Origin of the sequence: Porcincola intestinalis (assembly GCF_009696445.1) — a bacterium.
GTDB lineage: Bacteria > Bacillota > Clostridia > Lachnospirales > Lachnospiraceae > Porcincola > Porcincola intestinalis.
This window is the reverse complement of sequence record NZ_VULZ01000009.1, coordinates 1-57,671: the sequence shown is the minus strand read 5'-3', so window position 1 is coordinate 57,671 and position 57,671 is coordinate 1. Positions and strand designations below refer to the sequence as shown.

Annotated in this window: 51 protein-coding genes, 1 tRNA gene, 1 rRNA gene and 1 riboswitch (1 of these 54 running past the window's edge); of the genes, 9 read left to right on the top strand and 44 right to left on the bottom strand. The window is 52.3% G+C overall.

What is annotated here, in order from left to right; all coding sequences use genetic code 11:
- The 6 genes from FYJ35_RS09145 to FYJ35_RS09120 form a co-directional block, all read right to left on the bottom strand.
- Positions 1-150: the 5' portion of an ABC transporter ATP-binding protein gene (locus FYJ35_RS09145; protein ID WP_154525906.1), read on the bottom strand. The gene continues 645 nt to the left of window position 1, outside the view; only the first 150 of its 795 coding nucleotides appear in the window; it begins with the start codon at positions 148-150; the stop codon falls past the left edge of the window.
- Positions 151-169: 19 nt separating this feature from the next.
- On the bottom strand, positions 170-1,105 hold the full coding sequence (locus FYJ35_RS09140; protein ID WP_154525765.1) for an ABC transporter permease: 936 nt from the start codon (positions 1,103-1,105) through the stop codon (positions 170-172).
- Between the two features lie 248 nt (positions 1,106-1,353).
- Positions 1,354-2,373 (bottom strand): ABC transporter substrate-binding protein, encoded by a 1,020-nt coding sequence (locus FYJ35_RS09135; RefSeq protein WP_154525763.1) that lies wholly within the window; start codon positions 2,371-2,373, stop codon positions 1,354-1,356.
- Positions 2,374-2,483: 110 nt separating this feature from the next.
- Positions 2,484-3,161, bottom strand: coding sequence for a glycerol-3-phosphate 1-O-acyltransferase PlsY (plsY, locus tag FYJ35_RS09130; protein WP_154525761.1), 678 nt, complete (start codon positions 3,159-3,161; stop codon positions 2,484-2,486).
- Between the two features lie 21 nt (positions 3,162-3,182).
- Positions 3,183-4,511 carry a ribosome biogenesis GTPase Der gene (gene der / locus FYJ35_RS09125; RefSeq protein ID WP_154525759.1) on the bottom strand — a complete coding sequence of 443 codons (1,329 nt, stop codon included), beginning with the start codon at positions 4,509-4,511 and terminating at the stop codon, positions 3,183-3,185.
- Entirely contained in the window at positions 4,508-5,833 is a 1,326-nt protein-coding gene (locus tag FYJ35_RS09120; RefSeq protein ID WP_235906490.1) for a DUF512 domain-containing protein, read from the bottom strand. The genes der and FYJ35_RS09120 overlap by 4 nt, the downstream gene beginning before the upstream one ends.
- A 311-nt stretch (positions 5,834-6,144) precedes the next feature.
- On the opposite strand from FYJ35_RS09120, the gene FYJ35_RS09115 reads away from it, so the two are divergent.
- On the top strand, positions 6,145-7,311 hold the full coding sequence (locus tag FYJ35_RS09115; RefSeq protein WP_154525755.1) for a ribose-phosphate pyrophosphokinase: 1,167 nt from the start codon (positions 6,145-6,147) through the stop codon (positions 7,309-7,311).
- A gap of 60 nt (positions 7,312-7,371) precedes the next feature.
- Here the strand turns inward: FYJ35_RS09115 and pgeF are convergent, their stop codons facing one another.
- The 17 genes from pgeF to FYJ35_RS09030 form a co-directional block, all read right to left on the bottom strand.
- Positions 7,372-8,352: a peptidoglycan editing factor PgeF gene (pgeF, locus tag FYJ35_RS09110; RefSeq protein WP_320808969.1), complete on the bottom strand. Its 981-nt coding sequence runs from the start codon at positions 8,350-8,352 to the stop codon at positions 7,372-7,374.
- Positions 8,353-8,387: 35 nt separating this feature from the next.
- Complete coding sequence (locus FYJ35_RS09105) at positions 8,388-8,804, bottom strand: YraN family protein (protein WP_320808971.1); 417 nt, start codon at positions 8,802-8,804, stop codon at positions 8,388-8,390.
- A 99-nt stretch (positions 8,805-8,903) separates the two neighbouring features.
- A complete protein-coding gene (locus FYJ35_RS09100; protein WP_154525753.1) occupies positions 8,904-9,698 on the bottom strand; it encodes a ribonuclease HII in 795 nt (264 codons plus the stop codon).
- Positions 9,699-9,724: 26 nt separating this feature from the next.
- Entirely contained in the window at positions 9,725-10,285 is a 561-nt protein-coding gene (lepB, locus tag FYJ35_RS09095; protein ID WP_154525751.1) for a signal peptidase I, read from the bottom strand.
- A 27-nt stretch (positions 10,286-10,312) separates the two neighbouring features.
- Complete coding sequence (gene ylqF, locus FYJ35_RS09090; RefSeq protein WP_154525749.1) at positions 10,313-11,158, bottom strand: ribosome biogenesis GTPase YlqF; 846 nt, start codon at positions 11,156-11,158, stop codon at positions 10,313-10,315.
- Complete coding sequence (gene lepB / locus FYJ35_RS09085) at positions 11,158-11,865, bottom strand: signal peptidase I (RefSeq protein WP_235906489.1); 708 nt, start codon at positions 11,863-11,865, stop codon at positions 11,158-11,160. Before lepB (FYJ35_RS09085) ends, ylqF begins: the two co-directional genes overlap by 1 nt.
- An 18-nt stretch (positions 11,866-11,883) precedes the next feature.
- Entirely contained in the window at positions 11,884-12,231 is a 348-nt protein-coding gene (rplS, locus tag FYJ35_RS09080; protein ID WP_154525747.1) for a 50S ribosomal protein L19, read from the bottom strand.
- A gap of 121 nt (positions 12,232-12,352) precedes the next feature.
- Positions 12,353-12,601 (bottom strand): hypothetical protein, encoded by a 249-nt coding sequence (locus FYJ35_RS09075; RefSeq protein ID WP_154525745.1) that lies wholly within the window; start codon positions 12,599-12,601, stop codon positions 12,353-12,355.
- Between the two features lie 58 nt (positions 12,602-12,659).
- Positions 12,660-15,944 (bottom strand): glycoside hydrolase family 2 TIM barrel-domain containing protein, encoded by a 3,285-nt coding sequence (locus FYJ35_RS09070; RefSeq protein ID WP_154525743.1) that lies wholly within the window; start codon positions 15,942-15,944, stop codon positions 12,660-12,662.
- A 204-nt stretch (positions 15,945-16,148) separates the two neighbouring features.
- Positions 16,149-16,961: a carbohydrate ABC transporter permease gene (locus FYJ35_RS09065; protein WP_154525741.1), complete on the bottom strand. Its 813-nt coding sequence runs from the start codon at positions 16,959-16,961 to the stop codon at positions 16,149-16,151.
- Between the two features lie 19 nt (positions 16,962-16,980).
- The gene (locus FYJ35_RS09060) at positions 16,981-17,802 is read right to left on the bottom strand and encodes a carbohydrate ABC transporter permease (protein ID WP_154525898.1); all 822 of its coding nucleotides are present in this window, start codon (positions 17,800-17,802) and stop codon (positions 16,981-16,983) included.
- Between the two features lie 208 nt (positions 17,803-18,010).
- Positions 18,011-19,357 carry an ABC transporter substrate-binding protein gene (locus tag FYJ35_RS09055; protein WP_154525739.1) on the bottom strand — a complete coding sequence of 449 codons (1,347 nt, stop codon included), beginning with the start codon at positions 19,355-19,357 and terminating at the stop codon, positions 18,011-18,013.
- Between the two features lie 193 nt (positions 19,358-19,550).
- The gene (locus tag FYJ35_RS09050; RefSeq protein WP_154525737.1) at positions 19,551-20,474 is read right to left on the bottom strand and encodes a helix-turn-helix domain-containing protein; all 924 of its coding nucleotides are present in this window, start codon (positions 20,472-20,474) and stop codon (positions 19,551-19,553) included.
- 62 nt (positions 20,475-20,536) lie between these two features.
- Positions 20,537-22,831, bottom strand: a complete 2,295-nt coding sequence (locus FYJ35_RS14735; RefSeq protein ID WP_154525735.1) for an LTA synthase family protein — start codon at positions 22,829-22,831, stop codon at positions 20,537-20,539.
- A gap of 58 nt (positions 22,832-22,889) precedes the next feature.
- A complete protein-coding gene (locus FYJ35_RS09040; protein ID WP_154525733.1) occupies positions 22,890-23,915 on the bottom strand; it encodes a rhomboid family protein in 1,026 nt (341 codons plus the stop codon).
- Positions 23,916-24,031: 116 nt separating this feature from the next.
- A complete protein-coding gene (gene aroC, locus FYJ35_RS09035; RefSeq protein WP_154525731.1) occupies positions 24,032-25,132 on the bottom strand; it encodes a chorismate synthase in 1,101 nt (366 codons plus the stop codon).
- Positions 25,133-26,224 carry a lactonase family protein gene (locus FYJ35_RS09030; protein WP_154525729.1) on the bottom strand — a complete coding sequence of 364 codons (1,092 nt, stop codon included), beginning with the start codon at positions 26,222-26,224 and terminating at the stop codon, positions 25,133-25,135.
- 182 nt (positions 26,225-26,406) lie between these two features.
- On the opposite strand from FYJ35_RS09030, the gene FYJ35_RS09025 reads away from it, so the two are divergent.
- The 7 genes from FYJ35_RS09025 to FYJ35_RS08995 all read left to right on the top strand — a co-directional run bounded on the left by FYJ35_RS09025 (position 26,407) and on the right by FYJ35_RS08995 (position 33,005).
- On the top strand, positions 26,407-26,946 hold the full coding sequence (locus FYJ35_RS09025) for a helix-turn-helix domain-containing protein (RefSeq protein WP_154525727.1): 540 nt from the start codon (positions 26,407-26,409) through the stop codon (positions 26,944-26,946).
- A 62-nt stretch (positions 26,947-27,008) separates the two neighbouring features.
- Positions 27,009-28,148 carry an ABC transporter ATP-binding protein gene (locus tag FYJ35_RS09020; protein WP_154525725.1) on the top strand — a complete coding sequence of 380 codons (1,140 nt, stop codon included), beginning with the start codon at positions 27,009-27,011 and terminating at the stop codon, positions 28,146-28,148.
- 64 nt (positions 28,149-28,212) lie between these two features.
- Positions 28,213-29,040 (top strand): ABC transporter permease, encoded by an 828-nt coding sequence (locus FYJ35_RS09015; protein ID WP_154525723.1) that lies wholly within the window; start codon positions 28,213-28,215, stop codon positions 29,038-29,040.
- Positions 29,037-29,852, top strand: coding sequence for an ABC transporter permease (locus tag FYJ35_RS09010; RefSeq protein WP_154525721.1), 816 nt, complete (start codon positions 29,037-29,039; stop codon positions 29,850-29,852). The genes FYJ35_RS09015 and FYJ35_RS09010 overlap by 4 nt, the downstream gene beginning before the upstream one ends.
- A 19-nt stretch (positions 29,853-29,871) precedes the next feature.
- On the top strand, positions 29,872-31,092 hold the full coding sequence (locus tag FYJ35_RS09005; protein ID WP_154525719.1) for an ABC transporter substrate-binding protein: 1,221 nt from the start codon (positions 29,872-29,874) through the stop codon (positions 31,090-31,092).
- Between the two features lie 174 nt (positions 31,093-31,266).
- Positions 31,267-32,265: an RluA family pseudouridine synthase gene (locus FYJ35_RS09000; RefSeq protein ID WP_154525717.1), complete on the top strand. Its 999-nt coding sequence runs from the start codon at positions 31,267-31,269 to the stop codon at positions 32,263-32,265.
- 161 nt (positions 32,266-32,426) lie between these two features.
- Positions 32,427-33,005 (top strand): TetR/AcrR family transcriptional regulator, encoded by a 579-nt coding sequence (locus FYJ35_RS08995; RefSeq protein ID WP_154525715.1) that lies wholly within the window; start codon positions 32,427-32,429, stop codon positions 33,003-33,005.
- 161 nt (positions 33,006-33,166) lie between these two features.
- Here FYJ35_RS08995 and FYJ35_RS08990 read toward each other — a convergent pair whose 3' ends face one another.
- The 3 genes from FYJ35_RS08990 to FYJ35_RS08980 form a co-directional block, all read right to left on the bottom strand.
- The gene (locus FYJ35_RS08990; protein WP_154525713.1) at positions 33,167-34,066 is read right to left on the bottom strand and encodes a MetQ/NlpA family ABC transporter substrate-binding protein; all 900 of its coding nucleotides are present in this window, start codon (positions 34,064-34,066) and stop codon (positions 33,167-33,169) included.
- A 188-nt stretch (positions 34,067-34,254) separates the two neighbouring features.
- Positions 34,255-34,911 (bottom strand): methionine ABC transporter permease, encoded by a 657-nt coding sequence (locus FYJ35_RS08985; protein ID WP_154525896.1) that lies wholly within the window; start codon positions 34,909-34,911, stop codon positions 34,255-34,257.
- Between the two features lie 8 nt (positions 34,912-34,919).
- Positions 34,920-35,942: a methionine ABC transporter ATP-binding protein gene (locus FYJ35_RS08980; protein ID WP_154525711.1), complete on the bottom strand. Its 1,023-nt coding sequence runs from the start codon at positions 35,940-35,942 to the stop codon at positions 34,920-34,922.
- A gap of 262 nt (positions 35,943-36,204) precedes the next feature.
- Here FYJ35_RS08980 and FYJ35_RS08975 point away from each other — a divergent pair, with 262 nt between their 5' ends.
- On the top strand, positions 36,205-37,152 hold the full coding sequence (locus FYJ35_RS08975) for a LysR family transcriptional regulator (RefSeq protein ID WP_154525709.1): 948 nt from the start codon (positions 36,205-36,207) through the stop codon (positions 37,150-37,152).
- Here the strand turns inward: FYJ35_RS08975 and FYJ35_RS08970 are convergent.
- The 18 genes from FYJ35_RS08970 to FYJ35_RS08885 all read right to left on the bottom strand — a co-directional run.
- Complete coding sequence (locus FYJ35_RS08970) at positions 37,071-37,826, bottom strand: DUF5662 family protein (protein WP_320808103.1); 756 nt, start codon at positions 37,824-37,826, stop codon at positions 37,071-37,073. The genes FYJ35_RS08975 and FYJ35_RS08970 overlap by 82 nt on opposite strands.
- Positions 37,827-37,860: 34 nt before the next feature.
- Positions 37,861-39,711, bottom strand: a complete 1,851-nt coding sequence (locus FYJ35_RS08965) for an alpha-amylase family glycosyl hydrolase (protein WP_154525707.1) — start codon at positions 39,709-39,711, stop codon at positions 37,861-37,863.
- A 79-nt stretch (positions 39,712-39,790) separates the two neighbouring features.
- Positions 39,791-40,360: a folate family ECF transporter S component gene (locus FYJ35_RS08960; protein ID WP_154525705.1), complete on the bottom strand. Its 570-nt coding sequence runs from the start codon at positions 40,358-40,360 to the stop codon at positions 39,791-39,793.
- 57 nt (positions 40,361-40,417) lie between these two features.
- A riboswitch (THF riboswitch) is annotated at positions 40,418-40,525 on the bottom strand.
- A 158-nt stretch (positions 40,526-40,683) separates the two neighbouring features.
- Positions 40,684-40,902 (bottom strand): hypothetical protein, encoded by a 219-nt coding sequence (locus FYJ35_RS08955; protein ID WP_154525703.1) that lies wholly within the window; start codon positions 40,900-40,902, stop codon positions 40,684-40,686.
- A gap of 30 nt (positions 40,903-40,932) precedes the next feature.
- The gene (locus FYJ35_RS08950; protein ID WP_154525701.1) at positions 40,933-41,574 is read right to left on the bottom strand and encodes a peptidase C39; all 642 of its coding nucleotides are present in this window, start codon (positions 41,572-41,574) and stop codon (positions 40,933-40,935) included.
- Positions 41,575-41,679: 105 nt separating this feature from the next.
- On the bottom strand, positions 41,680-42,678 hold the full coding sequence (locus tag FYJ35_RS08945; RefSeq protein WP_154525699.1) for a CobW family GTP-binding protein: 999 nt from the start codon (positions 42,676-42,678) through the stop codon (positions 41,680-41,682).
- A gap of 26 nt (positions 42,679-42,704) precedes the next feature.
- Positions 42,705-43,643: a homoserine O-acetyltransferase MetA gene (gene metA, locus FYJ35_RS08940; RefSeq protein WP_154525697.1), complete on the bottom strand. Its 939-nt coding sequence runs from the start codon at positions 43,641-43,643 to the stop codon at positions 42,705-42,707.
- 106 nt (positions 43,644-43,749) lie between these two features.
- Entirely contained in the window at positions 43,750-45,762 is a 2,013-nt protein-coding gene (gene ligA, locus FYJ35_RS08935; protein ID WP_154525695.1) for an NAD-dependent DNA ligase LigA, read from the bottom strand.
- On the bottom strand, positions 45,755-46,501 hold the full coding sequence (locus FYJ35_RS08930) for a pseudouridine synthase (protein WP_154525693.1): 747 nt from the start codon (positions 46,499-46,501) through the stop codon (positions 45,755-45,757). Before FYJ35_RS08930 ends, ligA begins: the two co-directional genes overlap by 8 nt.
- A 208-nt stretch (positions 46,502-46,709) precedes the next feature.
- The gene (locus FYJ35_RS08925) at positions 46,710-47,777 is read right to left on the bottom strand and encodes an SH3 domain-containing protein (protein ID WP_205839786.1); all 1,068 of its coding nucleotides are present in this window, start codon (positions 47,775-47,777) and stop codon (positions 46,710-46,712) included.
- Positions 47,778-47,834: 57 nt separating this feature from the next.
- A tRNA-Arg gene (locus FYJ35_RS08920) sits at positions 47,835-47,907 on the bottom strand.
- 78 nt (positions 47,908-47,985) lie between these two features.
- Positions 47,986-53,388, bottom strand: coding sequence for an MSCRAMM family protein (locus FYJ35_RS08915; protein WP_154525689.1), 5,403 nt, complete (start codon positions 53,386-53,388; stop codon positions 47,986-47,988).
- A 13-nt stretch (positions 53,389-53,401) separates the two neighbouring features.
- Positions 53,402-54,334, bottom strand: a complete 933-nt coding sequence (locus tag FYJ35_RS08910; protein WP_154525687.1) for a DUF5688 family protein — start codon at positions 54,332-54,334, stop codon at positions 53,402-53,404.
- Between the two features lie 335 nt (positions 54,335-54,669).
- Complete coding sequence (locus tag FYJ35_RS08905; RefSeq protein ID WP_154525685.1) at positions 54,670-55,344, bottom strand: uracil-DNA glycosylase; 675 nt, start codon at positions 55,342-55,344, stop codon at positions 54,670-54,672.
- Between the two features lie 30 nt (positions 55,345-55,374).
- The gene (gene hisF, locus FYJ35_RS08900; protein WP_154525683.1) at positions 55,375-56,139 is read right to left on the bottom strand and encodes an imidazole glycerol phosphate synthase subunit HisF; all 765 of its coding nucleotides are present in this window, start codon (positions 56,137-56,139) and stop codon (positions 55,375-55,377) included.
- 66 nt (positions 56,140-56,205) lie between these two features.
- The gene (gene hisH / locus FYJ35_RS08895; RefSeq protein WP_154525681.1) at positions 56,206-56,832 is read right to left on the bottom strand and encodes an imidazole glycerol phosphate synthase subunit HisH; all 627 of its coding nucleotides are present in this window, start codon (positions 56,830-56,832) and stop codon (positions 56,206-56,208) included.
- Entirely contained in the window at positions 56,829-57,380 is a 552-nt protein-coding gene (locus FYJ35_RS08890; protein WP_154525679.1) for a hypothetical protein, read from the bottom strand. The genes hisH and FYJ35_RS08890 overlap by 4 nt, the downstream gene beginning before the upstream one ends.
- Before the next feature lie 198 nt (positions 57,381-57,578).
- Positions 57,579-57,671 (bottom strand): 23S ribosomal RNA (locus FYJ35_RS08885); the annotation flags it as partial.

The following is a 57,671-nucleotide window of genomic DNA, read 5'->3' as shown; positions in this document are numbered from 1 at the left end:
GTTCAGGCAGGTACTCTTGCCGGCGCCATTTCCACCAATGACCGTGCAGAAGTCTCCGGGATTCAGCTTAAGCGTCACGCCCAGAAGGGCGGGCTTTTCGTTGATGGTTCCCTTGTTGAATGTTTTCCGGATATGGTTCAGTTCCAGCATCAGCGGTGCGTTCGCCATCTCACTCAGCCCCCTTCTTTGCCGCTTTCGCGAATGAATTTCTCGACTTTGCCTGCAGATACGGCACAGCCAGGAAGATCGCCACCACGATGGCTGTAAACAGCTTCAGATCGTTCGCCGGCATCTTGAGCCAGAGTACGAAGCCGATGACGATATAATAGATCACGCCTCCGATGGCCACAAAGAGCAGGTGTCCCATGAAATTCAGCCTTCTGCCGAAGATGGCTTCGCCAAGTGTCTCACCGATGATCACTGCTGCAAGCCCGACGACGATGGAGCCTCTGCCCATGTTGATATCCGCGAAGCCCTGGTACTGCGCCAGCAGCCCTCCGGCCAGTGCGACGAGCCCATTCGAGAGCGCAAGGGTCAGCACCTTCATGGAACCGACGTTGATTCCCTGGGCCTTCGCCATGTTCGGATTGCAGCCTGTTGCGCGGATGCCTGACCCGATCTCCGTCCCGAAGAACCAGTACATGATGCAGATGATGGCAAAGCAGATGATACCGCCTGAGAGAATCGCCAGCGGAATCTTCCGCATTGTGACAACCAGATGGTATTTGTCAACCGACACAACCTGGTTTGCCTTGCCGCCCATAATCCTCAGGTTGATCGAATACAGGGCAATCTGTGTCAGGATACCGGCCAGGATCTCCGGAATACCAAGCTTTGTGTGGAGCAGCCCCGTTGCAAGCCCTGTGACCATGCCCACCAGAAACGCCAGAAGAAGCGCTGCCCAGGCAGGGACGCCGCCCGTGATCAGCATGACTGCCGTCGCTCCGCCTGTCGTGAAGGAACCGTCAACAGTCAGATCTGCGAAATTCAGCAGCCGGAATGTCATATAAACACCCACCGCCATGATTCCCCAGATAATTCCCTGTGCGATGTTGCCCGGCATGGCGGCAAACAGCCGGAGCGGGCTCAATGCGAGTAAACTCATGGGTTTCTATCCTCCTGCGTCCTGAATCATGTCGGACTGAAATGCTCAGTCCATGCCGCCCTGGTCTTTCTGTCCGGAAAGCGCCTGCGGCTTTGAAAAAGCCGCAGCAGCTGCCCGCACGCGGGGCGCCTCTCTGCGGCCTTTCCCTATACGTCTTAATGAATATACTGTCAAATCCGTGCGAAAGTCAACCCTCCGGGTTCCGCCTGAAGCTCATCAGTCCGGCTGACAAGTCCGCATGGCGGTCCTTACTCTGCCTCGGTTGCAGCCTCGGTCTCCGCCTCTGTCTCGCTCTGAGCGCCGATTGCCACATAATCCGACGGAACCTTGATGCCAAGAGCATCGCAGAGCTCTGCGTTGTACTCCTTCGTCACGTTCGGTGCAAACTGGACCTCCATCGAGGAGATGTCCGCGCCCTTCTTCAGAATCTGGTATGCCATCGAACCGGTTGTCTGTCCGAGTTCCTCGTAGCTGATGGACAGGGTTGCGATCCCGCAGCCCTCGGCGATTCCTTCCTCGCCGCAGATAGCAGGTACCTTCTTGTCAAGCGAGACAGCCTTGATGATGCCTGTATTGGATGCTGCCGTATTATCGGTCGGGATGTAGACTGCATCATTCTCCGTGAAGGCTGTCGTCGCGACAGTCTGAAGATCGTTCGAATCTGCAAAGGTATATGCGGTTACCTTGTAGCCCTCTTTCTCCAGATCCGGCGTGATCGTGTCTGCCTGGTACTTGGAATTCGGTTCTGCGGAGCAGTACAGGATGCCGACATTCTTCGCATCCGGGAGGAGCTCCTTGAACAAAGCAGCCTGCTTGTCAAGCGGAGCCAGGTCGGATGTTCCGGAAATGTTTGTCCCGGTGGTTCCCTTCCAGTCGGAGATGTCAAGCGCCGTCCCGTAATCGGTTACGCTCGTACCAAGGATCGGAATGGATCCGGTCGCCGCCTGTGCCGCCTGAAGTGCAGGCGTTGCATTCGCCATGATCAGATCCACGCCATCCGTCACAAAGGAATTCACAATCGTCGCACAGGTTGCGGAATCTCCTGCCGCGTTCTGCTCATCAAATTCAACTGAGTCCCCGTCAGCTTCAAGTTCCTTCTGAAGTTCCTCTCTGAAGCCCTTCGTCGCTGCATCGAGCGCCGGATGCTGCACCAGCTGGCAGATCCCTACATGATACGTCTCTCCTGCATATACAGGCAGAGCAAGACCTGAAAGTGTCATGGCAGAAACTGAAGCAGCCGCAAGGATCCGTACAACATTCTGATTCATACTTAAAATCCTCCTTCATGAATGGATGTCCCGTTCCCCGGCAAAACCGGACGTCACGGAGATGAAATTCAAGGAGAATTTTAACGCTTTAAAGCGATGAAGTCAACAAATTATCTCTGCCCCTTCTGCACTTCTTCATTCAGGCTTCTGTGGAGATAAACCTTCTTTTCCTCCCCCCGCATCAGTCTTCTGAGGTTGGAGCGGTGCTGCCAGAAGCAGAGCCCCGTCAGGACAGCTGCCAGGACATCCGTCTCGATGACATACGGGACAGTCATATGGAACCGGCCGATGGCTCCCAGAACCAGAACCTGGAGAAAGAAGAAGCTGTAGGCGGACAGGGAGCAGACAGATACAAGATGGAGCGGAAAAAACAGGGCGAAAAAGACCACAATGCAAAGGATTCCCGCAAGCGGAGAAATTGCTGCAATCACCCCTGCCGTCGTCGCTACCCCCTTCCCGCCTTTGAAGTGAAGGTAAAAGGGGAAGTCGTGTCCGAGTACGGCGCCGACACCGGCATACATCTTCAGAAGCACAAGCATCTGGGGCGCTCTGTGTGCAAAGACAGCCTGCACGATCAGCACTGCACAGACCGCCTTCATAAAATCACCGATCAGCGTCAGAAGCGCATCCTTTGCCCCCTTTGTCCGAAGCATATTGGTCGTGCCGGCATTCCCGCTTCCCTCTTTCCGGATGTCAAACCCCTGGATCTTTCCAATCACGATTGCTGTCTGAAACAGCCCGAATCCATATCCGATCAAAAGGCTGATCAGCCTGTACCACACTTCCATCTCTTGTTCCTTCCGAAGCCGTTACTGATCCTTCTGCTTCTTCTCCCGCACCAGAATCCGGATGGCCGTTCCTTTAAAGCCGAAGGTCTCGCGGATCTGGTTCTCGATATATCTCATATAAGAGAAATGCGCGAGCTTTTTGTCATTCACAAAGAGGACAAAGGTCGGCGGTGCCACAGAGACCTGTGTCATATAGTAGCAGCGCAGCCGTTTTCCCTTGTCTGTCGGCGGCTGCTGCATGGCGGTCGCCTCCGATAGAATCTCGTTGAGCACGCCTGTCGCCACGCGTCTCTTGCTGCTGTCCAGAACCGTGTCAATCTCATCATAAAGTTTCTGAATTCTCTGCCCTGTCTTTGCGGAGATAAACATGATGTCCGCATACGGCATGAAGGAAAGGGTGTTCCGGATCCGATCCGTGAACTTTTTCACGGAGCTGTTGTCCTTCTCGATGGCATCCCACTTGTTGACTGCCACAATAATCCCCTTGCCCCGCTCATGGGCGATCCCGGCGATCTTGGCGTCCTGTTCCGTCACGCCTTCCTTTGCATCAATTACGAGGACCGCGATATCCGCACGCTCAACCGCCGTCACGGCCCGCACAATCATATAGTGCTCAAGGTCTTCCTTAATCTTGTTCTTGCGGCGAAGGCCTGCTGTATCAATGAATACATATTCTCTTCCATTGTGCTTCACGACAGCATCCACCGCGTCCCGGGTAGTTCCCGCAATATCGGACACGATCAGCCGATTCTCGCCGAGCAGCGCGTTGATCAGCGAAGACTTCCCGACATTCGGCTTTCCGACAATGGCGACCTTGGGCCGGTCATCCTCCATCTCGTCAGGCTGTGCCTGCGGAAGATCCTTCAGCACCTCGTCAAGCAGATCACCGATTCCCGTCCGGTTCGCCGCGGAAATCGGATGCGGATCGCCGATTCCAAGATTGTAGAACTCGTAGACGCCCGCCTCATCCTTGACAAAATTGTCAACCTTGTTGACAACCAGCAGAACACTCTTATGGCTTCGGCGCAGCATATCTGCGACCTTCGCGTCCGCATCGACCAGTCCCTGATGGAAATCCGTCAGGAACAGGATGACATCGGCCGTGTCGATCGCAATCTGGGCCTGCTCCCGCATCTGGGAAAGAATGATATCCTTTGCATCCGGCTCTATCCCGCCGGTATCAATCAATGTAAAACTTCTCCCGGACCACTCGACATCTGCGTAGATGCGGTCTCTGGTTACACCGGGCGTATCTTCAATAATCGCGATTCTTGAGCCTGCCAGCACGTTAAAAAGCGTGGATTTTCCGACATTCGGCCTTCCGACAATCGCAACAATCGGTTTGCTCATTGTTCCTGATCTCCAATCACTGCATGGACAAAATCTTGTCCGGTCGATTTTACAATACGCACCTTGATTTGTAAAGTTTGCTCAAGTTCCTGAACTGTCACATCATCGAGAAAGACCTGTTCCCCCGCCCGGAACATATTGACCGGGAGGAGCAGCTCCTCCCCTAGTTCCTGCCCCCGGAGCTGCTTTTTCAGGTCACTCCCTGTAATGAGCCCTGACACCGTGATCATCTCCCCAAAGAAATCATTGCGGATCGGGATGACCCGGCAGGAAATGTTCGGAAACTTCCCCTGAATCTCCTTCACGAGTTTTGCAAGGTAGGGTGCCGCCAGCTTTCCGGTCGCGATTGCTGCCTTCCGGTGTCTCCCATCCCCATTCAGCTGCGCTAGGCTTGCTCTTGTCTCCTCAATCAGAAGACGGACCATCCCGACTCCATTTTCAAGCTGCTGGTATCCATCGTAGTTATCCTCCGGCGGAAGCGGCCGATCCGCCAGAATGTACCACTCATCGCTGGCATGTACAAGATGCGTACCATACTTCTGAAAATAATAATTCTGCCATCTTTCGATCTGGTCAATGACGGCTGCTGCATCCTCTTTTTTGAAAGGTTCAAGCTGAACCTGATGGTTTTCGTCCCGGAACTTCGTCATGCCGACCGGGACGACAGAGACACTCTCCAGCTCCGGCAGAAGCTGTTCAAAGGTTTTCAGCGAGTGTTCCAGATCCTCTCCGTCGTTCCACCCCTTGCAAAGGACAATCTGTCCATTCAGGCGGATGCCGGCTTTCTTCAGCCGCATGACCTTCGGCATAATATCCCCTGCGAAGCGGTTATGCAGCATCTTTTTGCGAAGCTCGGGATTCATCGTGTGGAAGGAGATGTTGATCGGCTCCAGATGGTACAGAATAATGCGGTCGATGTCATGATCCGACATGTTGGTCATCGTGATATAGTTGCCCTGCAGAAAGGACAGTCTTGCATCATCGTCATGAAAGTACAGGGTATCCCGCATTCCCTTCGGCATCTGGTTGACAAAACAGAAGATACAGTGGTTCCTGCAGGACCTGTATTCGCTCATCAGGCCTCCGCCGAACCCAATCCCCAGATCTTCATCCGGATCTTTTTCGATCTCAAGCTCCCATTCCTCTCCATCCGGCTTGCGGATCACGACAAGGAGCTTTTCATCATCGCAAAGATACCGATAGTCGAAAATATCCTCAACCTTTTTCCCATTCACAGAGACGAGAACGTCTCCGGGCTCAATATCCAGCTCTTCCGCGATGCTTCCGGCATCAACCGATTCTATTTTATGAAGGTATTCCATCTTATTCCCTTCCGGTGTCATTTCCGTAAAAAATAAAGTACTTCATTCTTTTCCACTTCATGCCGCATATGGGACGTGTCAATCAGTCCTGCCACTCCATGCCGCATGTGGGACGTGTCAATAAGTCCTGCCGCCTCTCCATGCAGGCATGCGAGGTGGCTGGCTTTTTGACGCTGTAATCATGATAAATGTGCTCCTGACAAAAAGCAAGACGCTCCATCCGCCTGTCTTGACGCTCCCTGAGGCTGCATGGTATAACTCCTCTGTATTAGGCTGATGTAAAAGTCAGTCCTCACTTCAGGAGGGTTTTGATGATTACTGATATACAGAAAGATTCCATGCCTGTCGGTCCTCTGAAGATCGCAGCGCTCGACGGCTGTCAGGCGTTTGCATCAGAAGTGAACCGCTATCTCGTCGATTTCCGGCATAACACTCCGCTTCATAATTCGAAGGACTTCCCGCTTGTCGGATACTGCGAGGACAGCTATCTGATCAGCTGCGCCTGCCCTCGCTTCGGAACCGGTGAAGGAAAGGGAATCATCAATGATTCCGTCCGCGGAGCCGATCTCTACATTCTTGTCGATGTTCTGAACTGCAGTATTGAGTACAAGGTGTGCGGTGAGACAAATTATATGTCCCCGGATAACCACTATGCCAATCTCAAGCGGATCATCTCTGCTGCTGACGGAAAGGCAAAGCGGATCACGGTTGTCATGCCGTTTTTGTACGGAGGAAGGCAGCACAGGCGGACAAAGAGAGAGTCTCTGGACTGTGCGGTTGCGCTCGAGGAGCTCGCGCGGATGGGCGTATCGAACATCATCACCTTTGACGCTCATGACCCGAGGGTACAGAACGCGATTCCCCTCTCGGGCTTTGATTCCTTCATGCCATCCTACCAGTTTCTCAAGGCACTTGTCAGCACAGTCCCGAATCTGAAGATGAACAAGGATACGACGATGGTCGTCAGTCCGGACGAGGGAGCAATGGAGCGTTCCGTCTACTTTGCGAATATTCTGGGCCTCGAGCTTGGCATGTTCTACAAGCGCCGCGACTATTCCAGGATTGTGAACGGGAAGAACCCGATTGTCGCTCATGAGTTTCTCGGCGCGTCTGTGAAGGGCAAGGACGTACTGGTCATCGATGACATGATTTCCTCCGGTGGCTCCATGCTCGATGTTGCCAGACAGCTCAAGGAGCGCGGTGCCAATCGCGTGTTCGTCTGCACCACATTCGGCCTGTTTACAGACGGTCTGGATGCTTTTGACGATTACTATGAGAAGGGCTACATCACAAAGGTCGTGACCACGAACCTCAACTACCGTCCGCCGGAGCTGTTGGACCGCCCCTGGTACGCTGAGGCCGACATGACCAAGTATCTGGCCTCCATCATTGACCACATGAATCATGATATATCGATCAGCGGCATCCAGTCTCCGACAGCAAAGATCAACAAACTGTTGCAGCAGCTCAAGGGATGAATCAGAAACGGCACAGGAACAGCTCCTGTGCCGTTTTTTCGCGGTGAAATGTTGTTCCCGTCAGCCGTCCGTAATCTCAAGGACAGCGGCAAGATTCCCCCGTTTTCCGTCCAGTGCCCGGTGGGAAAACAGAACGGCTGCATTCTCCGCCGTACAGATATCCGGTACGGAGATATGTTCCGGCAAAAGGCCTGCGCGAAGAAAATTCGCCCTGCAGGCTTCCTGCAGGTTCAGCATCGCGTGTCCGTCCCTGCCCGGAGATACAATCCGGCCCACTGCACCATCCGCACGGTTTTGCCCATCGCCCTCCTCCATCCGGTACTTCTCCGAGAACCGCGTTGCGACATCTTCGCTGACCTCATAGCAGTCCCCGCAGATGGAAGGGCCGATCGCCGCCATGATCACCGCCGGGTCTGACCCATAGCGTCTCTGCATCTTCTGAACCGCCTTCGTCCCGATCCCCGCGATTGTCCCTCTCCATCCGGAATGGACGCACGCAGCCGCTCTGTGCACCGGATCCACAAGCAGAAGCGGCACGCAGTCCGCATAGAAGGTCATCATTGCGACATCTGTCTGGTCGGTCATCAGTCCGTCCACATCATGAAAGGCATTTGGCCTGAGGATGCCGTTTCCCCGGTCTTTCTTCGTCACCTCCCGGACCCGGTCGGTGTGTGTCTGATCCGAGAAGACCAGGTCAGACAGATCGTAGCCGACCGCCTCCGCGAATCTCCTGTGATTCTCCAGAAAGCGCTTCATCGCTGCTCCGTCCGGCGCACTTCCCCTTATGTCACACTCGGGTATATCTGTCCGGAGTCCCATATTCCCGAGGCCGCCGCTCATTTCCCTGGACAGGCTCAGGTTCATGGCTGAGGTATATCCTTCAGACACACCCCCGATCCGGGTGCTGAAGGCATTGACAACGAAATCAAACTGGTCCAGAAGCGGAAATGATATCCACACCACACCGTTCTTTTCGTGAAGTGTCAGCCTGTCCATCTTCCTGAAGGTCTGTTTTCTGATAAACTGCTTTTCGTATTCCACCGGCCCCTCCTGTCTCATATCCTGATGATGCCGGCTCAGAACAGAAATGCGTTCCGAATCAGCCGGAATCCTTCCTCGTCCACTGCCGCAACATCAAAACGGACAGGCGTACTCTCCGGAACCCGGAATCGTGCCAGATAATAGAGGGCCGCCCGCCGGATCCGCTCCTGCTTGCGGCGCCCGACGGCCTCCTCCGGCATTCCATTTCTCCTGGAACGGCGTCCCTTCACCTCGATGAACACAAGATACTGGCCTTCTCTGGCAACAATATCGATCTCCGCCTGTCTGCAGCGGAAGTTATACTGGAGCACCTCATACCCTTCCTGCTCAAGCAGGGCACCGGCCTCTCTTTCGTATGAAGTTCCTTCCTGTCTGTTGTTCATGTGCCCGATCTGCCGCACACGCTCCCATCCTCTGGTCTTTTCCCTGCTGTCTGCTTTCCCCTCTGTCATACGCCGCACAGCCGGCCTCTCCATCTTCTCAGGCAGCCGTCTCCCGTGTCCTCCACTTGAGGACGCGGCCTCCGTTTTCTGCGGCTGACGGCTCTCCCGTCATGACGATTTTCCCCAGCTTCCGCCGCTGCTTTTCAGAAATGTTCTTCTGTGGATCGGACAAGGACCATATTTTCTCAGCGCGGCATAATGCTCTGCTGTCCCATACCCCTTGTGTTTTGCGAACCCATATTCCGGGTATACAGCGTCATACTCCACCATCAGCCGGTCACGCGTCACCTTTGCGATCACGCTTGCTGCAGCGATTGACAGACTCCTCGCATCCCCGTGGACAATCGGGATCTGCGGAATCAGGACCTGCGGAATCGTCACCGCATCGTTGAGGAGGATCTGGGGCATCACCCGAAGTGTCCCGATGGCCTCGCACATTGCCTCGTAATCGGCCTGAAGGATGTTGATTTCATCGATCCTTTGCGGGCCGACAATCCCGTACCCGGCTGCGACTGCCTTTTCCATGATCTCCTCATACAATTCCACGCGTTTCCCGGCTGTCAGTTTTTTGGAATCATTCAGGCCAAAGATCATGCAGTCATCCGGAAGGATCACCGCCCCAGCCACAACCGGTCCGGCGAGCGGTCCCCTGCCCGCCTCGTCAATTCCGCAGATCAGCGTATAGCCGTCCTCCTCACACTTCCGTTCGAAGCACCGCATCTCCTCAAGGCGCTTCTTTTCTTTCTCCAGCTGTCTCAGCGCTCTTTCCGCACTCTGCACCAGTTTCCGGACAGCCGTCCGGCCGTCACTGCCAAACTGTTCTGCGAAATGAATCAGTCCCGCCTCATCCGTTCTGGATATGTTCTTCCATCTTTCCGCTATTGCCGCTGTTGTCTCTGCCATCCGCTTCCCCCTGCATCCTTTGAGGTCTATTCCAGCAGTCCGAACCGTCGAAACGGTGCATATCGCAACCAGAGTCTTCCGTTGATATCGGACTTATGGATATCACCGACGGTCGGATCCCGGCTGTCAAAGCTGCTGCTGCGATTGTCCGCCATCACAAAATAGGCGTCCTGCGAAAGTGTATGCGGCATAGATGCCGTTCCTGCATACTGGATCTCCCCGGACACATATGCGGATTCGTCCAGTACCGTTCCATTGATATAGACCTTTCCTCCGATGATCTGGACCGTTTCTCCCGGGAGGCCGACAATGCGCCGGACCAAATCGCGCCCGCTTCCAGCTCCGGTGGAAAACTGCACGATGTCACCCCTTGCCGGTTCCCGAACCAGATAACTGACCGGTTCGGAGAGCGCCCTGTCGTCCGGCTGAAGAGCCGGATACATGGAACTGCCCGTCACATTCACTGTCCCCTGTGCATAGGAAATTCCGGCAATCAGGATCAGAATAACAGCCAGAAGCAGCAACGTCCAGCGCAGAATGACCCCCGGGGGATTTCTATGCCTTCTTCGTTGTCTTCTGTTTGCCATGCTGTACTCCCCCGCTTTTCACCTGACTCAATCCGGCGCTTTCTCAAGCGTCATCCGGCCAAGTCTCCCGGAGCGGAATTCATCTAGAAGCAAAGCCGCTGCCTTGCCGCAGTCCGGCTCTCCTCCGGCCTTCAGACACCTCCGAGCTTCAGCGATCCTGCCAAGCACCTCAAAAGCAGTTCCATCCGGACTGATCCCGTAGCGTTCTGAAAGGACCTGCGGATACGCCGCACGCATCCAGCTTATCAGCTCGCAGGCCAGCTCCTGAGCGTCAAGAATCTCGTCTCGGATACAGCCAATCTCTGCCAGCCGGATTCCGACCTGCCTGTCATCAAACCGGGGCCAGAGGATCCCGGGCGTATCAAGCAGCTGAAGCGTCCTCTCCACGCTGATCCACTGTCTTCCTCTCGTGACCCCCGGCTTGTTTCCTGTTTTCGCGGATGCCTTCCCTGCAAAGGAATTGATGAAGGTCGACTTTCCGACATTCGGGATCCCGGCAATCATCGCCCGAAGCGGGCGGTTCATGATGCCTCTGCTTCGATCCCTCTCGATTTTCTCCCGGCAAGCCTCGGCTATCATCGGACGGATCTGCCGGATTCCATTGCCGGATCGAGCATTCACCTCACAGGCAACAAGCCCGTCTTTCCGGAAAAAGGCTGTCCATGCCTTGTTCTGCTCCGGATCAGCCAGATCACTTTTGTTGAGCACCAGAATTCTGGACTTTCCGGCTGCCAGGCTGTCGATATCCGGGTTTCTGCCGGAAAGAGGCGCTCTTGCGTCCGTCAGCTCGATCACAAGATCAACGAGACGGACATCCTCCTGCATCTGTCTTCTTGCCCGGGTCATATGGCCCGGATACCACTGATAATCCATTATATAAACCTTCTGTGACTGGCCGGAGAAAGCACAAACCAGACCTTTCCCTCAATCATGCTGCTGGAAACCAGTCCGATCTCTGTGTTTCTGGAATCCTCCGAGTTGTTCCGATTGTCTCCAAGCAGAAAGTATTCTCCCTCATCGAGCTCGATCGGGTCCTTCGCGATTCCGGGATTCGTGATCGCCGGATAATTTCCGTCCTCCAGATAGACCTGATCATCGATATAAACCTGTCCGTCTTTGATCTGGATCTTGTCACCCGGAAGTCCGATCACACGCTTGATATCCGCCCTGGCATTCGAGGATCCATTCGGGCGGTAGGAGACAAGGTCCCCCCTCTTCGGGCTTCCGACCTGGTAGGACATCACATTGATCAGGACAACATCCCCTCCGGCCAGCGTGGTATCCATGGACTGCCCGACAATCGTCCGCTGCTGTCCGACTGTATAGACAAGGACATATGCAATCAGAACAACAACCAGTGCCTGAAACAGCGCTGTAAAGATCCGGACCGGCAGTGACCGTTTCTTCCGGACCTTCTGTTTTCTTTGTTTCTGCTCCTGCTGCTCAAGCCGTGCCCGTTCCCTGGGGGTGTACTGCTTCCAGTCATCGTTCGTGAAGTCAATCGGCTTGTCATTGATATACTTCATATCTGTTACCTGCCCGGATACAGAGAAGGCTGCCGCATTGCGCGGCAGCCTCATGTTCAGGTTTCCCCTTGATTACTTGACGATCTCTTTCAGCTTCGCAGCCTTGCCGGTACGCTGTCTGAGATATGTAAGTTTTGCACGTCTCACCTTTCCGGATCTGACAACGTCGACCTTGTCGACGGTCGGGGAATGAAGCGGCCATGTCTTCTCGACTCCGACACCGTTCGAAAACTTTCTGACAGTGAAGGTTGCTCTGTTGCTGCCGCCCTGCTTCTTGATGACGACGCCTTCAAAAATCTGGATTCTCTCGCGGGTACCTTCCTTGATCTTTGCGTGGACCCTGACGGTATCCCCGACACGGAACTGCGGCGCATCCTCGCGAAGCTGCGCGTCTTCGATCTTCTTGATGATTTCGTTCATTGCGTGTTTCCTCCTGATTCATGGATGTTCTTAATGCGTCCGATTACAGCAACAGAGGACCATCCTTCTTTGCACACGACGATTAGTTTATCACGCGATGGCCCGCGAGGCAAGCAGATTCTCAGATTTCCATCATCGTGATGATCTCTGACACAATACGGTCATGTTTCTCTGTCTTTGAGCTGGCTCGGTTTTCATCCTCGATCTCGATGTCAAACAGCCGGTCCAGCAGCTCCGCCCATCCATCCTCATTGAGACTTATCATATCCTGCTTCGAGAGATGGAAGGTCTCCTGCATGAAAGCCTCCTGCTCCTTTGTCATCTTTTCTAGTGCCTCTGCGTTTTCCTTCATGGTTTCCGGGTCTGCCATTCTGTTCCTCCTCAAATCGATTCTGCAGCGCTCTGCTTCCAGACCATGGCGCCTGGTATCAGATCCCCCTGAAGTCCACCGCGAAGGTCAGCCTGCCGCCGCTCTTTACAAGAAATTCCGGATGAGTCTGGGCTCCCCACGAATCGTCCCCGGCTACCCCCATCTGCTTAAGCATGCAGCGGACATAGGTACAGGAGGATCTCGGAAGCTCATACGGATGCCGGGCTGTCTCAAGCATCTCCGGGCTGTAGGGAATTGCGGAAAATTCCATGCTTCCGGGTCTGGAGGCCTCAGGATCTCCTCCATCCTCAAAGTATGGAGCGCTGAAACGTACTCCATGCCCTTTTCGGTCTGTCACCTCCGCCCAGCGGACACCCGTCCGGTTTCCGGTTTCCTGCGGAACCAGGTAGGGCTCGACCATCGCGCCACTCTCCCGCTCATAGATACCAAGTCTTGCTCCCTTTCGCCTGTCACAGTAGTTTTCCTCCGGCCCCAGCCCGTAGTACCGGACCTGGCACAGATCTGCATCGAGCGCAAATATCCAGCCGAACTCCGGCATCGCCGGAAGCTGTTTTGCGAGCGCCGCATCCGGCTCCCAGTCAAGTATCATCCGGATGGTTCCGTCCGGAAAAACCCTGTAGGTCGTCTTCACGGAGCTGACTGCCTCATATGATGGAACCGGAATGTACTTCTTCCAGGTCAGATCGATGTAGCCGGAGGTCTGGTGCACCTTCAGCTCTCCATTATCATCCCCCGGAATATAGGGATTGCTGCCCGGCTTGATGAAGGTCTGGTACAGACTTGCCAGCTTCCAGATTCCGCAGCGGGCCGGCATCCTGCATCCCTCATCGTTGTTTGTCGGTGCGCGCCAGAAATTCGGTCTCGGGATCTTCTCAATCAGCTCCCTGCCGCCATAGATGTAGGAAACCAGTCCGCCCTTCAGGCTGGAGAACAAAGCAGAGAAATTTGTACCGAAGATGCCTGTATTCAATCCTCCGCGCACGACCTCCAGGCTGCACGTTTCTTCATCGGTCTGCACAGGGAGCGTGCGGACCCCGTTCAGAATAAATGATGTTCCATCCTCCCTCATGCCATCCGGCGCGCTCTCAAGCGTCTTTTTTTCATTCTCCAAGCTATTCAGGATCCGCTCCCCATATGCCACCTCATCTCCGGCCTTTCCCCAGATGGTGTCCTTCCTGAGATAGAACGAGAGGGAGACGACAGACTCGTCTTTTTCCGGAAGCCGAAAAGGCAGCGTGAAGATTTCCGCTTTGCCCGGCGCGACATCTGCCGGGATCGAAAGCCTCTCAAGTACACGATTTCCTGTACGGAGCTCTGCCCTGCAGTCAAAGGCACCCGTTCCCAGAAACAGATTCCGGTTGGTAACCGCCGCCTCCAGCCCGCGCTTCTCATCCTTGTGAATCTCGATGTCCAGCTCCTGGTAGCAGGCTCTGACCTCCTGCATTTTACCACTGTACGGTTCTCCTGTCGCCCTCAGGATCCCATTTCCGGAGAATTCGTAGTCGGTCGGGCGCTCATGGTTATCCCCGCCATAGCCAAGATATTCCTCACCATACCGGTTCTTCATACGGATTGCCTGGTCAATGAAGTCCCAGATAAATCCCCCTTGATAACGGGGCTCCCGCTTTGTCAGATCGGTGTACTTGAACAGTCCGCCATTCGAATTGCCCATCGAATGTGAATACTCACACAGGATAAACGGCTTTTCCGGATGTTCCTTCAGAAAGGCCTCTACCTCCCTCACCGGCGTGTACATCTGAGATTCCATGTCTGATGTATCCGGGTAGCGACGGTCGTTGCGAATCCCTTCATAATGAACCAGCCGGCTTCCATCGAGCCTGCGAAGTTCCTGTGCCATGTGCCAGATGACAGAGCCGCCGAAGGATTCATTGCCGCAGGACCAGATCAGGATCGCGGGATGATTCTTCTCCAGCTCCACCATCGACCGGATCCGGCTGATCATCATTGGCTCCCATTCCGTACGGTCTCCCGGAAGCGCCTGCTCAATGCCGATCTGATGCCTGCCGACGCGATCCCACATTCCGTGCGTTTCCATATTGTTCTCGGCGATCATGTAGATGCCGAAGATATCACAAAGCCGGTAAAGAACAGAAGCATCCGGATAGTGACAGGTCCGGACCGCATTGATATGGTTCTGCTTCATGATGGTGACTGCCCGGAGAATCTCATCCGGGTTGGGCTTTCTGCCTGTGTCACAGGAGAATTCGTGCCGGTTGACGCCGCGAAAGACAACCCGTCTTCCATTCAGACACATCAGTCCGTCTTTCATCTCAAAGTGTCTGAACCCGACCAGCTCCCGGACAGTCTCGAACAGCTCACCATTCTTTTCCACTGTGAGCGTCAGTCGATATAAATTCGGAATCTCCGCGCTCCATGCGAGAGGATCGTCCAACTTCTCCCGAATATACAGCTCCAGCGGCTGTTCCCTGTTGAAAAGATGTGTTTCGTCCCCGGCAACGCATATTCTTCCGGTTTTGATCTCTTCCCCTTCCTTCCGATCCGCAAGGCTCTCCAGCACGCCAAGCTTCTCCAGCCTGTATCCGACAGCAGCTCCGGAGGCGCTTCCGGTCAGCTTCAGCGTCACATCCAGAAGACCTGCGCTCTCCTCTGCCTGATAATCTGCCAGGATCTTCACATCCTCAAGGTGAACCTTCGGGATCCGCTCGAGATACACATCGCGGAATATGCCGCTGAAGCGGTACATGTCCTGGTCCTCGCACCAGCTTCCTGCCGTCCATTTAAAGACCAGGACAGCGATCCTGTTCTCTCCATCCTGAAGGAATGGTGTCAGATCAAACTCCGAAGGTGTGAAGGAATCCTCCGCATAGCCGACATAGCGGCCATTGAGCCAGAGCGCAAAACCGGACTCCACGCCCTGGAAGGAAATCCGGACGCTTTCCTGCTTCCAGCCATCCGGGAGCCGGAAGGTCCGGACATATTGCCCGACAGGGTTGTGACGCTCCGGAATCTGTCCGGGCTCAATCGGCTCCAGTCCGTCCCAGGGGTACTGTGTGTTCACATAGGCCGGCTTGTCGTAACCCTCCATCTGCATGTTGGACGGAACAGAGAGTTCCGCCCAGCCGCTCACGTCAAAATCATCCTTCCAGAATCCATCCGGCGCACTGCGGTAATTCTCAGCATAGTGAAACCGCCACATCCCATTCAGTGAACGTCTGAGGCTTGTCTGCATATTCTCCGGCCTGTCCTCCGGTGCAAACGGAATATGGTCTGAGTGAGGCGGCAGCGTGTTCTGCGCATAGACCTGTGGGTCCTTTACGATTCTGTAATCAAATTCAGTCATAGATGTCTCTCCTCTAAAGATGCGGTAATCTGAAAGCGCAGGTTCAGATCTGATTTTCTGTCCTGCCGCATTGGTTTGGCAAGTCTGTCTTTACCTGAAAAGCGCAGGAGCCTCTCTTAGGCTCCCGCGCTTTCAAATCCGCGCTCCTGCCATCCGATCTTTCTGTCTGTCAGGGACCGGTGCCATGAGTGCTCTTCTGCCCTGTTACTTGACAGAACCTGTGATGCCCTCAGCGAACTGCTTCTGAAGCACAAAGAACACGATCATTGTCGGCAGGGAGCAGAACAGGACGCCCATCATCAGCATACCATAATCCACTGTATAACCGTTGGACAGATTTGCAATCAGCATCGGCATGTTCTCTGCGCGGTTATCCAGCATGACAACCTTCGGCCACAGATATGCATTCCAGGCGTTCATAAATGTCACGACCGCTGCTGCCGCGTAGGTTGACCTCATGATCGGCATATACTGTCTGAAGAAGATACCGATCTCTGTCTGTCCGTCAAGCCGTGCAGCTTCCAGAATCGCAGGTGGAAAGTTTCTGGAATTCTGCCGGAACATCATGATCATGAACGGTGTCGCTACCTGCGGCAGGATGAATCCCCAGACAGAGTTCAGGAGCTTCAGCCTTGAAATCAGAACAAACAGAGGAATCATCGTCGCGACACCCGGGATCATCATCGCGAGAAGCAGGAAGGCAAACAGCCTGTCCTTGGCTCTGTCTGCATACAGTTCAAATCCAAATCCTGCGAGTGAGCAGACAAAGAGGCAGAAGATTGTCTGGAAGATGGCGTAAAGGAAGGAATTTCCCATCGCCCTCCAGAGCGGCTGCGCCGCCATCAGGTTCTTCAGGTTTTCAGCTGCATGAAGGCCGAACCAGACCTTCCCTCGTGCCACCTCGACCGTCGTGTTTGTCGCGGCTGTTACCATCCAGTACAGCGGAAACACTGAGAACAGGCACCATATAATCAGAAAGATGTAAGAGGGAATCAGCCTCCGCTGAATACTTCCCATGGTTTTTCTCTTCTTGGACTTAGTCACGTTTGTCACCTGCTTTCATGCTGATCGCCGCGAGAATTGCGACCAGAATCAGAACAACGAAGGACATGGCAGAGGCATAGCCGAACTTCCCGACGCCCTGCCCGAAGGACATATTGTATATATAATGGGACATCGTGATCGTACTGTTTGCCGGTCCTCCATTTGTCAGGTTGACAGATTCATCAAACAGCTGGAGAGTACCGTTGATGGACATGATGGTCGTCATGACAATGACCGGCCGCAGAAGCGGTACAGTGATGGACCAGAACGTCTTCCAGCTTGAAGCCCCGTCAATCTTGGCCGCCTCATAGACCTGGTAATCGATGGTCTGCAGTCCTGCCAGGAAAAAAACCATGTTGTAGCCGGTCCATCTCCAGATCAGTGCCAGGATGATGACAAACTTTGCTGTCCCGGCCTTGCCAAGCCAGTTGATGTTTTCATTGATGATATGGAGATTCATCAGGACCTTGTTGACAAGTCCCTGTGTTGCGAAAAGCGACTTGAAGATCAGCGCGTAGGAAACGAGGGAAGTCGCACAGGGAAGAAATACCATTGTGCGGAACAGCCCTCTGCACTTCAGCTGTCTGTTGTTCAGGATCTGCGCCAGCAGCATCGCCAGCACCAGCATGATCGGAACCTGAATGATTAAGTAGAAAAAGGTATTCCCCATTGCGGTCTGAAAAATTTTGTCTTTCAGAATTCTGGCGTAGTTGTTGTACCACGGATCCGCCCACACCATCCTGGTACTCGGTCCCTTTTTGAACGACGTTATCAGAGCCTGCAGCATCGGCCAGAAGCTCATGATCAGAATCATGATCGTCGCCGGGAGCAGGAACAGCCAGCCTGCCCGGTCCTGCTTTGCTTTCAGTGAAGAGTGTCTCACGTTTTCCCCTCCTCGTCCTTCCGGATTGTTTCCTCATCAGGAAGAGGCGGAGATCTGGTTGCTCTCTCCGCCTCCTTCGACTTCTCTGATGTTCTTCCGGTCACAGCACGGTCTCTGCCGTCTGTGTCCTCCGGTTTTCTCAGCCTTCCATCTCAAACTTCAGCTGTTCTTCCGCATCTGAAAGAGCTGCCTTCACGCCGTCCTCAGAGGAATCCTGTGCCTCAACAAGGTTCTGGATCGCTGTCCCGACGTAGTTTCTTGCCTGATAGTGATAATCAGACTGCTCAACCGGCTTGACCTTTGATCCCATCTCAACGATCTTGGTGTAGATCGGCTGATCATTGAAGAATGCAACTCCCTTCTGATAGACATCGGAAGCGCCTGCCTTCAAAGAGCAGGTGATCACGCCGCCGTTCTGAAGCGCTGCATCGTATGTCTCTGCAGAGCCAGCCAGGAACGTCTTCGCAAGGAAATCTGTCGCAAGATCCGGCTTGCTGCAGTTTGCCGTGATGTACAGAGAAGACCCGCCGTTGGAAGCATATCCTTCGCCGCCTTCCAGTGTCGGAAGAGAAGTGATCTCCCACTTGCCGGAGTTGTCCGCAACCTGCTCGATTGTCGGAATAATCCAGTTTCCGTTCATGACACCTGCAACCATATCGCCCATGATGGCCTGATCCGTGTAATCGGTCCAGGAGTCTGCCAGATACAGGATCTTCTCGTCAGCCATCTCTACCAGCTTGGAAATAATCTGAACGTACTTGTCATTCTCCGCAAAGGTAGGCTCCCCGTCCGTAAACTGAGACTCTCCCTCTGCCTGAAGCATCATGTACGGAAGATCATTGCCTGAACCATCCATGCAGAGCAGATACTTGCCGGTCTTCTCCTGGACAGCCTTGCCGACTTCAATGAATTTGTCCCAGGAGCAGCCTGTCATGTCATCGATGGAATAGCCTGCCTCCTTTAGAAGATCTGTGCGATATGCCATCACCGCGGTTCCATTGTCGACCGGAGCCCCGTAGTGAACATCGTCGATTGTGCTGAAGGAAAGCTTCTCAGCTCCGAAATCATCCCAGTTCACATCCTTGGCCCCGGAAAGATCCTTCCATGCATCCGGGTAATTGGTATGGAACTGCTGGAAATAGTGGTCCTGGAACAGAACGATATCCGGCAGCGTGCTGTAGTCACCGGCATTGGCAGCCAGCGTGACAGCGTTCTCCACATCGGAGGATGCCGACTGGGTGATCACATTCAGCTTGAAGTCCGGATCCACGTTCTTCTGATAATCTGCCTCAGCAGCCTTCAGCGCCGGAATGTTGAAGTTTGCGTCCCACGCATAGACGGAAAGGGTGTGTTCATCCTCCCCCGCAACATTGGCAGTCGGCGCCTCGGTCGATGCCTCAGTTTCTCCTGCAATCGCAGATGCCGGCATCAGCATGGATGCTGCCATTGCCGACGCAAGCAGGACAGATACAGTTTTCTTCTTCATGTCATTTCCTCCCATTCAACCTTCTCATTTTGTTCCGCTTCCCGGAACTGTTGATCCCATTGTACACAAGTTGTTTAAATATGTGTGGCGATTTTCGACTAAAAAATGCGCATATTCGACCATTTACGTCAGATTCACTGATCTCATGGTTTCATATGCGCATTTTTTGATGATTATCACGAGTTATTTTCACTTACCAGCCTTTTCGGATCGCCACATTGACCTCCAGCAGGCGGCTTTCGTAATTTTTCGGATCCTTTTTCCACTGATATGGCGTCACTCCCAACACATTGCGAAAATTCCGGTCCAGCGTCGAGACGGTCTGAAACCCGCTCTTTAGCGCGACAGCCGCCATCGGCTCATTGCAGCTTTTCATCAGCTCACAGGCATGAATGACCCGGATCATGTTCAGATATTCGCCCGGCGAGATGCTGAAGGATTCCGAGAACAGCCTCCGGAAATGCGTTTCCGAGATGCTGCATGCCTTCGCGAGATCCTCAATCCGGATATGCTCGGCATAGTGGCTGTCCATGAACCGCAGCGCATTCTGAATCTGGTTGCGGCTGCCATTTTCTCCTGCCCGCCCTTCCTCGCTGCTGCAGACCCGGAGCAGTTCAAAAAGCAGCGCTGTCATCAGACCGTGGACCCGCTCGATATAATACCGCTCCTTTCTCCGCATCTCATCCATGATCAGATTCGTCATTTCCGCCAGCGCTTTGAGCGTCCCCACTTCCTCGAACAGGGCTTCGGAGCTGAGTGCATCCATACATCTGCTGATCTGGAGCCTGTTCTCCCCAAAGACACTCCCAAGAATGGTCTTCGGCTCAAAAAACAGGTATTCCCAGGCTGACTGCGTTCCTTCCGTGCTGGTCGTCGTATGCGGGTAGTTCTCAGGGATCAGGGAGATCATCCCCGGATGATACGGACAGATTTTTCTGTCCAGGACAAGCACCCCCGTCCCCTCTCTGCAGATTCCGAGCTCAAACAGATTGTGAAAATGAAGGTACCCGATGCCCTCGCCGTAGGCGCGCACCCATTCCTGGCCAAGAAGCGCCAGCACCCACTCCTTCTGCGGAACGTCGTAGTACCGCATCTCAACATAACCCTTTTTCTTCATACCGGGAACTTCCTCATATTTCTGCTCCGGCCCTTCTCCCCTGCTTCCTTCGCCGGCATGTCTCAGCCGGCTGCCTCCTTCAGAAGCTCTGTCTGCTCCTGGAGTGAGCTGAGGATTTGTGTGTCAGCCGGTTCGGCGAACAGCTGGTCTACCCGATGCCGGACATCAACCAGATGATTATAGGCCAGTATATTGTACGCATTCACTGCATCTTTGTTCTGCGTATCGCTGCTCAGGTCCTTCCAGTCGTGGTAATTTCCGTCCGCGTCAATATAAGTGTTCGCGCAGATCACCGGCACCTGCTTCTGAAGCTGCGTCAGGAACTGCTGATAGTCTGTCATCGGAAGCCCTGCTTCCTTCATGATGTAGGCTGCCAGATAATTCACGCTCATCAGGTTCACCGACTGATCCTTGCCGATTCCCAGGTTGTTCCAGATAAAGAACGGAACCTGGTAGTGCTTCTGTACCTCCTTGAGATCCGTTGTATTCGAGTCATAGCCTGTCAGTCCGTCAATCACATCTGTCACATAGTCACTGGGCTCATGGTCCCCGAACGTCACGATGATCGTCGGTTCGGTGACATTCTGCTCAAACCAGGTGATCAGCTTTTCATACGCCTCGTCCGACTTCTTAATCAGCGTCAGATACCGTTCTGCCGCGATCGTATTTGCATTCTCATACGGGAGACCGGTCAGCGTCAGTTCCTGTGTGAACCCATTGTCGGTCGCCGGGTTTGCCATATAGCCGGAGTGATTCTGCATCGTAACCTCGAATATAAATTTCTTCTGGCTGCCCTTGTTCTGGAACTCCTCAATAATCTTGTCGAACGCAGACTCATCACTGACAAACTTCCGGATCGTTTTCGCTCCAGTGAAGTAATCGACATCCTTGAATTCGTCAAAGCCGAGCAGCGGATACACCCTCTCCCTGTCCCAGCCACTTCCAAGATAAGGGTGAAGGCCTTCTGTCGAGTATCCGAGCGAGCCAAGATAAGAGGCCAGTGTCGGTATTTTTGAGGATATGTACTGCTGGTACACGACACTTCCCTGTGGAAGGAATGCCATCGAATCGCCCGACAGGAATTCATACTCTGTGTTTGCTGTGTTGCCGCCCTTGACAGAAACCATCAGATGACCGCCTGTGTACCGGTCCATCATGCTGTGGAAGAAGGGCATATAGTCCTCCGATGTCTCGAAATTTCCAATTACCGAAAGGTCCGAGAACGCCTCGTTCATGATAACAATGATATTCGGAGCCTGGCTGAGATCAAAATCCGACTTCTCCGCCGAGCTTTTGCCGTCTCCAGTGAAACTTGCCTGCTGTCCTTCCGTCTCCGTCTGACTCTCCGCAGGCTGCACATCCGCCGCCAGTGCTGTCAGATTCGTACCTTGAAGTGCTGCATCGTCTTCTTCCCGGGCACTTCCATTCTTGTCCGGATAATCGATCTGATCATACTCCGTCTCTGTCTCCTTGATTTCTCCTTCGATCTCTTTCACCTTCGACACCGAATATCCATCCGGCTTGTTAATGTGGATCAGGTTCAGGTTCGCCAGGTAGGCAACCAGAAGTCCGTTTTTCCGGTAGCGCACGTTCGGTGTAAACAGGGTTGTATCCATCCCCCAGAACGTCTTTACATCCTCGTTCTGGATGGAATTCGTCAGCAGGATCAAGGACAGGACGGCTGCCGCCAGAAGCGGAAAACGGACTCGTTTCAGACGAATCCGGCTCTTCATCTTCCCGGTTCCAAGCATCACAAATGCAAAGCCGAACGTAGAGAACAGCATGTGCCAGTAGATAACATAGTCGTAGTTTGACGCAACGTTGCCCGCCGTCCTGAGCGACAGAATGTCCCACGGAACAATCGGACTTCCCCGAAACTTCACAACATAAAAGTTGATGATGCTCAGTGCCATGAAAACGCCGGAGGCCGCACTGTAGCCCCAGCTGAAGCTTCCAAGCAAAAAGGTAAAGGCAAGGAAGATCAGGTAATAGAAAATCAGGTTCAGATAAATCATCTTGTAGGGAGGCTGCGCCGTCTCATAGGACAGTGCTGCCCCGACATGCCAGAATCCCGTGTCATAGGACTGAACCAGCACAAAAGCCACGAAGGGGACTGAGACAGCCAGAGAGAGATCATAGATGATCTGAAACAGGCGGCTTTTCGGAAGCCCTGCATACAAAAACAGTCCCAGAAGAAGTGACAGAAGGATGGAGACCGGAAAGTACCAGCTTTCCGATCTCTGCTCTGCCCCATGCGCCATAAACGACAGGATCAGAAACACACCCGTCAGGATCACTGCCCTGATCAGAACTCCTTTTTTCAGCCGGCCTGTCCCGGCTTTCTGCTGCTGATTCACGATAGCCTTCCTTTCATCTCTGCGTCCGCATACATATTCCAGTCTCTATGCGGGCGGCTCACTGCTTCTCCTCTTCTGCCAGATGCGGCCTGCTTCCGTTCTTCACATGGACATGCGTAAACAGATGATCCTGGCAGTATTCATAATTACCCTCACACCTGGAGCAGTATCTGAACTCCAGCTCCGGATTGGTCAGCTCCGTCCTGCCGCAGATCGCACAGACATGCCTCGCTCCGCCCGGCACGATCTTTCTGAAACCCTCTGATGGTCTTCGGGACTCCGCCTGCTCAGCCGTACCTGTCTTCCGCCCGCCTTCCGCGCTCTTGTTCCAGCGGTCCCCGTGAGATGTGTTCGAAACATCCCGCCGTTTTTGTGATTTTACCCCGCTGTTTTTCCGGAACTCCGCCCTTCTTCGAAACTCCTGCGGGGAAAGCGACCTCATATTTTTTGTCGCAAAGAAATAAATCAGGAAATTCAGCAGGGATATGATCATCAGGATTCTCCCCGACCAGAGCGGCGTCTTGTAGAACTGGTAAATCAGGAAAGCTCCATACAGCCATCCCATCCATTTCATACGAATCGGAATAAAGAAGTACAGCAGCACCTCCATATCCGGGTACGTCAGGGCAAAGGCCAGGAAAATAGACATATTGACATAATAAGTACTGCAGTAATACGGAATTGCCTGGATATTCAGCAGTGCCGACGGACTTCCCACCGCCATCAGCACCCCATACATCACACAGGCTCCCACCACAGTCAGAATCAACCCGCCGAATATGTAGACATTGAAGAGGAAATCTCCCCAGGTTCGCTCCAGCACCTTCGCAATGCTGTAGTAGAAAAACAGCATGATAATGGTGAAGAAATCAAGTGATTCCGGCGGGATCAGAATCCAGGTTACCAGACGCCAGACCTGACCGTGCTGAAAAATCATCGCCGGATCCAGCGTGAAGTATGAAAGGACCCGCGGGGCGACAAACTGGCAGAGATATCCGAATACATACGTTGCAATGACAACCAGCGAAAGGTTTCGGATCGCATACCGGCCGAACCTTCGCTCCATCTTTCTGAGAAGCTTCATCTGTCTGACTCCATTTCTTATTCGTCCATTTCTTTTTTCAAAACTCTTACGCCATTATAATAAAAAACGGCGGGATTGAAAGCATCTCGCCGCTCTTTACACAGAATAAACACATATTACAGATAGACATCCTTCAGGCTGGACATCCTTGCGCCCATGTTTCGCAGCATCAGATCGAGGATGGTTATCGCCGTCATGCATTCAACCACAACCGCAGCCCGCGGGACGATGACCGGATCGTGACGCCCTCTGATCCGCAGCGCATGCACCTTCCCATCCTTTCCCAGCGCCTGCTGCTCTCTCGCAATCGATGGAGTCGGTTTGAAGAATGCCCGGATGACCACCTGTCCCCCATCGCTCATTCCGCCCAGAATGCCGCCTGCGTGGTTGGTCAGCCTGCGGACTGTACCGTCTTCCGCAATCCCGAACTGATCATTGTCCTCATGTCCCGCCAGGGAACACACCGCAGTCCCATCCCCGATCTCAACGGCCTTCACGGCTCCGATCGAGAACAGTGCATGCCCCAGAAGAGCGTCCATCTTGTCAAACACCGGTTCTCCAATCCCGGCGGGGAGTCCGTCAACCCGGCATTCCACAACACCTCCCGCGGAATCAAGTCTGCTCATGCAGTCATTCAGATAGGCTTCCGCCTGTTTCTCCGCCTCTGCATCTGGCATCTGGAGCGGGCTTTCCGGAAGATGTGCCATATCCATCCTGTCAGGACTGCAGACTACAGGCCCGATGGATCTGACATACGCCCGGAGCGTGACGCCAAGTTCTGAGAGAACCTTTGCAGCAACCGCGCCGGCCATCACCCTGGCGGTTGTCTCTCTCCCTGAGGACCGTCCGCCTCCTCTGTAGTCCCGAAAGCCAAACTTCCGGTCAAATCCAAGATCTGCGTGTCCCGGCCGGTAAACATCCTTCAGATTTGAATAATCCTTTGAATGCTGGTCTGTATTTTCAACGAAAAGCGCAATCGGGGTTCCCTCCGTCTGCCCTTCAAAGACCCCTGAAAGAATCCGGACCCTGTCAGCCTCGCTCCGGCTTGTTGTAAAACGGCTCTGGCCTGGCTTTCTCCGATCCAGATACTTCTGGACATCCTGTTCCCCGAGAGGCAGTCCGGCCGGGCAGCCGTCAATCACGCAGCCAATCCCGGCTCCGTGGCTCTCGCCCCACGTTGTGACCCTGTAGAGCGTACCAAATGTCGAACCTGCCATTCAGCTTTCCCCCTGCTCACCTGGTGTCTTCCCGGCAGACTGCGGTGTCTCGGAGATCATGATGCAGTTTGGCGTCTCCACGTACTGCTGTTTTCCTCTCATGACCAGCGTTCCCTTCTCATAGTCAACCGTAAAGAACCGCATATAGTTCGACTCATGGCAGAGGACGATCAGCGTCTTTTCATCCGGCAGCACGTCGATGTCCTTCGGATACCCACCGGAAATCGGGAGAATCAGTACTTTGGAAAGCATGCCTGTCTCCTGGTCAATACGGAAAATACCGACCGTGTTCTCCCCCGCGCTCGACGTGTACAGATACTTTCCACTTGGAGAAACTTTCAGTGCGCAGCTTGCGCTCGATACATCCTTGTCGTCCATGATGCTAGTCACACGCTGCACAAGCTCGAACATGGGATTGGCATCCCCATTATAGGAATAGACAAGAATCTGATTCAGAATTTCACAGTTGACATACGCAAAGCGTCCGTCCTTTGAGAAACACATCAGTCTCGGTCCGGAGTCAAGCGGGAACCGCAGGATATCATACAGGTGCAGCTTTCCTGTCACCGGTGTAACCTTATAAATCTTCGCCTGGTCAATCCCGTTGTCTACCGCGACCAGATAGCGGTCATCCGGTGTCGGAATGACACAGCTGACGTGCGGTCGGAAGGAACGTTCGGCGACAGACCCCAGCCCCTGATGAAACACACCGTCCAGCACCGAGCCGAGCCGCCCATCTCTGTGGGTGTGAACAACCGTCACCTTCCCGTCATGGTATCCGCCGACAAAGAGGAACTTGCCGGACACATCCGTGGAGAGATAACAGCCCCTCATCCCGTCAATATCGACCTTGTTGATCGGCGTAAGCCCACCATCCTGCTCTATTTTCAGCACCTCCACCCCTTCATCCGCGATTGAATAGAGATAGTTTCCCCGGCGTGACTTGGTAATATAGGATGAATTGTGCACCGGAACGACATTCCGCTCTGTCAGGCGCCTTGTTTCATTGTCAATATCATAGACATGAATTCCAATGCTCGATCCGTGCGTGTAGGTTCCGACATACGCAACATACTTCTTTTCGTTGTTCATCTTGGAAGCCCTCCTGCTGCGTCCATGATACCATTCCGCCATATCTGTGTAAATGTTCTGTCTTCGTAAATTTTTACACAGATTCCATTGACACTGTGTATAAATTCCGTATAATCGGTTAAGGCATCTGAAATCCAGTTTTACTGGATTTTGAGTTTACATCAGATGGATGAGAGGCACTCATGGATATCGGGAAGAAAATTCGCCGCCTGCGCCTTGAGAAGAACCTGACGCAGGAAGAACTGGCAAACCGGACAGAATTATCGAAGAGCTTCATCTCCCAGGTGGAGCGGGAACAGACTTCCCCTTCTATTGCGACGCTTGTGGACATCCTGCAGGCCCTTGGAACGAACCTGAGAGACTTCTTCAATGATGAAACGGACAGCCAGATTGTTTTCCGAAATGCTGATTTCTTCGAAAAGATTGACGATGAACTGAAAAACCGGACCGAATGGATCATTCCGAATGCCCAGAAGAACAGGATGGAACCCATCCGCGTAACACTGGAGCCGGGCGGGCGAACCATTCTTGATAACCCGCACGAGGGTGAGGAATTCGGATATGTGCTGTCCGGCATCATCACAATCCATATCGGGCAGCAATCCTGCCGGGCCAGGAAAGGGGAGACGTTTTACTTCCGCTCCTCTGCGCCCCACTACATTGAAAACAAAGGAAAAAATCAAGCAACACTGATCTGGGTGTCTACTCCTCCTGAATTCTGAATGAATGAACTCAAATTTGTTCCGGGGCGGAGGAGCCCTATTAAAAAGAAGAGGATTCCAGCATGAGCAATAGATTGATTGACCTTCAGCACATCACAAAATCATTTGACGGACAGATGGTTCTGGATGACTTGAACCTGTATATTCGTGAGAACGAGTTCCTGACACTCCTGGGCCCTTCAGGCTGCGGAAAAACCACAACGCTCCGGATCATCGGAGGCTTTGAGCAGCCTGACAGCGGGAAGGTTATCTTTGACGGAAAGGACATCACCACACTCGCGCCAAACAAACGGCAGCTGAACACGGTCTTCCAGAAATATGCGCTCTTTACGCATATGAACATCGCGGACAACATTGCGTTCGGGCTCCGGATCCGGAAAAAATCAGAGGAATATATCCGCGAAAAGGTCAAATATGCGCTGCGGCTCGTAAACCTGGAGGGATTTGAGAACCGTATGCCGGATTCCCTGTCCGGCGGTCAGCAGCAGCGGATCGCAATTGCACGTGCCATTGTGAACGAGCCGAAGGTGCTTCTGCTTGACGAGCCGCTCGGTGCGCTTGATCTCAAGCTCCGCAAGGATATGCAGTATGAACTGATCCGCCTTAAGAATGAGCTTGGGATTACCTTCATCTATGTCACCCACGACCAGGAAGAAGCGCTGACCATGTCTGACACGATCGTTGTCATGAATCAGGGCTATATCCAGCAGATCGGGACACCGGAGGATATCTACAACGAGCCGACGAATGCGTTTGTCGCGGACTTTATCGGAGATTCCAATATTGTCGACGCCACGATGGTGAAGGATAAGCTGGTGGAGATCTTCGGTACCCGTTTTGCCTGTGTCGACACGGGCTTCGGCAGCAACAAGCCAGTTGACGTTGTCATCCGGCCGGAGGATCTGGAGCTGTACGCGCTTCCGGATGGTGCCACGGCAGGCTCTCCGGAATATGAGAAGGTGGCGGACAAGGCTCGTGAGCTGAACCCCGGCTTTCTTGAGGGCACCGTGACCGACCTGATCTTCAAGGGTGTCCATTACGAGATGGATGTCGAGGCGAACGGCTATACCTGGCTGGTCCATTCCACAAAGCTCTTCCCGGTCGGCAGCAGGGTTCTGATGAACCTGGACCCGTTCAATATTCAGATCATGAACAAGCCGGAGTCCGAGGACGAACAGGCGGTCAATTCGACCGATCTGTAAACTCTGCCTGTTTCCGGCAGAATCATTTACAGAGAAGTCCTCTTGTTTGCAGCAGGTGAACGATATGAAGAAAAAGAACAATGCTCTTCTGACTGGTCCGTACCTGATATGGACTGTTGCATTTATTGTCATCCCTCTGATTCTGATTGTCTATTACGGATTCACGGATGGAAACCACAGGTTCACGCTGGATAATCTCAGCCGGATCACTGATCCGGTGACACTGAAGGCGCTCCTGCTCTCCCTTCTGCTCTCGGCACTTGCTACGGCAATCTGTCTGGTCATGGCCTATCCGCTGGCGATGATCCTGTCAAGGATGAAGAGCGGTGCCTCAGCGATCATCACGACAATCTTCATCATTCCGATGTGGATGAATTCCCTGCTTCGCATCTTCGCCTGGCAGACGCTCCTGGAACGGAACGGTGTCATCAACCAGCTGCTTTCCTTCCTGCATCTTCCGCCCCAGCACCTGATCAACACCCCGGCAGCCATCGCGCTCGGCATGATTTACGACTACCTTCCGTTCATGCTTCTTCCGATCTACAATTCACTGACGAAGCTGGACTGGAATGTTGTCAATGCCGCCTATGACCTGGGGGCCAATGGCAGGCAGACCTTCTTTCGCGTGATTGTACCGCTGACGATGCCCGGCATCGTATCCGGCATCACCATGGTATTCGTCCCGGCCCTGACAACGTTCGTCATCAGCGATTTCCTGGGAGGCTCAAAGGTTCTTCTGATCGGAAATATCATCGACCAGCAGTTTACCCAGGTTGGGAACTGGAATGTCGGTTCAGGACTTTCGCTTGTCCTGATGGTCTTTATCCTGGTTTCAATGGCCGTTATGCAGCATTTTGATACCGACGAGGAGGCAGCAAGAAGTATCCTATGAAGAAAACGATTTCCCGCATCTATGTGATATTTGTCTTCATCCTGCTGTACGCACCGATCGCTGTTCTGATTGCCTTCAGCTTCAACAATTCCAGAACACGGGCCAAATGGGGCGGTTTTACCTTCAAATGGTACCTTCAGATGTTCCAGGATGCCGAGATCATGGGAGCTCTACGCAATACGCTGATCCTTGCGCTGCTTTCCGCAACCATTGCAACGCTTCTCGGCCTGATGGCTTCCCTGTCCCTGAACAGGATGAAGAGACGAAACCGGACTGTTATGCTCAGCATCCTCAATATTCCGATGCTGAACGCCGACATCGTGACCGGCATCTCACTGATGCTGATTTTCATTGCCTTCGGTCAGTTTCTCTCTCATTACGGCTACACCATAGTCTTTGGTTTCGGAACCGTCCTGGTCGGTCATATCACATTCAACATTCCGTACACGGTCATGTCGATTCTGCCTAGAGTTTCAGCGATCAATCCTAGCACCTATGAGGCCGCGCTGGACCTCGGGGCAAGCCCGTCCCAGGCGTTCCGGAAGGTTGTCTTTCCGGACATCCTGCCCGGTATTCTTTCCGGGTTCCTGCTCGCCTTTACACTGTCGCTCGATGACTTCGTCATCACTCACTTTGTGAAAGGCCCCGGCTTTGACACGCTCTCGACGAAGATCTACACAGAGGTCCGCAAAGGAATCAAGCCGGAAATGTATGCGCTCTCCACCCTTCTTTTTCTGGGTGTCCTTCTACTGCTGATCGTTGTTGAGAAAGGAAAGGGAGCGCGCAATAAGAACCGCAAACCTGCATACTGATTTTTAAGGAGATTTTGCCATGAAGACAAGAAACAAAGTGCTTGCCCCCATCCTGATCGGCGCACTCGCCTGCGGTCTGACAACCGGCTGCCTTCAGAAGGTGGATGACGCGGAAAGCGCCCAGAAAACCGCCCCGGCTGCTGAGACCGCCGCTCCCTCTGCCCCTGCTGAAAATACGGCTTCTTCGGAAGCCGGTTCCGGTACGGAATCCTCCACATCTGCTGCAGAGAGTACCTCCGGCGCAGATACGGCCACTCAGCCCGGTTCCGGTGTTGTCTATGTCTATAACTGGGGAGAGTACATGGATCCGGAGGTCCCGAAGGATTTTGAGAAGGAAACCGGTATCAAGGTTGTCTATGATGAGTTTGAGACAAATGAAATCATGTACCCAAAGGTAGCCGCCGGTGCCGCTACCTATGATTTGATCTGCCCCTCCGACTACATGATCTCAAAGATGATCGAGAACGATCTGCTACAGCCGATCAACTTTGACCATGTCCCGAATGTCAAGAACATCGATGAAACCTATATGAAGCAGTCCCAGGGGTTTGATCCTGGCAACAAATATTCCATCCCCTACTGCTGGGGTACCGTCGGTATTCTCTACAACACATCCATGGTCAAGGAAAAGGTGGATTCCTGGAATATTCTCTGGGATAAAAAATACAAGGACAATATTCTGATGCAGGACTCCGTCCGCGATGCGTTCATGGTCGCGGAGGAGATTCTTGGATATGACATGAACACGACAAAGGAGGATGAGGTCTCCAAGGCGGCAGATCTGCTGATCAAACAGAAGCCACTCGTACAGGCCTATGTCATTGACCAGGTTCGAGACAAGATGATCGGCGGTGAGGCAGCTCTCGGCGTCATCTACTCCGGCGAAGCGATCTACACGAAACGTGAAAATCCGGACCTTGAATATGTCATTCCGAAGGAAGGCACCAATGTCTGGATCGACTCCTGGGTGATTCCGAAGAATGCCAAGAACGTTGAGAATGCAGAGAAGTTTCTCAACTACCTCTGCAGGGGAGATGTTGCTGAGAAGAACTTCGAATACATCACCTACTCGACTCCGAACAAAGCGGCAAGAGACCTGATCCAGGACGAGGATATCCGGAATTCTACCGTTGCCTTCCCGACGGCTGAAATGCTGAAGAATTCCGAGGTCTACACCTACCTTGGGGAAGACGGGGATGCCCTCTACAACAAATACTGGGAGAAGGTTAAGTCAAGCTGAGCTTCGGTCAGCCTCTTATCATTCTCGGAAAGCCGGACAGTTCTGTCCGGCTTTCTTCCTGCCCGCCGCAGTTGTGCCTGTGCTGCCTGCCCTTCTGCCCGTTGATATACACAACGCATCAGGCCACATGCCCTGGTCTGCCGACCTGCAGGCCGTTTTCAGAAAGGATGTCCGATGAGACGAGAAATCATCTATCATATCAGCACTCAGCCGCTCACCCTTGGGCGGCCTGCAACGGCCTCGGAGTATCTCAGAAGTCTCGGTTACTCACGGCACCTGATGACCTATCTCCGGCACCATTCCCATACGCTGTTTGTCAACGGGGTGGACACATTCACAAATCATCCTTTAAAAACCGGTGACGAACTGCGCATCCTCTTTTCGGATGAGGATGTTTCCGAATCCGGGCTGCACATCGTCCCAAACCATATGAAGCTTGACATCGTATACGAGGATGAGGATATCCTGGTCGTCAACAAGCCGCCTTATCTCCCCGTACAGCCCTCTCTCGGGCATCGTGAGTGGACACTGGGGAATGGTGTCACCGCCTACTATGAGGAACAGGGGCTATCATTTATCTACCGCTGTATCAACCGGCTTGATAAAAACACCAGCGGACTGGTGCTGATCGCGAAGAATATGGCGAGCGCAGCCATCCTCTACGATGCCATGAAGCGCAGGGAGATCCACAGAGAATACTTCTCCATCGTTCACGGCCGTCTGTCCGACAGTATCTGTGTAACCCCTCCATCTCCTGCAGACAATGATCAGATCGCCCCTTCCGTCTGGCCGGAGTTTCCAGGTATAATTGCTCTCCCGATCGCGAGGATCCCCGGCTCAACGATCATGAGAATGATCAGTCTCTCAGGCGGGAAACGCGCGGTGACTCATTTCCGGGCTGTACAGTATGATGCAGAAACTGACACCACTGCGCTCCGGATCCGCCTGGAAACAGGCAGGACCCATCAGATCCGTGTTCATATGGCAGCAATCGGCCATCCGGTCGCTGGTGACGGGATGTATGGCACAGCAGACGGTCTGATCGGAAGGCAGGCCCTTCACTCGAGGGTTCTGGAATTCTGCCATCCGATCACCAGACAGAAGCTGCATTTTGAATGTCCGATTCCGGAGGACATGCGCCGCCTTCGCGCATCTTTTTCTTTACAGGTGTGAATGAACCATTGTGATACGCCCGTGAAGTTGTATAATGATATAAATGTCAATAATTCACTGCCATCACTCGCATGCAAGCATGCGTGGTGGCGGGCTTTTGACACTTTTATCGTAGAAAAAAGGAAATCAGATAACATCAAAGTGAGGAGGGCGAGACAGATATGGAACCAGCCCGTATCAGAATCAAACAAGCCTTCAGAGGCCTGCTTTCAAAAGAAGCATTCTCAAAGATCTCCGTCGCGGAGATCTGCAGGGAGGCGAAGCTGTCACGCGTTACCTTCTATCTATGGTATGACGGAAAAGACACGCTGTTGAACGATTGCTTCCAGGACATTGTGAACGAGGGCATGCACTATTTTTCCCAGTTCAGAAATGATTCTTCCGTCAGCTCCGTCAAAACAGATTGTCATGCGCTGCTTGAGACGATTTTCTATCTGGCCAGCGAGTATCATGAATTCGCCTCCCACCTGTTCATCGACTCCGGAAGGGAAGATCAGTTTCTCTACTCCCGCTTCAACACAATTGTCATGCAGAAGGTAACAGAACTGATGAAAGAGCATTCCGGCCAGATTGCAAGTCCCCTGACACTGACCGAAACCGCGAGCTTTCTGGCCGGCGGACTAGGCAGCATGATCCGCGAGGATCTGAAGAGCGGGCTTCCGTCCTCGACCGTTCACGAGCATGCTTCGGCAATGCTGGATCACGTCCTGTCAACAGGGCTTTTTATCTCTGATTGCTGACTTCAGGGTTTATATGGCTGGTGTGTATTGCACTTTTATTGTCATCATCTCATGCTCCACACCCGATAATAAGCGGCAGCCACCACGAAGAGGAGCTGCAGGCTTCTCGCCTGCAGCTCCTCTCTGACTGTGTTTATTGGAAGACTCTACCCTATTACTTATTACTCTGCCTCTGTAGCTGCTTCTGTATCCGCTTCTGTCGAAGCCTCAACAGTCCCCTCGAACGGAACAACTGCTCCCTTGTAGGTATCCTCGATGTACTTCTTCACCTCGTCACCCTTCAGGACATCGACCAGTGCTTTGATCTTCGGTTCGTTCTCGTTGCCTTCCTTTACCGCGATGATATTGACATACTGCTGGATGGCTGCGGAATCAGCTGCCTCGACTGCAAGCGCATCACTGCCTGCATTCAGGCCTGCCTGAAGTGCATAGTTGCCGTTCAGGACAACAAACGCCGCATCACCAGTGTGCTCGGAGACGGACTCCGCATCGAACTCCTCGATGTCAAGGTTGTGCGGATTCTCTGCAATGTCAAGTTTTGTCGCATTGATGGTGACACCGTCCTTCAGCTTAATCAGGCCATTCGCCTCCAGGAGGAGCAGAGCTCTTGCCTCATTTGTTGTATCGTTCGGGACTGCAATCACATCTCCGTCCGCCACATCGTCAAGGCTGGACTTTGTTCCCGGATAGATGCCGAATGGCTCGTAATGGATGTCACCTGCATCGACCAGGTGTGTTCCGTGCTCTTTGTTGAATGCATTCAGATAATTGATGTGCTGGAAGTAGTTTGCATCAAACTCTCCGCTCTCCACCACATTGTTCGGCTGAATATAATCGTCGAATACAGTGTACTCAAGATCGTATCCCTTCGCCTTCAGCAGCGGCTTTGCAAACTCCAGGATCTCTGCATGCGGCGTAGAGGACGCTGCAACGGTAATCTTCTCGAGATCTCCGGATGCAGCCTCTGTTGAAACCTCTGTCTCTCCTGCAAATGCTGCAAACGGAAGTGCTCCCAGCGCAAGAGCGCCTGCCAGAACAGCTGCGATAACGGATTTTTTCATAATCTCTCCTCTTTTCTTTCCTGTGATGAATTCCTTGTGCTGAAATATGCCCGGCATAACGTTGACATATCTTATAGGAATTCTTTGTTTTGTTTCGGTGATGATGTGATCATACCACAGCCTTTTAGAAAGTGTTAATACCTGATAGCTATTATCAGGTATAGAGATCTTCTATACCCGTTGTGATTTCACTTGCGGTGGTCGGTCTTCTGCGCCACCTTCATCCCGATCATCTGGAAGATCTGGAACAGCACAACAAGGATGACAATTGTCCAACCGAGGAACACCATATTGCCTCTCTGGTATCCGTACATCTTCGCATCTGCACCGAGTCCGCCACCGCCGATTGTGCCGGCCATCGCTGTATATCCGAGCACTGTTCCAAGCGTGATTGTTGCTCCGACAATCAGCGAGGTCTTGGCTTCCGGCAGCAGGACACGAAAGATAATGGTCCAGTTATTGGCTCCCATTGAGCGTGCCGCCTCCACAACTCCCTTGTCGACCTCATCCAGCGAGGATTCAACCATCCTGGAAATGTACGGTGCCGCTGAGATGACAAGCGGTATAATCGTTGCGGTTGGCCCATAGCTCTTTCCGATCAACCATCTTGTAAACGGAATCAGAATCATCAGAAGGATGATGAACGGAATACTTCTCATGATATTCGTGACCACGTCGATGATCCTGTAGATCACCGGGTGCGGAGAAACTCCGTCCTTGTCTGTAACCGTCAGGATAATTCCAAGCGGAAGCCCGATCAGGTATCCGAACAGGGTGGATACCAGGGTCATATAAATTGTCGCCCCGGTATCTGTTGCAAGCAGGTTCCAGAGCTGGGCATTCATCTGATTCATCAGTCATCCACCTCCTCAAGTTCAAGTCCTCTGTCCTTCAGATAGTTTTCCATCTTGAAACGAAGATCCCGATCGTCCGGCAACTGCAGAACCATCTCTCCCTTTGCAACTCCGCCGACATTCCTGGTGTTTGCCAGCAGGATATTGACCGGATGGCCGAACTGCAGAATCATGTTGGCAATGACCGGCTCAAATGCTGAATTCTCGCTGAACACAATCCGGATTTTCTGTCCTTCCGTGATCTCATCAACCTGTGCTGCGGCAGAAGAAACCTCTCCCCGGGCATCCCTGAGAATCAGCTCCCTTGCGGCATGAGACTTCGGGTGCGCAAAAATATCTGTGACAAGCCCATCTTCTACCAGATGCCCATTTTCAATGATGGCGACACGGTTGCAGATCTTCTGGATCACGGCCATCTGATGGGTGATGATCACAATTGTTATTCCAAGCTTTTCGTTGATCTCCTTCAGAAGGCCCAGAATGGACTCTGTTGTCTGAGGGTCAAGCGCAGAGGTTGCCTCGTCACAGAGAAGAATACTGGGGTCACAAGCCAGTGCTCTGGCAATGGCCACTCTCTGTTTCTGACCTCCTGACAGCTGGCTCGGATAACTCTTCGCCTTCTCTGCCAGACCGACAGTCTCGAGCAGCTCCTGCGCCCTTTTTCTGGCTTCCTTTTTCGGTTTGCCCTGGATGGTCAGCGGAAAGCAGATATTTTCAATGGAATTCTTCTGTCCAAGCAGGTTGAAATTCTGGAAGATCATCGCGATCTTCATCCGCTGCTTCCGCAGCTGCTTCTCATCCATGGACCCCAGTTCCCGGCCCTCGATGAACACCTGTCCTTCCGTCGGCTTCTCCAGGAAGTTCAGGCAGCGCACCAGCGTACTTTTCCCTGCTCCTGACATTCCGATGATTCCATAGATATCTCCCTTCTCTACCGTCAGGTTGATATCGCTCAGGGCATCGACCTTTAAATCCTTCTGCGTGAAGGTTTTCGACAGATGCCTAACTTCGATCTCACTCATACAGTCCCCTCTTCCCGATCTGAAACTTGGCTGCAAACACAGGCAGGCCGCTCATACCGCGCATTCCAGCGATTCATTTTGCAGTCAGCGTTTCGATTGTATCATAAAAACATCCGGCAGACGTCCCGGAAATACCGCTGCCTGCACGCCCAGTCTTTTCATTTTTCTTGAACCGGCTATAGGCCTGGCTTATAGCAATTCTCTGTAATCTGTGCTACACTCTGGGCTAACACAGGAAATTCCACGGAAAGGGGCATCTGCCATGACACTTCAGCAGCTTCGCTACGCCGTCACCATCGCTGACAGCGGGAGCATGAATGAGGCGGCGCACCGGCTGTTCATCACCCAGCCATCACTCTCAAGCACCATCAAAGACCTGGAAAAGGAGCTGGGACTGACTCTCTTCATCCGCTCCAATCGTGGAATTTCCATCACGCAGGAAGGTGAAGAATTTCTGGGCTATGCCCGTCAGCTGATGGAGCAGTACAGCCTCCTTGAGGATCGTTTTCTTGACCGCTCACAGCGGAAAACCAAGTTCAGCGTCTCTGCCCAGCACTATTCTTTCGCTGTGAAGGCCTTCATTGAGACGGTCCATGTGTACGGTCTGGATCACTACGAGTTTGCTATCCACGAGACAAAGACACACGATGTTATGACACACGTGCGGAATATGAAAAGCGAGATCGGCGTACTGTATCTGAATGACTTCAACCGGGATGCCCTGACGAAGCTGTTCCATGAATACGACCTGGAGTTCCATCCGCTCTTTGATTGTGACGTCTCCGTCTATCTGTGGAAAAATCATCCGCTCGCCCATCAGAAAGAAATCACGATCGAACAGCTTCAGCCCTATCCGGTGCTGTCCTTCGAGCAGGGCGATTATAATTCCTTCTATTTTGCAGAGGAGGTGCTCAGCACCTGCGAGTACCCCAAGATCATCAAGGCTGACGACCGGGCAACGCTGCTAAACCTCATGGTAGGACTGAATGCCTACACACTCTGCTCCGGCATCATCACGGAGGATCTCAACGGAAGCGATTATGTCGCTGTCCCGCTGACAGGCGAAAACCGCATGACCATCGGTTACCTTCAGAAGTCACGGACGGAGCTGACGGAGCTGGCCCGCCATTATGTGGGCGAGCTTCTTCGGATCGGAGCAGCCTCCGGAGACAATGTGACCCTTCTGACGACCGGATATCCCTTCAGATAATAGTTCTTCACATAGCGGAAGCAGGCCGCCTCTCCTCTCACATCGAGGATCCGCAGCATCCCCTCCAGCTCTCTCGCTGTCTGAGGATGCATCAGATCCCCTGCCTTGCCGCGAATATAGTATTTCAGCGGTTCATGCTGCGTATAGTGCTCCTTCATATAGGTTTTGGATGCCGCAATGCGGTCCATCAGCATCTCTGCCACATACCGCCTTGGCATCTGTACCGGCTGAATCGGGAACTCGCCTCTCTTCGCTGCCTCGACATTGTAATCCGTCCAGTGCTCATAATGATGCATATTGTGGCCCTTGTGATGAATCCAGGACTCTGAGAATCCCTTTGCCACCCGCTCTCCGTTGTTCGGACTCTGCTTTCCATACTGGTAATACCGGACACTGTTCCAGAATTCAACCGGGCTGAACTTCGACAGATCGTGCGTCAGCCCCTGCCAGTAAAGTCCGACCTGAAAGCAGCCCTGTGCCACCAGCATCCGGTGCATGGTAACTGTCTTCAGATGACCAAACAATTTTTCCGGCGTAACCCTTCCATCAGAGGGAACCCCGGCATATCGCCCGGGAACAGAGCCTGCTGCATTCGGGCTCTCCTTCCGCGAGCCAGCTCCCTGTCCATGGCCTTTTTTCCAGCCCTCCTGATACCAGTGTGCTTCTTTTGTCACAGCCGTCTCCTTCTATCATCCAGCCTGCCTGCCGTCATCCCTCCAGCACAACAACACTGCGCGCCGGAACTGAAATGGTCCGCCCCACCTTATTTTTCCGATCGGATGTGCTCAGGACAACCCGCCACGCTCTCTCTCCCGGAAGATCCGGAAGTGCCAGCTGTTTTTCCTCCCAGTGAAAATTATACGCAACATACAGACAGGCTTCGCCCTTCATACTGTACATCAGTCCCGCGCTTCTGTCCTGCGCTGTCGGCGGCGCAAACCAGGCGTTCTCCCCATGACATGAATACTGAGGAAAATAATCTCCCATCGCGCAGCTGCTCAGCTCCCGCTCCTGATGAAGCAGTGAATGGCTTCTTCGAAAGCGGACCAGTGCCCGTACGTATTCCAGGATTGCATTTGACATGGATGAAGAAGACCAGTCTACCCAGGACAGCTCAGAGTCAAAGCACCAGGCATTGCTGTTCCCCTTCTGTGTGTTGCCCATCTCATCCCCCGCCAGAATCATAGGCGTCCCCTGTGACAGGAACAGCATTGCCAGCGCATTGCGGATTTGCCGGAGGCGAAGCTTCAGGACTTCCTTTCTCCTTGTTGGCCCCTCAGCCCCGCAGTTCCAGGAGTACTGAGGAGCGCTCTGCCCTTCATCAGCACCATTGTGCTGGTCATTGTATGAGACCAGATCCATGAGTGTGAAGCCATCATGCATTGTGATCTCGTTGACCACCGCTGTATCCTTCGGGTTATAGCGGGCTCTGCCCAGAAATGGCTGAAGGGAGCCTTCATCTCCCTTCAGGAATCTGCGCGCGTCATTCTGGAACCCTCTGTTGCACTCTGCCAGGTTCCGGAAGGCCGTCTTTCTTCCGTCCGGGTACATGTCCGGAGCAGAGAAATACTCCGAGATGAGTTTGCAGCCTGTCAGGGCAGGATTTCTGCACACTGCATCGAGACACTTTTGATCACCAAACAGGAAGAAACCGTCCACATGGTAAACGCTTCTCCACCAGACCAGGGCTGACAGCATCATCTCCGCTGTCACACTGCCGGAAAAATCCATCTCCATCAGGACTTCCAGCCCCGCCTGATGGAGAGCCCGGACCATTTCACAGAAAGACCGGTATGGATTCCCCGAAGCCGAATACGACGCCTTCGGGGTCAGCAGGAACCCGGGACCAAATCCCCAGAGGTTCACGCTTTCCGGATTCAGCGGCAATGGGCCCGGCTTCGGGCCAATTGCCGGTTTCGGGCCATTTGCCCGCTGCTCATCCTGAGAGCCCTCAGGTGCCCCGACCCGGGCCCTCCGGAAGGCTTCGGTCTCGTCAAACTCATAGCAAGGCATCAGGACAATTGCGGTAATCCCCAGTGACTTCAGATACGGAATCTTTTCAATGACACCCTCAAATGTTCCCTTCTGGCGGACACCACTTCTTCTGCCCTTCGTAAATCCCCGGACATTCATTTCGTAAAGGACGGAGTCCCTGAACGGGATTCCCTCTCGCGGAATGTCCTCCCCCCATTCAAATGAATCTGTCAGGAAGCCACAGCGGATCCTGCCGCTGCGTTTCTCCCCGTACACCTCCGCGCCATAGATACGCTGCGCCCAGGGATCCTGCAGGATCTCCTTCCCACACTTAAAATTGTATGATACCTTTTCAGCCGGAATGCCGGAAACCTTCAGAACACGAATATTGCCGATGCAGGGTCTGCCCGGAAATGGAACAATCGCTTTTTCCTCGCCGCTATCTTTGTCATACAGGATCAGTTCCAGCGGCTCTCCCTCCGGCGCTTCTGCCGAAAACACCATGCCATCCTCTTCAAGCCTGGAATGAGGGATGACTGTTCGGTCAAAAGTGCTGATTTCTTTTACAAGTGGTTTCCAGTCCATCTGCTTCCCTTTCCCTGCTCCTGTTGATCATCTGTTCATGAAAGTGGTCAGAAATTCCCGCACCGGGGCTTGCCTGCAGTTACTGCTTCTGCGGACTGCGATGCAGTCTTGTACGGAGTGCCTGCCGGACCATGGACGTGACCGGACTGAAATACAGAAGGTTGATTAACAGGCAATATACCGGAACGGTCACGATAAACTGAGTCAGCCGCGTCAGCAGGATCGAATACAGATTAAACCCATTGATCAGGACAAGTCCTGCTGTCGTAAGTCCAAGAGAACATACAACAGCCGTCAGAATGACGGAAATGCTGAGCGTCAGGATCTTTTTCCCCTTTTTTCCGCCTTCCGGAATGAAAAGAGCCGGAATAACGCCCCACATGACCGCGCTCAGTGTAATGATGGGATTGACCGTGTAGCCCTGGATCAGACAGCCCAGAATATCCGCGATCAATCCGGTCAGTCCGCCGGCCAGTGGTCCAAGCCAGAGGCCTGCCATCATCGTGGCAATCGGGCTGAGGGAGATTCTTCCGAATCCGCCCACCGGTATGGACAGAAAGCGGGAAAGCAGAAGCTGCACAGCCGCCAGCATCCCGATTGAGACAAAGGTGTACGTGCACCAGACCGTGTGATTCTCTCTTTTACGCATAAAAAAACCTCCATGAGTTCCGTCCACACATAGAGGCTTCCCTGATCTTCTATATGCGGCAACGGGTGCAGAATAAGCACCGCGACCCCTGCCGCAGGGCGGGATCTTCGGTTCAGGGCAACTCCCCATCCACTGAAAACTTCACGCGCTTATTCCTACTTCGCCTGACACGGAAGATATCTGTACGCTGTCATACTTGTTCAGATTACAGGTACAACTTCTTCCGTTGAGTCGATTATATCCGCAACAGGAGGAATGTCAAGTACAGCCAAAGTCCGTCTCAGCGTTGACAGGCACTGCTTCTGTTCTGGCGGACACCTCCCTCAGACAGTTCCGTGCTGGTAGCTGGCCTGATATTCCTGGTTGATCTCCGATATCTCCTTCTCCCCGTCAATGTAAGGCTGATAAATGTCCTCTGCCTTCCCACCTCCAAGCCAGCAGGAGGAACAGTTTTCACAGCCGCCTCCGCACCAGCTCAGAGACTGCCTCACAATCTCCTCCCGCTCCTGCCTGGTTGTATCTCGAATCAGAATGCTCTTCATCTGCCTGTCTCCCCGCTTTCAAATATCGTATCAGATATAGTATTCGATGGTCTTCTCCTCGGTCAGCTCCGTCTGTCCATTGTACAGAAGCACAGCTTCCCTTTCCTCATCCTGGCCAAGTGTATACAGGCCATTGCCGGAGAAGCAGCTTCGTGCAATCCGCTTGTTGTATTCCTTCGGATGATCCTCCACGAACTCAATGCCGGGTCCGGAGAATTCCTTCGAATCTGCATCATAGTAGGGATCAAATACCTGGAAGACCAGGTCACCCTTTCCAGTAGGATCCTCCTCCACTCCGGTCACCAGAATATAGTGCCAGACATCAATAATCACCCTCAGAACAACCACCCCATGGCAGCGAAGCGCGTGGACGATCCGCCCTTCCGGGGACATGGTGACCATCTTCCCGCTCAGATACTGCCCGCTGACCGGAATCCGATCCAGTCTTCCAAACCCATTGAGCCAGTTGCACAGGAACATCATCGCACTTCTGCTCGTCCCCATCTCGCCAAGGCGTCCCTCATCATTGTAGCAGTCGAGGCTGTACAGCATGATGTTGCGGATAACCTCCGGCGGAATCTCCTCCACCTCAAACAGATAGCTGATGGCATTGAGCATCGTTGTGGGACCGCAGTCATATTCCGACATCTGGTAATGCAGCGGTATTTTCATGTATATGCATCTCCATTTCTAAAAAGGGCTCGAAAATAACCAGCTCCAGGCTCCTGACAGCTGTTTTTCAGGCACAGACAGCCCGTTTTTTCAGACTGCCGCCTTTCAGATATGTTTTGCTCCAATTCTCTCGTCAATGGCCTTCGCGTCCAGATGTTCACCGATGACAATCAGTACATCCTGACCCTCCGACAGCGTCCGGATATTCAGACCGGTGCGCGTGGCATTCAGCTCAAGCCACTTTTCCCCTTCCCTGAAAAAACCTTTGATCCGGAGGATCCGTCCATATCGGTTCTCTTTTCCCCCGCTGCCTTGTCCCAGCAGTTCTGACGCTGCTGACATCAGTTCTTCTCTTCCTCTCCCCAGGTTCATATAGTAAAGGGTCTGGAACGCCTGCTCCGTCTGAAGCTTTACATGATCAAATTCCCGGTAGGAGGCCTCACTGATACGCTCAAAGTCGGCATCTGTCAGACTGCTCCAGTCTTTCAGAAGTATGTCCTTCCCATACCCCGACGTCTTCTGGTCATACTGTTCCATAAACCGTCTGCTGCATCCGAACTGCTGCATCGCCTGGTTGAGATACCGGACCGTCTCATCCGCCCGTATGTCGCCGGTTCCATCTTTCTTCTTCTCTGTGTGGCTCAGCAGGACAATTCCCGCATCTGCCACCTCTGAAACCAGAAGATAGGCTGCATTGCGGTCCAGGGGATAAGCCATTGAGGCATCGACAATCGAAATGACACTTCCGATTCCGCAAAGACTGCTGATCGTGTCCTCATACATTGCATCAAAAAACTCATCGACGTCGAAGACACCTGAAGGCTCAACCAGGACGCGGTCCAGATTCTGCATTCCCATGGTGATCAGCTTTGTCCGGAATCTTCGCCTGTAGCTGGAAAGATCCCCGCCTATGACCATCTCTGTAACTGCCCCTTCCCTCTCCAATTCCTGAAGAAGCATCATATCGACATTCACAGAACCATAGTCATTCTCAATAATCCCAACCCTCTGTCCTTGTCTCATCAGGTATCTGGCATACGTCTGGATAAAGGTTGTCTTGCCGGATCCCAGAAATCCTGTAATTAAATCGACCTTTGCCGCCATGTTCCGCTCTCCAATGATTGATCCGCTCAGTGCAGATTCTCGTATGTGTACACGCGTGTTCCAAGACTATATGGTGTCAGCTGATAGCAATAATAATTGATCCAGTTTGTATATAGTGTATTCGCATGTGCACGCCAGCTCAGCTTTGGTTTGTTATCCGGGTCATCGTCAGGGTAATAGTTCACAGGCATCCTGATCGGGATTCCCTTCTTTCTATCCCTCTGATACTCCTGATCCAGTGTGAGTCTGTCATACTCCGGATGTCCCATCACGAAAATGCGACGACCATTTCTCGACATGACTAGAAATACGCCCGCTTCGTCCGACTCAGACAGAATGACCAGATCATCGCATTTCATAATCTCATCTCTTGAAACTTCAGTCCATCGGGAATGCGGAGCGAAGAAAAAGTCGTCAAAGCCTCGTACCAGCGGAATTTTCTTGTTTTTTACCCTGTGACGATATACGCCAAACAGCTTATACCCAAGGTTCCTCTTCGACAGCCCATAGTGATGATATAAGGCCGCCTGAGCGCCCCAGCACAGATGGAGTGTGCTCGTAACATGGTCCGTCGTCCAGTCTAAAATCTCACAAAGCTCATCCCAGTAATCAACCTCCTCGAACTTCATCAGCTCAACCGGAGCTCCGGTAATGATCATGCCATCAAAAAATGACTCCCTGATATCCGAGAACTCCTGGTAAAACTGGTTCAGATGACCTGCTTTTGTGTTCTTGGCATGGTGTGTTGTGACGGTGAGAAAGGTGATATTCAACTGCAGCGGCGTATTGGAAAGCGATCTCAGCAGCTGCAGTTCTGTATCCTCCTTCAGTGGCATCAGATTCAGGATGAGAATTTCAAGCGGACGAATGTTCTGCAGATCTGCCTGGCCCTCTTCCATCACGAAAATATTCTCTCTGTCAAGCACTTCCCCCGCAGGTAAGTCTGATTGAATTCGAATCGGCATTGCATTCCTCCTATTCTGGTCGTCTGACTGACATCCTCCTGTGATCCGGCTGCAGCCTCTTCACGTTTGATGCATTGATTACGTGGTCCCTTTTTCTGTACCTGGTTCACCTGTCCGGTGTTTCCGGTATCTTTTCCGGATGCTGCTTCATATTCAGGTACTGCTGCTCTGTGATGACCGGAATCCCGAGTTCCCTTGCCGCCCGGTTTTTTGATGATCCGGACAACGCATCATTGTTGATCAGAAAGCTTGTCTTTGAGGAAACGGAACCGGCAACCTTGCCTCCCAGACGCTCAATCTCTTCCTTCAGCTGTCTTCTGGACGGATAATGAGAAACGCTTCCCGTAATCACAAATGTCTTTCCTTCAAAGATCCTGTTGCCGGAAAGAATGCCTTCTCCCTCCCCGTCTGCAGTGTCCGGCTTTTCCAGCCGGATCTCTCTCAACAAATCATCAAGCATCGATTTGTTCCCCGGATCTGAAAACCATCTCACGATGGACTGCGCCATCACGTTCCCAACACCGTTTACAGCGATCATCTGCTTCAGGTCCGCATTCCGAAGCTGCCTGAGGTCATCTCCGAACGCCCGGCTGATTCCTTTCGCATTGGCAACGCCGACCCCCGGAACCCCTAGTGCAAACAGAAGCCGTGGCAGAGTCGTTGTCCGTGCCTTCTCGATGCTCTCGTCAAGCTTGTCACATGACTTTTCTCCGAATCCCTCCATGTTGACGATCACATCTCTGTGCTGCCGCAGGCGGAACAGGTCTCCAAATGTATGAACCAGTCCTTGTCCGATCAGCTTTTCCAGTGTCATCTCAGAAAGACCGTCGATGTTCATCGCATCCCTGGATACAAACTGTGTAAATGACTTGATTTTCTTCGCCGGGCAATCCGGGTTTTCACAGAAAAGTGTCTGGGCATCCATCGCCTGATGAATCGCAGTTCTTCCTCCACAGACAGGACACTTCTCCGGGATCTGTACCGTGTCTGATTTTGTCAGATTTTCGGCAATCTGCGGAATGATCATGTTGGCCTTGTAAACCTTTATCTCATCTCCGATTCCCAGCCTGAGCTCTTTCAGAATGCTGACATTGTGAACGGAAGCTCTCGTGACGGTTGTTCCTTCCAGCTGAACCGGATCAAAAACCGCAACCGGATTGATCAGGCCGGTTCTTGAAGCGCTCCATTCTACCCTCCGGAGACGAGTGACCGCCTCTTCATCCTTCCACTTGAATGCATATGCATTCCTCGGATACTTCGCTGTCTCTCCCAGGGATTCCCCATACGCAATGTCATCATACAAGGCCACCAGCCCATCAGAAGGAATCTCAAAATGACGGATTTTCTTCTCAAAATAGTCCATCGTCTGATCCAAAGTATCCGCATATGTCACTACATGCTCAACCACCTCAAACCCCTGCTGCTGCAGAAAATGAAACTGCTCAAGCCGTGAGTTATGAAAATCCACCCCATCTGCTTTGACAAGAGCAAATGCATAGAGCCGGACATGCCGTTTTGCTGTGATTCTACTGTCCAGCTGCCTGACGGCCCCGCTGCAAAGATTCCGCGGATTTTTGTACTGGCTGTCTGCGCCGAACGATTCGTTGATTTTCTTGAAATCCGGGTAGGATATGACCGCTTCTCCCCGAAGGATCAGTTCCCCCTTATAAGGAATCTTCAGCGGGATGTTCTCAAACACTCTGGCATTCGGCGTGATCACTTCGCCGATGATTCCATTCCCGCGCGTCACTGCCTTTGCAAGACTTCCGTTCTCATAGGTCAGGACAACCGTAAGCCCATCGAGCTTCCATGAGACTAAGGTCTTCCTGCTCCCAATGAATGTCCTGAGCGCTTCTCTGTCCTTCGTCTTATCGAGTGAAAGCATCGGCTTTTCGTGACGTTCCTTCGGGAGCCTGTCCACCGCCTCATAGCCTACATGCTGCGTCGGGCTTGACGAGAGCACCGTTCCGGTTTCTTTTTCCAGAGAAAGAAGTTCATCGTACAGACGGTCATACTCCAGGTTGCTCATAATCTCCTGGTTTTCAACATAGTATGCCCTCCCTGCCCGGTTCAGAATGCTGACAAGTTCTTTCATTCGCGCAATTCTGCTATCATCCATACGTGTTCTCCCTTTTATCCGGTTTGCAGCTTTCACCTGAAGCCCCGGTCAGGCGCTTCAGCTCTTCCACTTCCTGTCTCGTCAGTTCCCGGTACGTCCCTGTTTTCAGATTTCCAAGGCGTATATTCATAATACGAATCCGTTTGAGTTTCTTCACCCTGCAGTCGAAAACCCCGCACATCCGCCGAATCTGCCGGTTCATACCTTCCGTGAGAATGATATCGAAGGAATTCGTCCCCGTTTTTTTGACACGGCAAGGTCTTGTTGTCCGGTCAAGCTCCGGAAGCCTTACCCCTGCCGCCATGGAAGCGAGCAGCTGATCTGATACAGGTTTATCTATTGTGACCAGGTATTCCTTTTCATGACAGCCACGGGCTTTCTGAATCCTGTTGGACACATCCCCATTATTTGTCATCAGAATCAATCCCTCTGATTCCTTATCCAGCCGTCCAACTGGAAACACTCTCTGAGGAACATCAACCAAATCTTCCAGCAGCCTGTCTCCATGTGTTCGGTCTGTGGTGACAACAACTCCCCTGGGCTTATTCACAGCCAGAAAGATTTCCCTTTCCTGTATTGTGATCTTTTTCCCATCCACCGTCACATCATCCTGAAGTCCGACCTCCATTCCGACCTTTGCCGTCTGACCGTTTACCAGGATCCGCCCTTTTTCCGCCAGACGGTCGGCCTCTCTTCGGCTGCATACGCCACATTGTGCCAGATACTTATTCAGCCGCATCTCCACCTCCCCTGACAGACAATCGAGTAGGGCAGATTAACCCAGCCCTACTCGATTCGGCACCTCTCCGTCATCTTGTGCTCCGCACTCGATGATGAGCGGTCGCCTATACAGAAAGAGCTGCCGCATTCATGCAGCAGCTCTGTTACACTACGTCTATATCCTTCTTCTCTGGAGTCCTTCTGACCCCTCTGGCCTCCCAGCCCTCTTACACGGCTCCACCAGACGTGCTTCCGCCTGACGCAGCTCCCGAAGTACCTGTGCCGGAGGTCTGACCTGTCTGCGCAGCTGATGCTGATCCGGAACCAGACGTCTGATCTGTCTGCGCCGTACCAGAACCTCCAAACTGAAGATACTGTGTCGACACAAACCCATCATATGTTGTTCCCTGGTAATCGAAATTGATGTGTGTCCACTGATCTCCGCGCTCGATGACCTTCACTTCCGCCCCGGCGTATGTGACTGCGACAATCTGCGCGTCCGCGCTCGCCTTCACCCGGATGTTGACACCAGCTGTCGTCGTTGCTGTTTCTCCGGAAGCAGTGTTTCCAGAAGAAACATCAGACTCCGTAGCTTCCTCCGTCTCTCCTGATGCTCCGGAAGACTGACTGTCAAGGAAGGCCTTCAGATCAGGATCAGAATTCTCCGCCTCGAGCAGCTTCTGATTGACATCATTCTTCAATGCCTGAACATCAGACGCAGCTGTTGCCTTGCTGATAAAATCCGCGACCTCGGTAGACGCGTTCCGGTCTCCTACAACAAGACTACCCGAGTCATCTGTCACCACATACAATAGAGCCAGGCTCGGTGCCTCCGTACTGATATCTTTAATCTTCCCATCGTAATAAGCATAGACAACATACGTTCCATCCGACGGACCTGCCTTCGAATATGTGGATATGTTGTCGTAGCTCTCGATCATCGTATTCGAAAGAATGCTGCTCTGCATATCATCCGTCCACGGGCTTACAATTGTGGCAAGCGTAGCAGTATCCTTCGCCGCAACAGCTGTATAATACTTTTTTACCAGCTCCAGAATAGAAGCGTCATCCTTCTTCAAGCTTGAGGAGGCCTCCGGTGCTGTTGAAGATGCTGCTGTATTCTGCGAAGCCTCTGTCACCTGCTCGACAGCCTGTGCGTCTGTCTTCTTGCTGTCGCTGGATGAACCGCCCACAAGTCTGACAACACAGACGACAATGACAACCACCAGGCAGACAGCAATTCCGAGAAGGATGTACCGCAGATTGTCAGAAAGCCACTCTCTGAAATTATCCATAAGCGTCCTCCAGATCATGCCTGAATTTCTGATCGGCCAGGATTGCCGTATCAATCACGCATCTGAAGGGACTCGAACCCCCGACACGCGGTACCGGAAACCGCTGCTCTATCCGCTGAGCTACAGATGCTGATTCAAAACCAAATCGGTTCTGAAAACAGTGATCATCTTAGCATAGCAGACTGATAAAGTCAAATAAATCCGATTGTCACCCTGCTTTCCGCGACTGATTCCTTTTTCTCATGTTTTGCCTCCGCATCCTCATGATGCATACTGCCAGCAGCATGGCGCTGACTCCTGCTGCCAGTATCCACGGTTTCAAAGGAGCATGATCCCCTGTTCTGACAGAATCGGTTGGCGGTGTTTTTTCCGCTTTATCCTTCATGACAACCTTCGTCATTTCCCCGCTGTCCGGTACCTCAAAGGCAACGGTCTCTGCTTTCTCATACCCGTCAGGTGCACGAAGCTCCATGAGCGTATAGGATCCGATCGGAAGCATCTCAATATCGTGCGGCTTTTTCCCGGAGGTCCATCTTTCTACCTCCTTTCCTGACTCGTCCCGCACGACAAGCTCTGCGCCTTCCAGCTCTCTGCCGGTCGCAAAGTCCTGTTTTGAGATCCTCACCTTTGTGACATCATCCCGCATGACATGACGCTGATCTGTGAAATCATCCTGAACAGTAAATTCAATCTGTTCAGCCGTTACATATCCGTCCGCCGGTTTCCGCTCAGACAGGATATATGTTTTTCCTGTCTCCAGGCCACCCACCGGATGCGGCTCGTTTCCCGACAACCAGCTGTCCTTTATTTCCCCGCTCTCTTTATCTGTCACCTCAAGAAGGGCACCTTCGACCTCTTTCCCGCCCGTAAGCTCTGTCTTGGTAATAAAAAGTTGTTTATTAATCAGCTTCAATATATCATCGACTGCATCTTCAGACACTGTAAATGAAATAGGCTGAGCGAGAACATATCCTTTCGGCGCTTCCGTCTCTACAAGCGTGTACGTCTCTCCTTTTCGGAGTCCGGACACTGCATGTGCTTCTCCATCCGAAAGCCAGAAGTCCACGACTGTTCCTTCCGAATCTCTGATTTCCAGACGGGCCCCTGCCAGGCCATCGATTCGCGTGTCTGTCTTGAAGGCAAACACTCTTTTATCAATCATTGTAACCGTCTGGTCTGTACCATCATCCGGAATGATGAAATCCACCGGATCCGCACCAAGAAATCCGGAGGGAACCGTTTCTTCTACCAGGCGATAGTGGCTTCCAACTACCAATCCCTTCGCAAAGTATGGCTGGCCATCTGTCGTCCATCTCAGTATCGGCGTGGGTGAAATCTGACTGTTATCTTCCCCTGAGATCTCATAAACCGCAAGGCCGGCTCCTTCTATGTCCCTGCCAAGTGTATCTGTTTTCCGGATCATCAGCCTCTTATCAGTCATTGTGAGCCGCTGAAGCTTCTCTGACAGCAGAACCTCAAACGGAATTGCTTTCGCAGCTGTGTATCCTTCAGGGGTTGCAGTTTCCTGAAGAAGATACTTTCCCGCCGGAAGCCGCTTCACCAGGTACGGTTTTCCGTCTGAAATCCACTCCGCATCTACGATATTCCCCTGATCATCTTCATACTTCACAGTGTTTCCGTCATGATCCGTAATTTTCAGCTGTGCGCCGCGCAGTCCTTTTCCGGTATAATCTGTTTTGTCAAACTGCCACCTGGTATACAGATTCCGCCGGACGATTTTCAGCGTTCCTTGTCTGTCTCCTCCCTTCTTCCTCTCCTTCACCAGTCCAGCGCCCGGAGTGCCCGCGTTTTTTATCTTCTCCAAAGCCTCTTCAGCCCTGTTTCCCTCCTTGTCAGATTCAAAGATATTTCCCTCCTCATCCACTGAAAACCAGCTCTCGGTCTCATCAATCAGATATCCCGGTCTGGCCGCTGTCTCCTTCACGGAGTAAATTCCTGTCGTGATCCTGCCTGCAATGATCCAGCCGTCTTCATCGGTCAGATAGTCTCCTTCTGAAAAAAGTCCGCTTCCGACATACCGCTCGCTTTTCTTTCCTTTATAGTCTCCGAGTCTGGCAATCCTGAAGGTCACTCCAGCCAGCGGTTTGCCATCTTGCTCAGACCACTCGCCATCATCCAGCTTTTGCTCCGTCTTCAGCAGTTTCATCGTTGTCGGCTGGTTGGATGTCTTCAGACTGACTCTGACAACTTCAGTATGCTCATCCTGATATAGAACGGAAAAAGGAATAGGCTCCGGATCTCTTCGATATCCTTCAGGGGCTTCCCGTTCCAAAGCCTCATATCTCCCTAAAAACAACTTTTCAGATCTGCCCATACCCTTTTCATCCGTTGTAAAGGTATCTACAATATCTCCCTTTCTGGCTCGAATCGTTCCATCTGGTGTCACGATGTCTTCTGCCGCATATACCTCGTAGACAGCCCCGCGGAGACAGGATCCACTGTCCCGATCCGTTTTCTCGAGGAGAAGCATTCCCATTGCAGGTTGATTCTCCATGGTCCAGGTGATGACATGTTCCCATCTGTTGCGCGATGTCACCTCAAAGCGGACATCCTGTCCTATGACATAGCCTGTCGGTGCATGTACCTCGTGCAGATAATACGTTCCTGCACGCAGCCGCTCAGGCAGCGTCACCGTTCCATCATCCCCGGTCGTGAACTCCGTCACTGACCGGTGTGCCGGCGAGCTTTCCCGGAAAACAACCGGTTTCTTTTTTTCGTCCAGGATCTGGAAAACTGTCCCTGAAAGCGGGATTGTTTTTCCCGTTGTCCGGTCCGCTTTTCTGAGGCAGAGCCACTCGCCGATCGGCCGGTCATTTTTATAGATGCCCTTATATACCCTTCCGTCAAAGACACCTCCGCTCTTCGTTCCGTCCACCAGAAAGTCTTTAACCGGAATCAGACCGGCGGGCACTGTACTCTTCCGCTCACTGACCTGGTAAATCCCGTATGGCAGCCTTCCATGTGCATAAGCCGGGTCATTGGTCGTGGCTGTCCCGTTTTCATCCGTCTCAATGGAGAGTACCAACTTACCCGGATCAGAAGCCAGACAGATATCGAATACAACTCCTTTGACGGGGATCATATCATCCCCTTTCTCATCCGGATCCTCTGTATCACGGAACTTCTGTATCTCAATATCAAAACGGATCACATCGTCGTCGAAAGGCTTATCCAGCATGACAACTGTGTTCTTCTCCCGGATCTCAAACGTCTGATCAATCTGTTTCCCCCGAAGATTGTATCCTTCCGGCGGCGCGATTTCCCGAAGCTGATAGGTCCCATATGGCAGTGCATCCCCAGGGGATTCATATCCGATCCATTTCCCCAGCTCTGTACAGGTCAGCTGTGTAAGGACTTCTCCAGGCTCCGCTGTCTTTCCATATGCTTTTACCGCTGACAGACTTTGATTCACCAGCTCAAAGACCGCACCCTCCAGCTGAGCGTCCCCCTGCCTTGCTTTTCCACCGCTCCCATGTGCGACTTCAAAGACTGCCGTTCCGTCTTTCTTCTCATCCAGGATACAATGCTGACCCGCAATCTCCGAATCGATTTTATGGAAGCGGAATCCACCTCTGATCACTTCCTCCCAAAAAATAATTCGATCAGAATAATCCAGAATCCTGCCATTATCCTGTTCTGTAATTGTGAAGCGTTCTGTCTGACTTGAGCGCTCATACCCTGCAGGCGCCTTACTTTCAATCAGCTCGTAGGTCCCCGCCTGCAGAACCGGTGGGACCGTTGCACTGCCGTCGCGTCCGGATCTGACTGTAAGTCCAATGATCTCGTTATTCTTCCAGACAGTCGATGGGTCTGTTTTCAGCCCAACGGAATAGCCGCTGATATTGCGTATCTGGAACTCTGCTCCTTCAAAGCCTGCATCTCCATCCGGAATATCTCCCATCTGGGCAGACTTTTTTCTGAACCTGATTCCTGCATATGCAGGTTCATCCAAAACATCAATCGTAAAGACGGCCCCGTCTTCTGCATCTTCCGGGACGACAAGGTCCGGAATCGACTGATTGATGAGACACCCTGCAGGTGCCTTTGTCTCAATAACCCGATATGTACCTGGTAAAACCTGAATCTGACCGCTGCTTCCATCAGGCCCGCATTCCAGGGCATAGCGGTTTCCTCTCCCATCATCAAGAGAAAATGCCGCTCCTCCCATACTCATGGAAGAAGCTCCCGCCATTCTTTTACGAACCTGAACTGTTAGCTGCCGCTTCTGAAATGAAGCGAAAAACTCCAGGTTTTGGCCGCTCCCCCACAGCGCATATGATACGTCCTGATCTGCATTTCCAGATTTAATCACATACGTTTGAAAACCGACAGCAGATTTATCCCTAAGCCCGATATTTACTGTCTCCGTGAAGGTATCGGATATGACCAGGTAGTTCTTTCCGGTTTCCATCACCTTCGCACGTTTTCCGGTCTCCGCTTCCTCTACATATGCACCAGATGGCTCTACACGTATGATCTCAGCACGCGCTCCTGCCTGACCTTCGTAAGAAACCGGATCCGAAACATATCTCCCGCGGCTATAACCGCCAGAGAGCTGCGTACTGCTCAGCTTCCCCGATGGAATGGAAAGCTGTTTCAGTCTGGAAAGAACACGTTCTCCCGCATTTGCAGCTGCCTGTTTCTCCATATAGTGAGATACCGGTTTTCCTTCATAAATCGCCCCAAGGATATAATGCGTAAATGCATATGAATTGCTGCTGCCCGTAGCGCCGATTTCCTTGTAAATGCCCATAATCTTTGAATCCGTTCCATATCCAGGCGCATCTTCAGGCAGATAATACATTGCGACAGCAAGCAGATTGGAATTCGAGATGGTTTTCACCTTACTGAGAGGGGTGGTATTGTCCATTGGATCACTCTTATAGGGATTGATACAGTATGCAGAGACCGTCTTACTGCCTCCGCCCTCTCCGAATATCCTGACCTGAAAAACCCTTGTCTTTGGGCCTCCTCCAAAATATGTCAGGGTGGTATCCGGCTTGTCTGTAATCTGCACATAGGGTCTTGAAATCTTTTGCGGCTCTGCCATTGCATGGAGTTCTTTCTCATCTGCCTCTTCCAGATAAAGTTCTTCTGTTTCTGCAAGATTTCGGTCCTTTTCTTCCGGAGAAAGATTTTCAGCATTCGATGTGATACCGTCGCCTTCAGTCCTTTGCATTCCAGGATCGGCTTGAGGCTGCATAAAGCCTTCCGTTGTCATAAGGGACCGTTCCTCCGTCTGACTGTCCCTGTGCTCCTGAACTCTGTTCTTATCTGCCTGAGTCTGCTGTTCGAACGCTGGCTGTCCAGTTACATCCTTCTCTGATTGACCGGCACTGTTTCCTGTGAGAGCGGGTGGCTGCTTTCTTTCTGTATCCGGCTCAGTTACCGACTCCTCTGCGTACCCGTTCTGCACCGTTTCAGCCGCGGGAAGCTCTGCCGCCATAAGTCCAGTGAATCCTTTTCGAATCATTCCATCAGAACCTGTGCTTCCCCATCCAGGCGCTGCAAGAGAAGTCCGCTGTTCCCCTGAGAAGAAAAGAAATCCTATGACAAAAAGCAGTGACAGGAGGCCCTGTATTTTCTTCATGCCATGCCCTCCTTTATGCTGCTATGATGAGCCGTCCCCTGGCTCTGTCATACCGGTAGACACTGTCGGCAAGCACTTCCTCCGGAGCAACCTTTGTCCGATTGATCCTCCGCACGATCTGGCTGAGGGACTCCGTCTTCAGATGATACCCAGCCGGAAGAACCATGCATTCATGAATAGAACTCGGAATCACATAAAAGTCATCCTTCAGATGATCGGCAACCCTTCGCAGCACTTCCGCATCCATCATCCAGACCGCCCCGTAGCTCCTCCTGGAGTTGGTCAGGACAAAGAGCGGATGCCGGTTGTCTATAACTTTAGAGTCAGCATATCCATTGCTGCACTCCGCGGTTCCATTCTCCGTTTCCGGACACCCTCCCCGGAGCTCCGATATCAACTGTTCTGTTGTCATGAAATCTGCCGGAAGCAGCCTGCCCATATTTTTCATGGCCAGTTCCAGAAGCTCTTCCTTCTTCAATTTCATCTGCTGCAAGTGAAAATTTCGAATCAGGACCGTGCCCGCACCAATGCTGACATCATCAATAAGCAGATAAAATACGACCGATAGGTTCAGAAATGGGAAATGCGGACATTCCTTCAGAAATTCCCGGCTCCGGTCTGTATTGACCAGACTGCATACGACTTGGTTTCTGACATATCCGGGGTCCAGCAGGTTGCTAGGCTCAAGTTGCTCAGGCATGGATCTCATATAATATGCAAGAATCGCGTTCCCGATCTCTTCGATCGCTGTTCCCTGGATATATTTCTGATAGTAATACCGCAGATCAATGCATGGGCTTATAGATACTTCCTTTTTCTGGATGGAAAGATTATCCTGGACAATCCCATTATATTTTCTGAGCTCGAACAGACGTACCTTGTACTCGGCGCCAAGCTTCTGACTGATCAGTTCCGGAATCTCTTTTTTGAATGTACTGTAATCCATAATTCCTTTCTACAGCAGGCAGACTGGTGCCGCTCCAGAAGAAATGTCCGTGCTGCGGCATCAGACGACGGCGTGCACGAAATCGATAGAAATGAAAAAGGAGAATAAGAGTGAAAAACGTGATGATACTAAGAAAAGAAAAAAGAAACCCTAATAGAAGATATAAGAACCGGCAGGAAAGAATTCCTGTGTCGTCTTGAAAGAAGACTAACATAAGGCTTTCCTGCCGTCAAGTCAAAACATCAACTTTTCTGATTGAATTCAGTATTCAGTTTTTTATTCATATTTTATCGTAAATTACTGACAAATAATATTCTGCACTGAGTGTATGTTTTTCATACATCCTCGATCTGCCAGTCAATCGGCGTAACACCATGTGCCTTCAGAAACCGATTGGTCTGTGAAAAAGGTTTGCTTCCAAAAAATCCATGATAGGCAGAAAGCGGACTTGGGTGCGGCGATTTCAGAACAAGGTGCTCGGGATTGTCAAGCATGGTGCATTTCGCCTGTGCCGCCTTTCCCCAGAGAATAAACACGATTGGCCGCGCCTGGCCATTTACCGCCGTGATCGCAGCATCCGTGAACTGCTCCCATCCCAATCCTCTGTGGGAGAAGGCATGATGCGCCCGAACCGTGAGCACCGTATTCAGCATCAGGACCCCCTGCCTCGCCCATTTTGTAAGGTCTCCGTTATTCGGAATCCTGCATCCGATGTCATCATGGAGCTCCTGATAAATGTTCACAAGCGACGGGGGAATCGCGACGCCCGGATGCACCGAAAAGGACAGACCGTTTGCCTGTCCCGGCTCATGATAGGGGTCCTGCCCCAGAATGACAACCTTTACCTTTGAAAGTGGAGTCAGACTGAATGCCCGCAGAATATCCCCTGCCGGCGGATAAACCGTTTGTGTCTTGTACTCCTCATTGATCGTCTGATAAAGTTTTGCGTAATATGGCTTGCTGAACTCTGCCCTGAGTGATTGCATCCAATCGCTTCCCATTGCATCCATCTCAGCTTTTCCCCTCCTGACTATCCCCGCTTATGAAAGTCTTACCGGAACACCACGCTCGTTCAAATAATTTTTCACCTGACGTATTTCAAGTTCCTTGTAATGAAAAAGGGAAGCAGCAAGCGCTGCATCTGCCTTCCCCTCTGTCAGCGCATCATAGAAATCCTCGACCCTGCCCGCCCCGCCGGAAGCGATAACCGGGATCCGGACGGACTCAGCAATCTTCCGGGTCAGATCAAGATCATAGCCGGCTTTCGTCCCGTCGCGGTCCATGCTTGTCAGGAGAATCTCGCCCGCCCCAAGATTGAACGCCCTTTTTGCCCATTCAACAGCATCGATTCCCGTATCCTGCCGTCCTCCTGCCGTATAGACATTCCAGCCTGTCCCATCCGGCCTTTTCCTCGCATCAATCGCGACAACAACACACTGAGCGCCAAACTTGTCAGCGGCCTGCGAGATTAATTCCGGATTTCTGACAGCCGCTGAGTTAACCGCTACCTTATCGGCTCCCGCTCTCAGGATTGCACGGTAATCCTCACAGGTTCTGACACCGCCTCCAACCGTGAATGGAATAAAGACTCTATCTGCCACTCTCCTGACCATGTCGATCACAGTCTCCCTGTGGTCGCTTGTTGCTGTAATATCCAGAAATGTCAGCTCATCCGCACCTGCTTCATCATAAGCTGCAGCCGCCTCAACCGGGTCTCCGGCATCCCGAAGCTTCACAAACTGTATCCCTTTTACAACCCTTCCGTCCTTCACGTCAAGGCAGGGTATGATTCTCTTTGTAAGCATACTGATACTGTCCTCCAGCCTTCTATCTCAACAAGTTTACGGGCCGATCCCATTCATGATCTGAAATCAGATGTTCAGGAAATTCTCCAGGATTCTCAGTCCCCATTTGCCACTTTTCTCTGGATGAAATTGACAAGCGAACAGATTATCGCTTTCAACCCCGACATCTATCTGCGTTCCATATTCACAAGTTGCCGTAACGATGGAAGGATTCCCTGCCTTCAGGTAATAGGAATGGACAAAATAAACCTCCGTCCCGTCCGGAATTCCCTGGTACAGCCGGCTCTCTCTTGGAAATGAAAGCTGATTCCATCCCATGTGCGGTACTTTTAACAAGCCATTCTTATCGTCAATCTTCAGAATCTCGCCATCCAGCAGACAAAGACCTCTTACATCCGCCCCGTCTTGCAGGGCCAGGGATTCATCGCTGCGCTCGAAAAGAAGCTGGAGTCCGAGACATATTCCAAGCAGCGGGGTTCCACGCTTTACGGTCTCCCGCAATGTCTCATCCAGTCCAAAATCAACAAGCTTCTTCATCGCATCCGCAAATGCTCCGACGCCCGGAAGGATCACATGATCAGCCTGAAGGATCTCAGCTCTGTCTCTGGTGAGAATCGTCTGATACCCCAGATAAGCACACGCCTTCTGGACACTCATGATATTCCCGGCATCGTAATCTACAATTGCAATCATGCATCCTCCTTCTGATCAGCCTTCTCATCCCATTGTTTGAGTTCTTCGAGCCATTCAATCGAATTACATTGAACCGAATATGCACGTCCTGTCTCAACCAGCTCTTTCGGAAGCTGCGGAAAGGAAGCATGCACACGAATCAGGTTGCTTTTCATATTGATCTGTGTAATCTTCTCAAACGGCCACCGAATCAGCTCAGGTGATGCAAATCCTACACCCAATTCAAGAAGAAGCAATCGATGACCGAGCGTCCCGGATATCCATCTGAGGTAAGTATTCCACTGCTCTTCACTGCATGCGCTGTTTTCCTTCGGCCCATACGGTTCTGCAATGAAAAATGGAAGCAGGTTGGATCGGAAAACAAGATCGTCTGAATTCTGTGACACTACAAAGTACGTCTTCCCCCGCAAAAATGGAGGAAGCGTATTGAGGGCCCTAATAATCCGATCGCTTCTTTCAGATGTCCCATCCGGTCTTAGTTCCTCGCCTACACCAATCAGAACCATCTCAGCTTCCCGAAAATGTTTTGCGATATCTGCTTCGAGCATGAGAACACTCTGACTCCTTTCCATGTTTGACCTTAAATAATTCTTGCTTTTCCAGTATACCATAGGACGGAAGATATATAAAAAAAGACTTCGGATTTCTCCGAAGTCTTTCATCTGTATCTTCAAAACCGCACACAAAATCTTTATCCTGACATTCCCTTTTCTATCCGTTTCCAAACTCACTTACCATTGTGCCTTTTGGATAAGCCTGCGACCGATTAGTAACAGTCAGCTCCATACATTACTGTACTTCCACCTCTGTCCTATCTACCTCATTCTCTCTGAGGGGTC

Bases quoted from the DNA above. Each gene is read 5' to 3' on its own strand.
- plsY (WP_154525761.1), bottom strand. From the start codon at position 3,161: ATGGAAGTGTGGTACAGGCTGATCAGCCTTTTGATCGGATATGGATTC.
- lepB (WP_235906489.1), bottom strand. From the start codon at position 11,865: ATGAGGCTGCCGCGCAATGCGGCAGCCTTCTCTGTATCCGGGCAGGTA.
- FYJ35_RS09060 (WP_154525898.1), bottom strand. From the start codon at position 17,802: ATGATTCTGATCATGAGCTTCTGGCCGATGCTGCAGGCTCTGATAACG.
- FYJ35_RS09070 (WP_154525743.1), bottom strand. From the start codon at position 15,944: ATGACTGAATTTGATTACAGAATCGTAAAGGACCCACAGGTCTATGCG.
- FYJ35_RS08980 (WP_154525711.1), bottom strand. From the start codon at position 35,942: ATGAGTGAGATCGAAGTTAGGCATCTGTCGAAAACCTTCACGCAGAAG.
- ylqF (WP_154525749.1), bottom strand. From the start codon at position 11,158: ATGGATTATCAGTGGTATCCGGGCCATATGACCCGGGCAAGAAGACAG.
- FYJ35_RS09120 (WP_235906490.1), bottom strand. From the start codon at position 5,833: ATGGAATACCTTCATAAAATAGAATCGGTTGATGCCGGAAGCATCGCG.
- FYJ35_RS08975 (WP_154525709.1), top strand. From the start codon at position 36,205: ATGACACTTCAGCAGCTTCGCTACGCCGTCACCATCGCTGACAGCGGG.
- FYJ35_RS08945 (WP_154525699.1), bottom strand. From the start codon at position 42,678: ATGGCGGCAAAGGTCGATTTAATTACAGGATTTCTGGGATCCGGCAAG.
- FYJ35_RS08890 (WP_154525679.1), bottom strand. From the start codon at position 57,380: ATGCTCGAAGCAGATATCGCAAAACATTTTCGGGAAGCTGAGATGGTT.
- hisH (WP_154525681.1), bottom strand. From the start codon at position 56,832: ATGATTGCAATTGTAGATTACGATGCCGGGAATATCATGAGTGTCCAG.
- FYJ35_RS08990 (WP_154525713.1), bottom strand. From the start codon at position 34,066: ATGAAAAAATCCGTTATCGCAGCTGTTCTGGCAGGCGCTCTTGCGCTG.
- FYJ35_RS08910 (WP_154525687.1), bottom strand. From the start codon at position 54,334: ATGGATTACAGTACATTCAAAAAAGAGATTCCGGAACTGATCAGTCAG.
- FYJ35_RS09100 (WP_154525753.1), bottom strand. From the start codon at position 9,698: ATGGCAGAGACAACAGCGGCAATAGCGGAAAGATGGAAGAACATATCC.
- FYJ35_RS09115 (WP_154525755.1), top strand. From the start codon at position 6,145: ATGATTACTGATATACAGAAAGATTCCATGCCTGTCGGTCCTCTGAAG.
- FYJ35_RS09010 (WP_154525721.1), top strand. From the start codon at position 29,037: ATGAAGAAAACGATTTCCCGCATCTATGTGATATTTGTCTTCATCCTG.
- FYJ35_RS09025 (WP_154525727.1), top strand. From the start codon at position 26,407: ATGGATATCGGGAAGAAAATTCGCCGCCTGCGCCTTGAGAAGAACCTG.
- FYJ35_RS08905 (WP_154525685.1), bottom strand. From the start codon at position 55,344: ATGGATGCAATGGGAAGCGATTGGATGCAATCACTCAGGGCAGAGTTC.
- aroC (WP_154525731.1), bottom strand. From the start codon at position 25,132: ATGGCAGGTTCGACATTTGGTACGCTCTACAGGGTCACAACGTGGGGC.
- FYJ35_RS08955 (WP_154525703.1), bottom strand. From the start codon at position 40,902: ATGAAGAGCATTCTGATTCGAGATACAACCAGGCAGGAGCGGGAGGAG.
- ligA (WP_154525695.1), bottom strand. From the start codon at position 45,762: ATGGATGATAGCAGAATTGCGCGAATGAAAGAACTTGTCAGCATTCTG.
- FYJ35_RS09065 (WP_154525741.1), bottom strand. From the start codon at position 16,961: ATGGGAAGTATTCAGCGGAGGCTGATTCCCTCTTACATCTTTCTGATT.
- FYJ35_RS09015 (WP_154525723.1), top strand. From the start codon at position 28,213: ATGAAGAAAAAGAACAATGCTCTTCTGACTGGTCCGTACCTGATATGG.
- FYJ35_RS09040 (WP_154525733.1), bottom strand. From the start codon at position 23,915: ATGAAGCTTCTCAGAAAGATGGAGCGAAGGTTCGGCCGGTATGCGATC.
- FYJ35_RS08915 (WP_154525689.1), bottom strand. From the start codon at position 53,388: ATGAAGAAAATACAGGGCCTCCTGTCACTGCTTTTTGTCATAGGATTT.
- FYJ35_RS08965 (WP_154525707.1), bottom strand. From the start codon at position 39,711: ATGGACTGGAAACCACTTGTAAAAGAAATCAGCACTTTTGACCGAACA.
- FYJ35_RS09105 (WP_320808971.1), bottom strand. From the start codon at position 8,804: ATGACAGAGGGGAAAGCAGACAGCAGGGAAAAGACCAGAGGATGGGAG.
- FYJ35_RS08950 (WP_154525701.1), bottom strand. From the start codon at position 41,574: ATGAAAATACCGCTGCATTACCAGATGTCGGAATATGACTGCGGTCCC.
- FYJ35_RS09000 (WP_154525717.1), top strand. From the start codon at position 31,267: ATGAGACGAGAAATCATCTATCATATCAGCACTCAGCCGCTCACCCTT.
- FYJ35_RS09055 (WP_154525739.1), bottom strand. From the start codon at position 19,357: ATGAAGAAGAAAACTGTATCTGTCCTGCTTGCGTCGGCAATGGCAGCA.
- FYJ35_RS09140 (WP_154525765.1), bottom strand. From the start codon at position 1,105: ATGAGTTTACTCGCATTGAGCCCGCTCCGGCTGTTTGCCGCCATGCCG.
- FYJ35_RS08930 (WP_154525693.1), bottom strand. From the start codon at position 46,501: ATGCGGCTGAATAAGTATCTGGCACAATGTGGCGTATGCAGCCGAAGA.
- FYJ35_RS08960 (WP_154525705.1), bottom strand. From the start codon at position 40,360: ATGCGTAAAAGAGAGAATCACACGGTCTGGTGCACGTACACCTTTGTC.
- FYJ35_RS08995 (WP_154525715.1), top strand. From the start codon at position 32,427: ATGGAACCAGCCCGTATCAGAATCAAACAAGCCTTCAGAGGCCTGCTT.
- FYJ35_RS08925 (WP_205839786.1), bottom strand. From the start codon at position 47,777: ATGGATAATTTCAGAGAGTGGCTTTCTGACAATCTGCGGTACATCCTT.
- FYJ35_RS09020 (WP_154525725.1), top strand. From the start codon at position 27,009: ATGAGCAATAGATTGATTGACCTTCAGCACATCACAAAATCATTTGAC.
- der (WP_154525759.1), bottom strand. From the start codon at position 4,511: ATGAGCAAACCGATTGTTGCGATTGTCGGAAGGCCGAATGTCGGAAAA.
- FYJ35_RS08985 (WP_154525896.1), bottom strand. From the start codon at position 34,911: ATGAATGCCCAGCTCTGGAACCTGCTTGCAACAGATACCGGGGCGACA.
- hisF (WP_154525683.1), bottom strand. From the start codon at position 56,139: ATGCTTACAAAGAGAATCATACCCTGCCTTGACGTGAAGGACGGAAGG.
- FYJ35_RS09050 (WP_154525737.1), bottom strand. From the start codon at position 20,474: ATGAAGAAAAAGGGTTATGTTGAGATGCGGTACTACGACGTTCCGCAG.
- lepB (WP_154525751.1), bottom strand. From the start codon at position 10,285: ATGGCAAACAGAAGACAACGAAGAAGGCATAGAAATCCCCCGGGGGTC.
- FYJ35_RS09135 (WP_154525763.1), bottom strand. From the start codon at position 2,373: ATGAATCAGAATGTTGTACGGATCCTTGCGGCTGCTTCAGTTTCTGCC.
- metA (WP_154525697.1), bottom strand. From the start codon at position 43,643: ATGCCGATTCGAATTCAATCAGACTTACCTGCGGGGGAAGTGCTTGAC.
- FYJ35_RS09005 (WP_154525719.1), top strand. From the start codon at position 29,872: ATGAAGACAAGAAACAAAGTGCTTGCCCCCATCCTGATCGGCGCACTC.
- rplS (WP_154525747.1), bottom strand. From the start codon at position 12,231: ATGAACGAAATCATCAAGAAGATCGAAGACGCGCAGCTTCGCGAGGAT.
- FYJ35_RS09075 (WP_154525745.1), bottom strand. From the start codon at position 12,601: ATGGCAGACCCGGAAACCATGAAGGAAAACGCAGAGGCACTAGAAAAG.
- FYJ35_RS09030 (WP_154525729.1), bottom strand. From the start codon at position 26,224: ATGAACAACGAAAAGAAGTATGTTGCGTATGTCGGAACCTACACGCAC.